Genomic DNA, 49,910 nt, shown 5'->3' on the forward strand with positions numbered 1-49,910 from the left:
GGCTGGGGGGCGTGGCTGCAATATGGCGGGGCGCTCGATCAGGCGGGGCGCTGGCCCGAGGCGCGCGTCGCGCTCCGCAAGGCGGTTGCCCTCGCCCCGACGCAACCGCTCGCGCTGAATTATCTGGGATTCGCGCAGGTCGAGCATGGCGACGACATCGCGGGCTCGATCCGGCTGCTCGAGCGGGCGAGCCGGCTCGATCCCGCCAATCCGTCCGTCACCGACTCGCTCGGCTGGGCCTATCACCGCGCCGGCGATACGCGACGCGCACTGCCCTTGCTCGAGCGTGCCGCGCAGGCGGAGCCGACCAATGCCGAAATCGGCGATCATCTCGGTGATGCCTATTGGAGCATGGGCCGACGGTACGAGGCGCGCTATGCGTGGCAGGCCGCGATCGTCACCGGCGATGCCGAGGAGCGCGCGCGCATCGCCGCGAAGATCGACACCGGCCTGCCGATCGCTGCGCGCCGCTGACCCCTGATCCCGAGACCCCGATGCCGACGACGACCGAAACCGCACCTGCCAAGATCAATCTCGCGCTGCATGTGCGTCACCGCCGCGCGGACGGCTATCACGAGCTCGAGACGCTGTTTGCCTTTGCCGAGCATGGCGACGTCGTCACGGTGCGCACGGCGGACGCGGACAGCTTTGCCATCATCGGGCCGTTCGCCGCGGCATTGCGTCCGGCGGCGGGGGGGCACCGACGCCGCGCCATGGGACGGCAACCTCGTGACGGCCGCAGCGGACGCGTTCGTCGCGACGTTCGGGATCGCCGCGCACCACGCGATCACGCTCGACAAGCGACTGCCGATCGCATCGGGGATCGGTGGCGGCTCCGCCGATGCCGCGGCGACGCTGCGCGCGCTGGCGCGGTTGCACGGCGTCGCGGTGCAGGATCCGGCTCTCCACGACATTGCCGCCCGACTGGGTGCGGACGTGCCCGCGTGCCTCGTCAACCGGACGACGTTCGGGACCGGGCGCGGCGACACGCTCGTCGAGGTCGACGGGCTGGCGGGAACGCCGTTGCTGTGCGTCAATCCGCGCGTGGCGGTGTCGACCGCGGCGGTATTTGGCGCGTGGGACGGGATCGACCGCGGGCCGCTCGGCAAGGGGCCGCTGCTCGAACGCGCGATTGCCGGGCGGAACGACCTCGAGGCGCCGGCCTGCGCGATCGCGCCGGAGATTGCCCGGGTGCGCGCGCTCCTCGACGCAGCGCCGGGCGTGCTGCTCGCGCGCATGTCGGGATCGGGGGCGACCTGCTTTGCGCTGTTCGACAGCATCGCGGCCCGTGATTCCGCGGCGACGGATGCCGCTGCGCAAGGCTGGTGGACGCTGGCGTGCACGCTGCGCTGAACACAGTTCAACTGCCGCTTCGAAACTGTTCGGCTTTGGGACTCCGGACGCTATAAAATCGATTGCATCGCACCAGTCGGAAGCGTCAAATCGGGATGTCCACTACCGGATCGGCGCCACGGTTTGCCGACCGGCCCAAGGTTTCTCCCAAGACGCCGAAGCGGACCCATGATGGGAGGGCGGTCACCGAAAGGCGGCCGCCCTTTTTCACATTCCCGGATGTTCCGCACTTGTTCCGTGAGAACAAAAGCAATACATGGCGTTTGACGCGTTGAATGGCACGCGCGCTTGCTTTAGCGATGGGAGCTTATCGATGGCCGCTAATCTGAAAGTGATCGACACCGGCATGGCAACAGCAACCAACGACCGGCAAAAGGCGCTCGATGCCGCACTCGCGCAGATCGACCGCGCGTTCGGCAAGGGCTCGGCGATGCGTCTGGGCTCGAAGGAGACGATGCAGGTCGAGGTGATCTCGACCGGCTCGCTCGGGCTCGACATCGCGCTCGGTGTCGGCGGCCTGCCGCGTGGCCGCGTGATCGAGATCTACGGTCCGGAAAGCTCGGGCAAGACCACGCTCGCGCTCCACGTCATTGCCGAAGCGCAGAAGAATGGCGGCACCGCCGCGTTCGTCGACGCCGAGCATGCGCTTGACCCGGTCTATGCCAAGAAGCTCGGCGTCAACATCGACGAGTTGATCGTGTCGCAGCCGGACACCGGCGAGCAGGCACTCGAGATCGTCGACACGCTGGTCCGCTCGAACGCGATCGACGTACTCGTCGTCGATTCGGTCGCAGCACTCGTGCCGCGCGCCGAAATCGAGGGCGAGATGGGCGACAGCCATGTCGGGCTTCAGGCGCGCCTGATGTCGCAGAGCCTTCGCAAGCTGACCGGTTCGATCAGCCGGTCGCGTTGCATGGTGATCTTCATCAACCAGCTCCGCATGAAGATCGGCGTCATGTACGGCAACCCGGAGACGACGACGGGCGGCAACGCGCTGAAGTTCTACGCCTCGGTCCGTCTCGACATTCGCCGCATCGGTGCGGTCAAGGCGGGCGACGAGGTCACCGGCAACCAGACACGCGTGAAGGTCGTCAAGAACAAGGTCGCGCCGCCGTTCAAGCAGGTCGAATTCGACATCATGTACGGGCAGGGCGTGTCCAAGCTCGGCGAGATCCTTGATCTCGGCGTGAAGGCCGGGCTGGTCGAGAAATCGGGTGCGTGGTTCAGCTATGACAGCGTCCGGCTTGGTCAGGGTCGCGAGAATTCGAAGACCTTCCTCAAGGACAATCCCGAGACCGCCGATCGTCTTGAAAAGCAGATCCGCGCGCGCACCGACAAGGTCGCCGAGGAAATGATGGTCGGTCCCGACGCCGAAGACGACGCCTGAGTGAGAGTCGGAGCCCTTTTCCTCGCGGGGAAGGGCTCCGCGTCCTGTGACAGGGCGAGGCAGCGTCCAGGCTGATGGTTCGGGCGGGTCTCGTCTCGCCTGGTTGAGCTGATGGGCCGCAGCGGGACGCGTGTTGGGCGATCGTCCGGAAATCCAGTGAGCCCTAGCGGGCATATGCTTCACGACTTGCGTCAAACGCGCCACAAGAGCTGATCTTGTGCGCACAGACGGGAGTTCGACCATGCGATATGGCCAATCATGACCAGTGATCGAGACTGGACCGGACGCGTCGGCGACACCTGGGCCACGGAATGGCGCCGTACCGACCGCAGCTTCGAGGGGCTTGCGCCCGTACTAAACGCCGCGATCCTTGCGGCGGCAGGCCCGCAGACTCGTACTGTTGTCGATATCGGTTGCGGCGCCGGCGCCACGTCGCTGGCCAGCGCGCAGGCGCTGCCGGACGGGCAAGTGATCGGCATCGATCTTTCGCCGACGCTGATCGCAGTGGCGAACCACCGCGCGGGGCACCTGACCAATGTCGTGTTCCGCTGCGCCGACGTCGCGGCGAGCGTCGAGACGCATGCGCCGATCGACCTCTATGTCTCGCGGCATGGGGTCATGTTTTTCGCCGATCCGGTGGCCGCCTTTGCCCTGCTCGCTAAGGCCGCCGCCCCCGGCGCCGCGCTCGTCTTCTCGTGTTTTGCCGAGCGTGCAGCCAATCGCTGGGCGGTGGAAACCGTTGCGGGTGCGGATGACGCATCCGGACCGACGGGGGCCATGACCGCGCCGGGGCCCTTTGCCTTTGCCGATCCCGCCTATGTCGCGGAGCTGCTGAAGCAGGCCGGGTGGCGCGCGACGACACCACAGCGTGTCGACTTCGGCTATCGCGCGGGAGGCGGCGCGGATCCGGTGGCGGACGCGGTCGACTATCTCCGCCGGATCGGCCCCGCGGCGTCGCGGATCCGCGACACGCACGGCGCGGAACGCGAACGGGCGCTGGCGCGTCTGACCAGCGCGTGCGTCGATCGTCTGACCGGGGATGCGGTCGAATTTCCGGCCGCCGCCTGGATATGGACGGCGCACCCGGCGCGCGACAGCCAAGGGAGCCTGCCATGATCACCGTCCACCATCTCGAAAACTCGCGATCGCAGCGGATCCTGTGGATGCTCGAGGAACTTGGGCTGCCCTATGAGATCAAGCGCTATGCGCGCGATCCGAAGACGATGCTCGCACCCCCGGAACTGAAGGCGGTCCATCCGCTCGGCAAGTCGCCGGTGATCGAGGATCGCGACGTCGAAGGTGGCCGGGTCGTGGCGGAAACCGGCGCGATCGTCGAGTATCTCGTCGACAAGGCGGACGGTCGGCTCGGGGCCCCCGCCAAGCGCGCGGATGCGCTGCGCTATCGGTTCTGGCTGCATTATGCCGAAGGCTCGATGATGCCGCCGCTGCTGCTCAAGCTGGTGCTCGCGAAGATTCCGGTGATGGGGAAGATCGCGCTGAAGCGCATCCAGCCGATGATCGATGTCCATCTCGATTACGTCGAGGCAGAGCTCTCGCAACGCCCCTGGTTTGCCGGCGATCAGATGACCGCGGCGGACATCATGATGAGCTTTCCGCTCGAAGCGGCGCGCAGCCGTGCGGGGCTCGACGAATCACGCCCCGCGACGATCGCCTGGCTCGGCAAGGTTCATGCGCGACCGGCCTATCAGGCGGGCCTGCAAAAGGGCGGCCCCTATGCCTATGCCTGACCCGGGCACACGCCAAGAGGCGGGCGGGCCGACCGCCTCCTGACGTCCCGTGCCGCTCAGGCCTGGCCGGGCTTGATCTTCTCATAGCTGTCGACATTCACCTTCGGGCCATGCCCGGTCGGTGCGTGCGGCGGGTCGCGGTCGGCGGGTTCGCGCTCGTCGAGCCCGCCCTCCCATTTTGCGACCACGGTCGCGGCGACCGCATTGCCGATGACGTTGGTCGCCGATCGGCCCATGTCGAGGAAGTGATCGACTGCGAGGATGAGCAGGATGCCGGCCTCCGGGATCTTGAACATCGACAGCGTCCCGGCGATCACCACCAGCGAGGCACGTGGCACGCCGGCAATGCCCTTCGACGTGACCATCAGGACGAGCAGCATGGCGATCTGCTGCCCGATCGGCATGTCGATGCCGTAGGCCTGGGCGATGAACAGCGACGCGAACGTCATGTACATCATCGACCCGTCGAGATTGAACGAATAGCCGAGCGGCAACACGAAGCTGGCGATCCGCGGCGGCACGCCGAACCGGTCGAGCGCCTCGAGCGTGCGCGGATAGGCCGCCTCCGATGACGCGGCCGAGAAGGCGAGGATCAGCGGGTCGCGAATATAGCGCACCAGCAGCCGCGTCCGCGGACCGATGAGCAGGAAGGCGATGCCGATCAGCATCAGCCAGAGCAGCGCCAGCCCGAGATAGAAGGTCAGCATGAAATAGCCGAGATCGCCGAGAATGCTCGGGCCCCGTTCGGCGAGCGTCGCGGTCACCGCGGCGAACACCGCGAACGGCGCGAACCGCATCACGTAATTCGTGATCTGCAGCATCACCGCGACGAGCGCCTCGATCGCCTTGACGAGCGGGGCGGCCTTTTCGCCGACCGCGGTTATCGCGACGCCGACGAACACAGAGAAGACGACGATCTGAAGAATCTCGTTGCTCGCCATCGCCGAGATCATCGAGTCGGGAACGATATGGGTGATGAACTTGGCGAGATCGAATGCGGCTCGGTCGACGCCGCTCGACGCGGTCGCCGGCGGGATGGCGAGCGCGAGGCCGACGCCTGGCTGCAGCACGTTCACCAGGATCATGCCGAGCGTCAACGACAACAGGCTCGCGCAGATGAACCAGCCGAGGCTGCGCAGGCCGACGCGGCCGAGCGCGCCGGTATCGCCCATATGCGCGATGCCGACGACCAGCGTCGAGAAGACCAACGGCGCGATGATCATCTTGATCAGCCGCAGGAACAGCGACGTGACGATCGAGAAATAGCCGGCAATGTCCTTCAGCTGCGCGGCGGATTGCGCGCTGCCGTCGTCAATCGACGCGTTGAGGATCCAGCCGACGACCATGCCGGCGACCAGCCCGAACAGGATATAATAGGTTAGCCGCTTGGCCATTAAACGCTCCCGAAACTCGCGCAGGAGGGAAGGGGATTGCGGCGCCCGGGTCAAGGACCCTATCGTCCCGGCATGGCAATCTCTCCCGATTTACCCACCAGGCGCACGCTCCTCGGTGCCGCCGCCGCGCTCCCGCTGCTGTCGATCGGCGCGGTGCTGCGCGCCGCCGAGCCCGACCTGTCGGCGCTGTCCGATCTCACGGGGGGTGCCAAACCGATCGATGCGGACGAGCGCGCCGCCCGGCTGTCGCGCGCCCAGGCGCTGATGAAGGCGGCGGGAATCGGCGCGGTCCTGATCGAGCCGGGATCGTCGATGCTCTATTTCACCGGTGTCCGCTGGAGCCGGAGCGAGCGGCTGACCGCCGCGATCCTGCCGGTCGAGGGGCAGCCCTGTATCGTCACGCCGTTTTTCGAGGAGCCGTCGGTGCGCGAGACGCTAGCGGTGCCGGCGGAGGTCCGTGTCTGGCAGGAGGATCAGAACCCGCTCGCGGTGGTGGCGGGCTTCCTGCGCGATCGCCGGTTGATTGCGCGGCCGATCGCGATCGAGGAGACGATGCGCTTCTTCGCCGTCGACGCGCTGCGTCGGCTGGTACCGGAGGCGCGGATCGTGTCCGCCAATCCGGTGGTGCGCGGTTGTCGGATGATCAAGACGCCTGCCGAGATCGCGCTGATGCAGACGGCGACGGACGTCACGCTCGCGGCCTATCGCTGGACGTATGCGCGCGTCGAGACGGGGATGACCGGTCCCGAGATCGGCGCGCTGATGACCGCCGCGACCCGGAAGCTCGGCGGGGCGCCCGAATTCTCGATGGCGCTGGTCGGCGAAGCCTCGGCCTATCCGCATGGCAGCCGCGAGATCCACCGCGTCGCGAACGGGCAGGTCGTGCTGATGGATTGCGGGTGCACCGTGCAGGGCTATCAGTCGGACGTCTCGCGCACCTGGGTTCACGGATCGGCTACCGCCGACCAGCGCAAGACCTGGGACCAGGCGATACGCGGCCAGCAGATCGCGTTTGCCGCCGCGCGGATCGGCGCGACCGCGGGCAGCGTCGACGATGCGGTGCGGCAGCATTACCAGGCGCTGGGCTATGGTCCGGGCTATAAGCTGCCCGGGCTGTCGCACCGGACGGGGCACGGGATCGGCATGGACGGGCACGAGCCGGTCAATCTGGTGCGGGGCGAGGCGACGAAACTCGCGGCGGGCATGTGTTTCAGCGACGAGCCCGGCATCTACATCCCCGGGCGCTATGGCATCCGGATCGAGGATTGCTTCCACATGACCGAAGCGGGGCCGAGCTGGTTCAGCGTGCCCCCCACGTCGCTCGATCGCCCGCTGGGCTGACGAGCCCGGGGCCTGTTCAGGCGGCCCGGCTCATCCAGCGTTCGGCATGTGCTAGGGCGGCTGCGTCGTCGACGTCGATCCAGTCGATATCGCTGCAGTCGACGGTCTCGGCACGGTCCTGCGCGGCGAGCATGCGGACGCCTTCGGTCAGCGAGGGACTCGCCAGCGTGGCGAGCGCGTCGCCGAGGCGCGGCGAGATCGCAAAAACGCCCGTGTCATAGGCGTCATGCGGTTCGAGGCCCTTGCCGATCGCTACGATCGCCGACCCGTTGGTCGCGACACACGTGACGTCTTCGGGGTCGACCCAGGGATGGCCGAGCCGGCGGTCGATGCCGAGCCGAAGCCCGTTACCCGATCCGGCGGTGGCCATGCGGCTATACAGCGCGGGGAGGACGAGGTGGTCGCACATCGCGAGAACCGCGTCCTGCCCGGCCAGCGCCTCGGTCGCGGCAAGCACCGATACGCCATTGGGCTCGCGGTGGTCCGCAAGGACGGTTTCGACACGGAGCGGCCAGGCGCGGCTGGCGAGATAGGCCTCGATCGCGTCACGGCCGTAACTCAGCGTGACGATCGCACGCTTGAGGCCGGCCTCCGCAAGACCCTCGAGCGCATGCGCGATGAGGGGGCGGCCGGCGACCGGGCAGAGTGGTTTATAGGGCGCCGAGGCGCGAAGACGGCTGCCCTCCCCGGCGGCGAGGATGACAGCCGTCTCGATCATGTCAGGCGGCCTTGATGAACCGCTCAACCTCGATCTGCGCGAGATCGTCGGTCATCTGCGTGCGCGGGTGCTTGCAGAAATAGGCCGAGGCAGGGTCGATCACGCCGGCGATGCCGCGATCCTTGGCGATCTTGGCGCAACGGATCATGTCGATCGCGACACCCGCAGAGTTGGGCGAATCCTCGACCGACAGGCGCAGCTCGAGATTCATCGGCACGCCGCCGAACAGCTGGCCTTCCATGCGCAGGAAGCAGACCTTGTTGTCGTTCTGCCAGGGGACATAGTCCGACGGGCCGATATGGACATTGTCGTCATCCATGCGCTCGGCCGCGACCGACTGGACGGCTTCGGTCTTCGAGATCTTCTTCGACTCGAGACGGCGATGGTTCGACATGTTGAGGAAGTCGGTGTTACCGCCGGTGTTGAGCTGGTAGGTGCGATCCAGCTTCACGCCGCGCTTGGCGAACAGGTCGGTCAGCACGCGGTGGACGATCGTCGCGCCGAGCTGTGCCTTGATGTCGTCACCGATGATCGCGACGCCGGCGTCTTCGAACTTCTTCGCCCAGACGGGGTTCGACGCGATGAAGACGGGAATGTTGTTGACGAACGCCACGCCGGCTTCGATCGCGCAGTCGGCATAGAATTCGGTCGCTTCCTGCGAACCGACCGGCAGGTAGTTCATCAGCACGTCGGCGCCCGACGCCTTCAGATCCGCGATGACCTGCTCACGCGTCGGCTCTGCGGCGTCAGCGAGGAGGAAGGTGCGGTCGTCCTTGAAGTCGGACATGTGATCGGCGACGCCGTCGAGCGTCTTGCCCATCTTCACGATGGTGCCGGTGTTGCCGACATTGGGGGCGAACACAGCGGTGCAGTTGGGCTTGGCGAAGATCGCCTCGGCGACGTCCTTGCCGACCTTGCGACGATCGACGTCCCACGCCGCGACGACCTTGATGTCGCTCGGCTTGTAGCCACCCATGTCGAAATGCATCAGGCCGACCTGGTCGTTTGCCCCCTCGCGATAATGCTCGAGGCCCTGGACGAGCGAGCTCGCGCAGTTGCCGATGCCGACCACGGCGATCCGAATGCTATTCATTACTGACCCTGTTCCTTACGAAAGATGCATGCGCGACGCGGTCTTCGATCGCGGCGGTGTGGTATTACGGACGAAAGCCCGTTCGACACGACGGTGCCAGACGAGCCCGACGATGGCGACGAGCGTCAGAGGGACGATCTCGAACCACCAGAAGATGCGCGGGTTGCCCGCAAAGCAGGCGACGAAGATCGCCCATACTCTGACATTCGCGGTTAGCAAGGCCATGAAGCGCAATGGCGCGACTGCGCGCGTGGCATAGCTCTGGCCAAGCGCGACAGGATCGCTGGCCTGACCGAGCGTGCGTTCGAACGGCATCGCGATCCGGTCGATGCTGCCGGCCACCCCGTCATAGAAGCGGACGAGCGCGTTGCCGGTCGGCACGGGCGGCGCGTTGAGTGCGACACCGCGGATCCGGCGATGGAAGCGCGAGCGCTCACCCTCGTACATGTTCGACTGCAGCGCGTGCGCGCCACCGGCCGTAACCGCGAGGATCCAGGCCTCTGGCGTGTCGATGGTGAGGGCCAGCGATATATAGATCAGCGCGAACACGCCGTGATCGCACAGACCGTCGAGCATCCGCCCGAGCGGGCTCGCCGTCTTGGTCGCGCGGGCGACCATGCCGTCCAGACCATCGGCGATCAGCCACCCGATCGACAGGGCCAGGCCGACCAGCGCCAAGGCGGGATTGCCCCAATGCGTATAGGCCAGCGCAGCGGCGCCCCCCAGGACCAGTCCCGCCACCGACACCGTGTTCGCCGAGATGCGACGCGCGAGTGCGAGGGGCAAAAGCGCGCGGCCTGCCGGGTGAATCAGCCAAAGGTTAGATGGGATCTCGATCCGGCGATCGCGCGATCCATCCGGTGGAGCCACTGTCATAGGATTTTCATAATGCGCGCGGCACGCGATTTATGCAAGGTCGCCCGGCTCGGCCTGCGGAACGGCTGAGCGCAATTCGTCGATCCAGACCCGCGCGGTTCCATCCGACGGTGCGCGCCAGTCGCCGCGCGGCGACAATGCGCCGCCCGCGGAGACCTTTGGCCCGTTCGGCAGCGCAGAGCGCTTGAACTGGCTCGTCGCGAAAAAGCGCTGAAGAAACCTTTCGAGCCATGCGGTTGTCGTCGGCAGGTCATAGGCGACGCGCGCAGTCGCCGGCAGGTCCGCGGGCCATGCCCCGCTCTCCGCATCGCGCCAGGCATGCCAGGCGAGAAACGCGATCTTCGACGGCGCGAGGCCATAGCGGATCACGTAATGCGCGAAGAAATCGTTCAGCGCATAAGGCCCGATCATCGATTCGGTGCTTTGCAGCGCGCCGTCCGCCCCCGCGGGGACGAGTTCGGGAGAGATTTCCTGCGCGACGATCGTCGACAGGATCGCATCGGTCGCCGCGTCATACTGGCCGGTCCGAATGCACCAGCGGATCAGGAACTGGATCAACGTCTTGGGCACGCCCGCGTTGACCGCATAATGACTCATCTGGTCGCCGACGCCGTAGGTGCACCAGCCCAGCGCCATCTCGCTCAGGTCGCCCGTGCCGACCACGATCCCGCCGCGCTGGTTGGCGAGGCGGAACAGATAATCGGTCCGCAACCCCGCCTGGACGTTCTCGAAGGTGATGTCATAGGCCGGGGAGCCATCGGCGAAGGGATGCCGCATGTCCTCGAGCATGCGCCGCGCCGCGGGGCGGATGTCGATTTCCTCCGCGGTGATGCCCAGCGCGCGCATCAGCGCCCAGGCATTCGCCTTCGTGCCCTCGCCCGTCGCGAAGCCGGGCATGGTGAAGCCGAGAATGTCGGCACGCGGACGGCCGAGGCGGTCCATCGCCTTGGCCGCGACGATCAGCGCGTGCGTCGAGTCGAGCCCGCCCGACACGCCGATCACCAGCGTGCGGGCGTGCGCCGCCTCGAGCCGCTTCGCCAGCGCCTCCACCTGGATATTGAACGCTTCGTAACAATCCTCGTCGCGGCGGGCGGGATCATTGGGGACGAACGGGAAGCGGGGGACGACGCGTTCGAGCCCGCGTCCGCGACCGCAGGATCGGTCAGGTGATCGAACGCGATCCGCCGGACGCGCGTCTCGGGATGCCCCGCAAACGCCGCCGCGTCGTTGAACGTGCCGGTCCGCAGCCGCTCCTGCGCGATCCGCTCGCAATCGCGTCCGCGACGACCAGATCCGGCTCGGTCGCGAAGCGGCGCGATTGCGCGAGCTGTTCGCCGAGCTCGTGGATCAGCCCCTGGCCGTCCCATGCGACCTCGGTCGTGCTCTCGCCCGGGCCCGCCGCGGAATAGACATAGGCGCAGACCGCGCGCGCCGACTGCGCCGCCGCCAGCATCTCGCGCTCGCGCGCCTTGCCGATGACGATGTTCGACGCGGACAGGTTGCAGCAGATCAGCGCGCCGGCCAGTGCACCCGTAGTCGACGGCGGGGTGGGGGCCCAGTAATCCTCGCAGATCTCCGCATGGATCACGAAGCCCGGCAGGTCGCGCGCCGCAAAGATCAGGTCGGTACCGAACGGCACGGACGCGCCGCCGAGATCGATCGACAGCCCCGTCAGTCCCGCGCCGCTCGCGAACCAGCGCTTTTCGTAGAATTCGCGGTAGTTGGGCAGGAAGGTCTTCGGCACGACCCCGAGCACGCGACCGCGCGCAATCACCACCGCGCAATTATACAGCCGCCCCGCGCGCACCAGCGCCGCGCCGACCAGCAGCACCGGCCGCAACGTCGCACTCGCCGCGACGACGCTATCGATCGCCGCCAGCGTCGCACGCTGCTGCGCGGTCTGCAGATGCAGATCGTCGAGCGCATAGGAGGTGAGGTTGAGTTCGGGAAAGACGACGAGGTCGACATGCTGCGCATCCGCCTGCGTCGCCAGCGAGATCGTCGCCGCGGCATTGGCGGCGGTATCCCCGACCGACGCCCGCGGGGTTGCTGCGGCAACCCGGATCAGGCCGTGCGTGTGGATCGCGTAGAATGGATGCGTCATGCCCCCATCGTTAAACGCGCGGGGCAGTTCATGCTACCGGCTTCACCGGCCGGATATGCGCAAGCTGTCAGGGGGCGGTCTGTGCAGAGGTGGCCGCAATCACCCCCTGCACGGCACGGGCGCGCCGGCGTTCGAGCTTCTGCCGTTCGGAGATCTGGTAGGTCTTCGCAATCCGGTACCGCTGCTGCTTCGTCTTCGCGTCGACACTGCCCAGCGCGAGAATGCCGCCAAATGCGAGGATTGCGAATAAGAGGGTGATGAGGTTCAGTTGTCGCGCTTCTGCAGCCTTGTCCGTCATCATCCCGCTCCCATCGCCTGCCGTCATCGGACTCGACAGGTCTTTCACAGCATCCCGCCGAAAAGCCTTCTATGTCCGCAACTTGTCTTGGTCATTCCGTACATCGTACAGCCATTTCGCGGCGTCGAGGTTCCACTGTCCCTGGCAAAAATCCGCACCACGGCCGTTGTGCGATCGGCAGGCGTATCTGCTATCGGAACGGCTTTGTTGCACAAAGATAATTAAGCACAAATATGGTTTTACTGACGAGATCTATGCAACGCGGATGGTGGTCGGTGTTCCTATTTGTGAAAATCGATTGAGAACTGCGGCACGGAGTTTGAGCTCGGTAATCTGACGATCAAAGGTGCGCGATGCGACGCGCTCGCCGAGCAGCTTGAAGCAGTGCATCTTCGTCTCGACCAGGCTGCGGCGATGGTAGCCGCTCCACTTCTTCCAGATTGTTCGACCGAGCCTTTTCATCGCGCGTAGCGTTTCGTTGCGAGCATCGGCGCCGGCCGCCGGCTTCTTCCATGCTGGCCGCCCCGGCCGCACGGGAATGACCGGCAGTCTGCCGCCCCGGGCTGCGATCGCGGCCCGACACTTTCTGGTGTCGTAGGCGCCATCACCCCCGACGATCGTAATCCGTTCGTCCGTCGGGATTTGCGCCAGCAGATCCGGCAGTGTCGCGGCGTCGCCAATCGCATTGGTTGTGACCTCGATGGCCCGGATCTCCAGGGTTTCGGCGTCGATCCCAAGGTGAACCTTACGCCACTGGCGACGGTAGGAAGCGCCGTGCTTGCGCGTCTTCCATTCGCCTTCGCCCATCATCTTGATCCCGGTACTGTCGACCAGCAAATGCAGACCACCCGTACTGGCGCGACCATCAAGTGACACCGCCAATGTCTTCTGCCGACGGCATAGCGTCGTGTAATCCGGCACCGGCCAATCCAGCTTTGCCAGCTTCAGCAGGCTGGCAACCAGTCCCGTCACCTGCCGTAGCGGCAGTCCGAACACTATCTTCAGCGTCAGGCAAACCCTGATCGCGCTGTCCGAAAACCGCATCGGCCGACCTCGACGACCAATCGGGGGCTGCCAGCCAATCCATGCCCGGGTCAAACCAGACCTCCAGCGACCCGCGGCGCTTCAGCGCTGCGTTATACTCGCTCCAGTTCGTCGTGCGGTACTTCGGCATGGTCGGTTTTGGCATCCATCCCACCTACGCTTCCTGACCCTCACAGGGAATCCCAACGCCCTTTGTGCAACAAAGCCGTCTGCGGTGCCCAATAGCCTGAATAATGCGTGCCGTCGCGCGTGGTCGTGCCCTGCCCCGGCCAATAGGAGATCGCGTCGTTATTGGCGAACGGCTTGCCATTGACGTCGGTCGCGGGCGTCAGGACATTGCCCTGCGCGTCGCGGTCGCTCCACCACAGCCAGCTTTCCGCCTCGCTGCGCAATTCGCGGTTGGTCCGCTTCTGCCACACGCCGCCGACCAGCAGGCCGAACGTCTCGTCCTCGTTCTTCCACGACAGCTGGCCGCCGAGCTGCGGCTCGAACTTTTCGGTGGTGTCCGAATAGGTGCCCTCGGTCGAGACGAAGCCTGACCAGGCCGGGACGTCGAACGGCTTGCGCGTGTTGAGGATGATCGTGCCGCCGACACCGCCTTCTTCCAGCCGTGCCTCGGGCGACTTGTAGACCTCGGTGCTGGCGATGAAACTGGACGGCAGCAGGACATAGTTGAACGACCGCTGTGGATCGCCGCTGTCCGCGCCGGCCAGGAAGTTGCCGTTGAGCAAGGTCAGCGTCAGGTCGGACTGGAGCCCGCGGATGCTGACGCGCGCGCCTTCGCCGCCGTCGCGCGTGATGACGACGCCCGGCACGCGCTGCAGCGCGTCGGCGACGTTCTTGTCGGGGAACTTGCCGATGTCCTCGGCGGTGATGACGTCGACGAACGCATTGGCTTCGCGCTTCTGGTTCAGGCTCTTCTCGATCGAGCGGCGATAGCGGTGACGACGATATCCTGCTCACCCGCAACGGCCGACGCGGTGTCCGCCGTCTGGCCCGAGGGCGCGGTCGCCGTCGATGCGGGCGTTACCGCGTCGGGCGTTCCGGTGTCGCCGGTCTGCGGTGTCGCGGCGGCTGCGGGCAATGGCGGCGCCACCTCCTGCGCGTGCGCCGTCCCGGCCAGTGCCGCGCTCAGGCTTGCGCCCGCGAGCAGAAACCGCAGCGCGCGGCGGCGGTGCGACGGAACGGCATATATTGTCTTGGTTGCGCTCATCAGACTTCCCCTTTTCGGCGTGCGGGACGTCCTTGCCCGCTTCACGTCACCCTGCTGATCGCGTGCCTGCCCCCGTATTCGGGTGGGACGTCCGGTTCATCGGATCATCACGGTACGTCGTCTTTGCTTGCCTATTTGCCAATTATAAAAGTAAATTGTCAAATGGATTATGCGGAGCAGATTTATGCCGTTTCGGTCTCAACATTCGCAACATTCGCCGCGGCCCCGGACTTGGCCGAACCGGCACTAATCCTGCCAGGCGGTCCGCCGACGGCGCGCCGTCTTGCCAAATCGCGCCGCAAACTGAATGCTGTCGTCTTCAACTCGGCCGGTATCAGCACCCGGCCTTGCCGCTCCGGCCCCAGACTCCGGAGCCCCTTCCCCTCCCAGACCGGGTGACCGCCATGCCAATGCTCAAGCGTCTCTGCCTCGCCGGATCAGCGCTCGCCCTGCTCGCCGTGTGCCCCGCCCCCGCCCAGACTGCGCCGCGACCTAGCGACTCGGTCGATCCGCTGATCGGCACCGGTGGTGAGGGGCATACCTTCCCCGGCGCCGTCGCCCCGTTCGGCATGGTCCAGCTCTCGCCCGACACCGACACCTCCTGCGTCCTCCGCGACTGCTATCCGCACGCCGCAGGCTATCGTTACGACGACCCGACGATCGTCGGCTTCAGCCACACCCATTTCTCCGGCGCGGCCATTCGGATCTCGGCGACGTGCTGGTGATGCCGGTCGCCGGCGACGACGTGCCGATGGACCCGGGCACGCCCGCCGCCCCCGGCTATCGATCGCGCTTCTCGCACGCCACCGAAACCGCGAAGCCCGGCTATTACGCTGTCACGCTCGCCGATCGCGGAATCCGCGCCGAAATGACGGCCGGCTCGCGGGTCGGCGTGCACCGCTACAGCTTTCCCGCGGGCAAGGCCGCGCATCTCGTTCTCGACCTCCGCTCGTCGCTCTACAATTATCCCGGCAAGATCCTGTGGTCGGGGCTGCACCTGCGCGACGACGGTGTCCTGACCGGCTTTCGCGAAACCCGCGGATGGGCACCCGGGCGCAAGCTCTTTTTCGCGATGCGCTTCTCCGCCCCCCTGACCGGCCACGCACTCGTCAACCGCGAGACCGCCATTCCCTATAAGGGGTTCCAGGGGCCGGGCCGCGACAGCGATGCGCTCGCCGAAAAGCTCGGTCAGGCGCTCGAGGCGCGTCTCGATTTCGGCGTCCTGACGAAACCGCTCGAGGTGAAGGTCGGGATCTCAGGCGTCGACGAAGCCGGCGCGCTCGCCAATCTCGACGGTGAAGCGGGCGGCTTCGACGATATCCATACGCAGACACAGGCCGCCTGGGACACCGCGCTCGGCGCCGTCACGTTCGAGGCCGAGGCACCGATGCGCCGCATCTTCGCCACCGCGCTTTACCACAGCCTGCTCGCGCCGAGCATCTGGAGCGACCGCGACGGCCGCTATCGCGGGCCCGACGACCAGATCCACCAGGCGACCGATTTCACGGTCCGGTCGACCTTCTCGCTCTGGGACACGTTCCGCGCGGAACACCCGCTGCTTACGCTGATCCAGCCGGAAAAGACCAACACCGACACGTCCGCTCGCTGCTTGCCAGCCAGACGCACAGCCCCGACGGCATCCTCCCGGTCTGGCAGTTCGCCGGGCGCGAGACGTGGACGATGATCGGCTATCACGCCGTACCCGTCATCGCCGATGCCTATATGAAGGGGATTGGCGGCTTCGATGCCAATGCGGCGCTGGACGCGATGGTCGCGAGCGCCGACCATGCCAGCTATGGCGGTCTCGGCGAGTATATCGCGCGGGGCTATGTGCCGATCGACAAGGAACCCGAAGCCGCCTCCAAGACCGTCGAATATGCCTATGACGACTGGACCATCGCGCGGATGGCGCGGAAACTTGGCCGGTCGGACATCGCCGCGCGCTTCGAGAAGCGGGCGGGCAACTGGCGCAACAGCTTCGACGCATCGTCGGGCTGGCTCCGCGCGCGCAAGACCGACGGCCAGTTCCGCACCCCCTTCGATCCGACCGCAATCAACTACGGCTCCGACTATACGGAGGGCAATGCGTGGCAATATAGCTGGTTCGTACCGCAGGATCAGGCGGGGCTCTTCCGCCTGCTGGGCGGCGACGCGAGGACAATCCGGAAGCTTGACGCGATGTTCGATTTCGACCTGTCGAAGATCGACTACAGCCATGCTGAGGACATCGCCGGGCTGATCGGCCAGTATATTCACGGCAACGAGCCGAGCCATCATGTCGCCTATCTCTACAGCTATGCCGGGGCGCCCTGGCGGACGCAGGAGCGGCTGGGGCAGATCGTCGCCAGCCAATATGCCGACACGCCGGCAGGATTGAGTGGCAACGACGATCTCGGGCAGATGTCTGCCTGGCTCGTCTTCACCGCGCTAGGCTTCTACCCGGTCGCACCGGGCGCGAACGAATATGTCATCGGCCGCCCCTTCCTGCCCAAGGCGACGCTGATGCTGCCCGGCGGCAAGCAGTTCGTGATCAGCACGGAAAACCTCTCGACCGCCAATCGCTACGTCCAGTCCGTCACCCTGAACGGCCGTCCCCTCACCCGCACCTATCTTCGCGATGACGAGATCCGACAGGGCGGCGACTTGCGGTTCGTGATGAGCGCCCGACCGAACCGGCAATGGGGAAAGAGTGCGTCGTCGCGCCCGTTCTCGACCTCGACCGCGGTTTCCAGCCCCCCCGACGCGGCGCTAGCGAGAGCGCCGTCGGGACGTGCGTGCGGTGGCGGCGGCCTCGCCCGCTTCCAGCGCACGCCAGCGCGCAAAGCGTTCGGGCGTCAAAGTGCCCGCGTCGATCCCCGCGCGCACCGCACAGCCCGGCTCTCCGCCATGCGCGCAGTTCGAGAACCGGCAGTCCTGCGCGGCGAGGGTAAAGTCGTCGAACACTTCCGCGATGCCCGCGGCCGCGTCGGACAATTGCAGTTCGCGCATGCCCGGCAGGTCGAGCAGCCAACCGCCCTGGTCGAGCCGGTGCATCTGGCGCACCGTCGTCGTATGCCGCCCCGTCCCGTCATGTTCGCGGATCGCCTGGGTGGCGATACTGGCGGATCCGCGCAACGTATTGACGAGCGTGGACTTGCCGACGCCCGACGACCCCAGAAAGGCGACGGTCTTGCCGATACCGCACCAGGCGGCGAGCCGCGCCACAGCGTCAGGTTCGCGGCCGTCGACGGTCTCGACGATCAGCCCGGGCTCGATCGCGCGAACCGCGTCCACATAGGTCTCCGGCGTGTCCGTCAGGTCGATCTTGGTGAGGATCACGACCGCATCGACCCCGACCTCGCGTGCCAGCACCAGATAGCGCTCCAGCCGCGCGACGCTGAAATCCTGGTTGCACGACGCGACGAGGAAGACCGTGTCGACATTCGCGGCGATCATCTGCTCACCGCGCGGATCACCCGGCGCACGGCGCTTGAACAGGTTCTTTCGACCGAGCACACGCAGCGCCTGCGCCCTGTCCGCGCTGGTCAGCAGCCAGTCGCCCACGGTCGGGTGATCGTCCGACGGCGTGGCACCGGCGATATAGGGCGACAGGTCGCCGGCCCAGCCCGCCCCTGTCACGGCGATCTGGCCGCGGTGGACGGCCATGACCCTGGCGGGATGACAATAGGCGGCTTCGGCGGCCGAGATCTGGCTCTCGAAATGTGCGTCCCAGCCAAGCTGTTCCAGGGTCTGATCAGCAGAATCCATAAGGGTGCAGCAGCATCTTTCCTTGCGGGCCGATCGCCGGCCCTTCCGTCTACGATCCGGTCGTATACGCCGATAGGAGGCGGTTACCAGTCGCACCCACGATCAAAAACGCCGCTATTGGCGCCCTTTCGTCGAAGCCGCCGCGCGCACTTTCACGCGAGCCGCGGAAATCCGCACCCGGATTGGGGCCAGGTATCAAACCGCGCGACCCACGAGATGCCCGATCGCGGCCGTCGCGGCCATCGCCGCCGCACCCCAGAACAGGACGCGAAGCGCCGGGCGCCACGGGCTTGCGCCGCCTGTTCGCGCCCCGACGATGCCCAGCAGCGCGAGGAAGACCAGAGTCGCTGCCGTCACCGCTAGCAGCCGGTGTGGCGCAGGCGTCAGGATGGCCACCAGCAGCGGCGGTATCGCGCCGACGACGAAGCTGACAGCGGACGCGAATGCCGCCTGGAGCGGGCGGGCCATGACGATTTCGGAGATGCCAAGTTCGTCACGGGCATGCGCGCCGAGCGCATCATGCGCCATCAATTGCCGCGCGACCTCGCTCGCGATCGTCGCATCGAGACCGCGCGCCACGTAGATCTGCGCGAGCTCGTAATGCTCATGCGCCCAGTCGCTGGCGAGTTCGCCATGCTCGCGCGCCAGATCGGCAGCCTCGCTGTCAGCCTGCGAACTGACCGACACATATTCGCCCGCGGCCATCGACATCGCCCCCGCGACCATCGCCGCCGCGCCGGCTACGAACACGGCGCCGGTCGTTGCGCCCGATGCGGCAACGCCCGCGATTAGGCTCGCGGTCGACACCATCCCGTCATTTGCGCCGAGCACCGCGGCACGAAGCCAGCCGCTCCGCGATACAAGATGACGTTCGCTATGCGCGCTCATGGCAGTATCCTGATGGTTTCGCCGAGTGTCGCCACCGTCATGCCGAGCTTGCGGACGATCAGCCGATTCTGCGCGACCCGGGCATCGGGCGACAGCGTCAGCCACTGATCGACCATCATGCCCCCGCGCATACGAAAGGCCAGATGCAGGCGATTGCCGACCGCCTCGCCCGTCACCGGTCCGGACGCGTCAGTCAGCGTGCCCGTGTAGCGCCCGTGCCCGAGCGGAACGATCCGCCATTGCCGATCGCGCGGCGGCTTGCCCTGCTGCTCGATATGCTGATCCAGGATCAAGGTGCCGTCGGGAGCGACGCGACCGACGCTCGCGACATGCGTCCGGACCGGCGCCCGAAATGCGATCTTGAGCACGCCCGTGCCGTCCAGCCGCCCGGCGAAGAACCGTTCGGCGACAAAGGCCGGTTGCGCGGCGATCGACGCGGTGCTCGGCCCACCCGCGCAGGCGCACGGCAGCAACGCAAGCGGCACTGCAACGAAAGTCGTCAGACGGGGAACCGGGATCATCCTCTGCTTCATCGCCATCCTCGTCGTCGCATGCGCCGCAGGGCTCTCAGTCCGCGTTCGAGCTCTCGCGCCAGGACGTTGCGTTCGGCCGTTCTCGCCGAGCTGGCAATATGTATCTACCCACCCCGCCCGCGGTACGCGCTCCTGATCGTGGATTTGCCTGACGAACCCCACCGACCAAAGCGCTCGTTTAAACTGTGCACATTGCGCGCCTGCCCGTCTATCTAGCATGATGAAGCATAGGCCTCCGGCCGGCGCGATGCCGGGACGCGATCTTTCGGCGGTCATGGAACGCATGCGGCCGGCGCTCATGGCGTTCTTCGTCCGTCGTCTCAGTGATCCCGTGCAGGCGGAAGATCTGATCCAGGATCTTTTCATCCGCATGGCGACGATGAGGGGGCCGGCCACCGACAATCCCGAAGGCTATATTTTCCAAGCAGCCGCCAACCTGTTGCGCGATCAATATCGACGTGATGCGACCAGGTACCGATATCAGCAATCACGAGCGACCGATGCTGACCTTGGCGTCGATCCGATCGACGCCGAGCGGTTGCTGTCCGCGCGGCAGAGCGTCGGGTGCGTCGCGCGCACGCTGGGCGGCCTGCCTGACCGGACTCGCCAAATTTTCATTCTCTACCGGTTGGAGGGCATGCAGCGTAAGGCGATCGCCGATGCGTTCGGCATTTCCGTGAGCGCGGTCGAGAAGCATATCGCCAATGCAATGCGTGCGCTGCTTGCCGCCATGGGAGACTCGTAATGACCGCGCCGCAATCCGATGCGGACACCGTCATCGACTGGTGCCTGCGGTTGTCCGACGGGCCCTTGTCCCCGAAGGAGCGCACCGACCTGCACGCGTGGTTGGCCGATGACCCCCGCCGAGGCGAGCATCTGGGCGCAGCGCTTGCCGCCTGGGACGCGGTTGAGGAAAATGCCGACGCTCCCGAGATGCTCGCGCTACGCCGCGAAGCGCTCGGTGCCGTACATCGCGCGGGGCAGCGTCGCTGGCTCCGGACGCCGATGGTGTCCCGACCTGTGGCTTGGGCGATCGCGGCTGTGCTGCTGCTTGCGCTGTCGCTGGGCTCGCTGGCGTGGCGCCACGGCGGCCGCGACGAATATCGCACCGCGATTGGCGAACGGCGCGTCATCGCGCTGGCCGATGGCTCGCGTCTGTCGCTCGACGCCGACAGCATGGTCACGGTCGCTTTCAGCCCGCAACGCCGCGACATCGTCCTTGAGAAGGGCCGCGCGCGCTTCAAGGTCGCAAAGGATCCGCTGCGCCCGTTCGCCGTACGCAGCGGGCGAAACGTGGTGATCGCGACCGGGACCGAGTTTTCGGTTGAAAGGCTCAGCCGCGAAGTCCGGGTCGCGCTGTTCGAGGGTCGGGTCGCGGTGTTGCGTGATACCCCCCAAGGGCAGATGAACGAGGTCGTCCGGCTGGGTGGGCACCGGCTGACCGCAGAGCGCGCGCTGACCCCGGGGCATGAGATCGGCCTGCCGGTATCGGGGTTCGTCGGATCCGTGAGCTCATCGATCGGAAACGACGGCTGGGGCGCGGAGCAGGTGAGTTTTACGTCGGAGACACTCGTCGCCGCCGCCGAACGCATGAACCGCTATGCCCAGCGCCGCCGGATCATCGTTGATCCGGGTGCCGCGGACATTCGCGTCAGCGGGGTCTTCAACAATGGCGACGTCGATGCCTTTGCCGAGGCAATTGCCACAACCTTCCCGGTTGATGCCGCTGTTAACGGCGAGACGATCCGCTTGAGCCGCAGTCGCTGAAACCAAGATAAAACGAAATTATAAGATAATTTTCGTAATGAAGTGAGTGTTCGACACCCTCGCACGTCACAAAAGTATAACAGAGGAAGAGGGGCGATCGATGATGTTAAGGGGCTTTGTTGCACAAAGATAATTAAGCACAAATATGGTTTTACTGACGAGATCTATGCAACGCGGATGGTGGTCGGTGTTCCTATTTGTGAAAATCGATTGAGAACTGCGGCACGGAGTTTGAGCTCGGTAATCTGACGATCAAAGGTGCGCGATGCGACGCGCTCGCCGAGCAGCTTGAAGCAGTGCATCTTCGTCTCGACCAGGCTGCGGCGATGGTAGCCGCTCCACTTCTTCCAGATTGTTCGACCGAGCCTTTTCATCGCGCGTAGCGTTTCGTTGCGAGCATCGGCGCGGCCGCCGCTTCTTCCATGCTGGCCGCCCCGGCGTACGGGAATGACCGCGTCTGCGCCCCGGGCTGCGATCGCGGCCCGACACTTTCTGGTGTCGTAGGCGCCATCACCCCCGACGATCGTAATCCGTTCGTCCGTCGGGATTTGCGCCAGCAGATCCGGCAGTGTCGCGGCGTCGCCAATCGCATTGGTTGTGACCTCGATGGCCCGGATCTCCAGGGTTTCGGCGTCGATCCCAAGGTGAACCTTACGCCACTGGCGACGGTAGGAAGCGCCGTGCTTGCGCGTCTTCCATTCGCCTTCGCCCATCATCTTGATCCCGGTACTGTCGACCAGCAAATGCAGACCACCCGTACTGGCGCGACCATCAAGTGACACCGCCAATGTCTTCTGCCGACGGCATAGCGTCGTGTAATCCGGCACCGGCCAATCCAGCTTTGCCAGCTTCAGCAGGCTGGCAACCAGTCCCGTCACCTGCCGTAGCGGCAGTCCGAACACTATCTTCAGCGTCAGGCAAACCCTGATCGCGCTGTCCGAAAACCGCATCGGCCGACCTCGACGACCAATCGGGGGCTGCCAGCCAATCCATGCCCGGGTCAAACCAGACCTCCAGCGACCCGCGGCGCTTCAGCGCTGCGTTATACTCGCTCCAGTTCGTCGTGCGGTACTTCGGCATGGTCGGTTTTGGCATCCATCCCACCTACGCTTCCTGACCCTCACAGGGAATCCCAACGCCCTTTGTGCAACAAAGCCGTCTCCAGGCGCTCGCGATCGGCTTCACCGTCCGCGCCGTCCTGCTCTACCCGCTTTCGGTCGGCGCGGCCCTCCACCTGCTGAGGATAAAACCGATGGCCTATGCTGCCCGCATAGCACCCTCGCTTGCCGCATCCGCGGTGATGGTCGGGGCGCTGCTTCTGCTGCACCGGACGATCGACGTCCCCTCCCCGCTGCTCGCGCTGGTCATCCACGTCGCGGTCGGCGCGGTCGTCTATGCCGCCGCGCTGTTCGTGATCGGCCGCCGCGACATGCTCGCACTCATCCGCTTCGCGCGGACGGCGGTGGCCCGTGGCTGATCCGCTCCGCGTCCTCGCCTGGCCCGCCGGTGATCCGAGCGACCTCAACCCCTATGTCCGCCGCATGTACGGCGCGTTCCGCGCGCCCGCGGCCTCGGTCACCGCGTTCCGTCCGCTGATGCGGCGCATCCCCGCCGCCGACATCTTCCATATCCACTGGCCCGAGGGGATCTTCGAAGGCTCGGGCAGCAACAACCCGGCGATCGTCGCAGCGAAGGCGGCGCGTGTGCTGAACGCCGCGCGGGGCATCCGGCGATCGGGCGGCAAGCTCGTCGTGACCGCGCACAATGTCACGCCGCACCGCGACCTGACCGGCTGGCGGCACCGGGTCTGGCACGCCTATCATGCGCGGCTTCTCGGCCAGATCGACCACCTGATCGGCCTGTCCGCGGCCTCGCTCGAGCGCTATCGCGCCGCGCATCCGGCGATCGGCGCGGTCGCGGGGACGATCATTCCGCACCCGCATTACCGTGAGGACTATTCCGCGATTCCTCGTGCCGAAGCGCGCGCGGCCTGGGCGATTCCCGACGGTATCTGGGTGCTCGGCATGATCGGGTCGCTCCGTCCCAGCAAGAACCTGGTCGAGGCCGCCGAGGCGTTCCTCGCGATCCGCCGGCCCGATGAGATGCTGCTGATCGCCGGCGATGCGGGCGATGACGACATCGCCGCGCGGCTTACCGCGGTCGCGGGCCGGTCCGACGGGACGATCCGTATCGTAACCGGACCGCTCGACGATGCGCGCTTCGCCTCGGCGATCGCCGCCTGCGACGCCTGTCTGATGAACCAGACATCGACGCTCAACTCGGGCACCGCGCTCGTCACGCTGTCGCTCGACCGCCCGCTGCTCGCCCCCGCGGTCGGCACGCTGCCCAGCCTGGCGGCGGAGATCGCCGGCGGCTGGGTCACGCTGTTCGATCCCCCGCTCGCGCCGCCGGCGCTGCGCGCGAGCATCGACACGCTTCGCACCAGCCACCGGGCGGCCGCCCCGACCTGGAGCCGCTCGACCCGATGCGACTGTCCGAGGCGATGCTCGCGCGATTCAAGAATTTGGCGTCGGGCTGACCTCGGGCGCGAAGCCCTTCGCATCGTCGATCTTCGCCGCCTTGCGCAGCACCGCCTGACGCTGGCTGTTCCCCGATTGCAGCGGACCGTCGCGAGCCAGCCAGGCCTCTACGTCGCGCCCGTTCGGGGTCGGGCGCAGCGCCGTGGTCGTCGTCGGGGCAGTCCCACCGCGAGAGCGGGGGCAAGATACTGCATTTGCCCGAGACGATGAGAAAATCTAGAAGGACCGGGCATAGGGATCGCCTCTGACGGAATGTGGCGCCGGCCGGGTTCCGGGCGGCTTGGGAAGTATATCATGGAAACAATTTACGATTGGCTGAGCGTCGCGGTATTTGCGGGCCTGGCGCTACTCTATCTGCAACGCTCGATGGAGGATGAGCCGGTCGATACGGTGTGGCATTATCTGCCGCCCGCGATCGCCTGTGCGTTGAGCAACTGGCTCGGCAACGAAGGCTATGCGATCCCCGCCGTGCTCGTGCTTGCGGCCAGTGTCGGCTATATCATCTACGTGCTGCGCCCATCCCTGCCCGGGCGCTGATCCGGCCGGCCGGACGCGCCGACCCCGGCAGCAGCGGTCGATCATGGTAGAACAGGATCTCCATTACCCTAAACCCGCCGCTAACCAGGTTTGAAGAGACCTCCTTTGCATCGGCCGAGTGAAGGATCGGGTGCCAACGGAGAATTTCCAATGCCCCTGATCCACGACGCGCATCGCGCCGTCGCGTCCGCCGCGCCGGCCCCGGTCGCTCGCCCGCATGCCCTCAACCGTGTCCTGCCGCGCTCACTTTGTGATGGTGGTCGACCTGCCCGCATCGGCGCTGCCCTGCGCGGCATGGTCGGCATCGCAGCGCTGGCGATGCTCGCCGCCTGCGGATCCGCGGTCGAAGCGCCCGAACAAGCGGGAATCGTCGTCGTGAGATCGGGGGCCGGACCGAGCGAATCCGGTATTGCGGTTGCAGCAGCGGCACCGCCTGCACCGGCGACCGGCGCCGACGCGGGCACACCAGCCACCAGCGATACCGACGATGCGGTCATCCCCCCCGACACGATGCGGGACCCGGATCATATGCAATATGCCAGCCTGGTCGAATAACCGGACTGGCCCTCGGCTTAGTTAGACAGGCGGCGCACCGATCGGCGCGCCGCCTGTCCCGGTCGATCAGCGGCCGACCGCGTGATAGGTCAGCCCGGCCTTCTCGACCATGTCGCGCGGATAGATGTTGCGCAGGTCGACGAGCACCGGCGACGCCAGCAGCGACTTGACGCGCTTGAAGTCGAGCGCGCGGAAGATGTCCCATTCGGTCACGATGACAAGCGCCTCGGCGCCCTCCATCGTCTCATAGGGACCGGTGCAATAGGTCACGTCCTTGATGACCGCCTTCGCCTGCTCATGACCCTCGGGATCATAGACGTTGATCGTCGCGCCCGCATCCTGCAGCGTCTGGATCAGCGCGATCGCCGGGCTGTCGCGCATGTCGTCGGTGTTCGGCTTGAAGGTCAGGCCAAGCACCGCGATCGTCTTGCCGCGAACGTCGCCACCGACGGCGGCGATGACCTTGCGGCCCATTGCGCGCTTGCGATTGTCGTTCACCGCGACGACCGCCTCGACGATGCGCTGCGGCGCGTCGTGATCCTGCGCGGTCTTGAGCAGCGCGAGCGTGTCCTTGGGGAAGCACGAACCGCCATAGCCCGGGCCGGCATGCAGGAACTTGGAGCCGATGCGGTTGTCGAGGCCGATGCCGCGCGCGACGTCCTGCACGTCCGCGCCGACCTTCTCGCACAGATCGGCGATCTCGTTGATGAAGGTGATCTTGGTCGCGAGGAACGCGTTGCCGGCATATTTGGTCAGCTCGGCGGCACGCCGGCTCATCTCGACGAGCGGCGACCGACCGAGGGCGAGTGGACGATAGATCTCGCGCATGACCGCGAGGCCCTTCTCATCGTCGCTGCCGATCACGACGCGGTCGGGACGCTTGAAATCGTCGATCGCGGCGCCTTCGCGCAGGAATTCGGGGTTCGACACGACCGCGAAATCGGCATCGGGATTGACGCGGCGGATGATCCGCTCGACCTCGTCGCCGGTGCCGACCGGGACCGTGGACTTGTCGACGATCGCGGTGAATCCGTCGATCGCGCCGGCGATTTCCTCGGCGGCGGCATAGACATAGGACAGGTCGGCATGACCGTCACCGCGCCGCGACGGCGTACCGACGGCGATGAAGACCGCGTCGACGCCCTTCACGCTCGCGGCAAGATCGGTACCGAAGCGCAACCGCCCGGCCTCGACGCCGCGCGCCACCAGTGCATCCAGACCCGGCTCGTAGATCGGCATGATGCCGTTTTCGAGCGCCGCGATCTTGCCGGCATCCTTGTCGATGCAGATCACGTCATGTCCGAAATCGGCGAAACATGCGCCCGACACCAAACCAACGTAACCCGATCCCACCATCGCTATGCGCATTATAATCCCTCAGACGATGTTGGTCCCTACGATCGTCGTACGGACATTGATATTCGGCGGAACTCCTAGAAGATGAACCGCCGGCCATCAATAAGGTGGTTCACCTGATGCGGCGGGCCGGTACGCTGCTCCAGCGATCCGTGCCGATACCGATCAAACGCCGATATCCGAGAGGGTTGGCGGGCCGGCCCGCGCCCGCGGGCGACGCGCCGGCCCCGCCCATTCAGCCCGCGACGATGCGGGCGTCAGGGTAGTTTTCGGGACGAAGCACGCGGTCGGCGACCTCTGTCCAGGTCGAGAAATGCCGCGCGGGCACCTGCCCCGCCAGCGCCAGCGCCTTTTCGGTCGCCGCGATCATCGACGCCGGATCGTTCGACACATAGCCCGCGCGGAACGGGTTCGTCCCGACCGCGAAATCGGGGCAGACCGCGGGGATCTGCAGATATTCATATTGTCCCAATTTCAGACTCGACTCGGCAAGATACTCGACCCCCCGGCGCCAGCCGGTAGGGGGCGATGCCGATGCTCGCATGCTTGATATAGGGCAGCGTGGCGCGGAACGGCATTTCCTTGTGGACGAACACGTTGTCGGGCCCCTTGAAGCTCTTCCCGCAGCCGATCACGTGGAAATGCACATCGGGAAACTGCGGCGCGACCGCGTGGAAGAAGCTTTCGTCGAACAGCATCGACCCGACCGCGACGGCATTGCGCTGCGCGGTATAGGGCGACGGACCGACGGTCTCGAAGTCGGCGGGATCGATCCCGAATTCGGCGCGGTACAGGCGATCCTTCGCCCACAGGAAATCCGACACCATCTTGGTCGACCGCAGGCAGACATGGTCGATATGTCGCGCATTCTTGACCAGATGGCTGCGGACATAGGGATGCGCGCCGACGGTATCGAGCCGGTCAGTGGCGTAATAGATGATCTTCGCGGTCGGGTTGAGCCGCTTGATCCGGTCGATGAAGATCGCCGCGACGCTCGATTCGATGACGATATAGTCCGCCGCCTGGAATGCGCCGTCGATATCGGCATTGGGCAGCCTGGCAAACAGCGGAAACAGCTTCGCCATCACCGCATCGGCGACCGCATTGTTGGTCGCAAAGGGATGCAGCGGCGTCCGCCAGAGATAGCAATTGACGCCGTCCACCTTGTGCCAGGCATTGGCCTGGTCCCACAGGAACAGGCGCGAATCGCCCTTCTTCTTCGAGATCAGGCTGAACCGGGTCGAGATGAACGACACGTCGCAGCCATCCTGCGCCAGCGCATGCGCGACCTGATGGATGCTGGCGCGCTTGGGCGTCCGGTAATCCTGAAATGCCGACAGGATGACGACACGGGAACGCTTTGGCTGCGCCGGCGCTGGCTTATCGGACATGCATGACACTCCATCGACTTTGGGCTGGACGGTTGGCCGTAATCAGACAAAGGGGCTGGCAATCTGGATCACGTTGGGAAGCCGATGCACGTTCTTCACGTCGTTCGTCAATTTTATCCGGCCATTGGCGGGCTGGAAGACGCCGTCAGCAATCTCGCGGTCGCGCTCAAGCGGGACTGCGGAATCACGACGTCGGTGGTCACGCTCGACCGCCAGTTTTCGCGTCTCGACGCGACGCTGCCGCCGCGCGACACCTATCAGGGCGTGCCCGTGCAGCGGATCCCGTTCCGCGGCTCGACGCGCTATCCGCTCGCACCCACCGTACTGCAGCATCTCGGTCAGGCGGACATCGTTCACGTCCATGCGATCGATTCGTTCTTCGACGGCATGGCGCTCACCCGCCCGCTCCACCGCCGGCCGATGGTCGCCTCGACGCATGGCGGCTTCTTCCACACCGATTTCGCCAGCCGGCTGAAGCTCGCCTATTTCGCCAGCGTCACGCGCGCGTCGTCGCTCGCCTACGACCGGATCATCGCCTCGAGCGAAAGCGACGCCGCCCGGTTCAACGAGATCGCCGCGAGCAAGACGGTGACGATCGAGAATGGCGTCAACATCGGCAAATGGCAGGGCGCAGGGTCGCCGCAGCGACGAGGACGATGATCTATATCGGCCGCTTTTCCTCGAACAAGAACATCACCGGCCTGATCGACCTCGTGGCCGCGCTCGGCCGGCTTCATGGCGACTGGCGGCTGATCATCGCGGGCGGCCCGGCCGACGTCACGCCTGCACAGATCGAGGAGCATATGCGCCGGACCGGTACCGAACGGGCGGTCACGCTCGTGCCCTCGCCCAGTGACGAGGGTATCAAGGCGTTGATCGGCGAGGCCAGCTATATCGGCTCGGCGTCACGCTATGAAGGCTTCGGGCTGAGCGTGGTCGAAGGTCTGTCCGCAGGCCTAACCCCGATCGTCAGCGACATTCCGCCCTTCCGCCGGCTGGTTCGCTCGTCCGGCAGCGGCATCCTGTTCGACATCGACGATGTCGAGGCTGGTGCGGGCCAGATCGAAGCCGCGCACCGCGATTCAAGCGCCGCCTATGAGTCGAACCGCGCGAACAACATCGCCGCGAGTCTGGCCTATGACTGGCGCAGCGTCGCGCGGCAGTTCGCCGATGTGTATAAAGATGTCCTGCGGAAACGCGACGCGCGGGGCTGACAACGCCGGGGTGTCGCACGGCCTGTCCGCAGGTGATTCGGTGAGGAGGAGCGTATCGTCGCTCGGCATCGATCACGATGCCCATACCGCTGACGGCGACGTCACCGCGAACGTACAAGGCCTGTTGCGTCGAGCGGGTCAGGCTAACGCTCAAGCCTAAGGATCACCGCGGCCCTAGGGCAAAGACGAACCATCGTACCCCGGGCGCCCAAGCACTTTGACAATCCGACGACTGGGATCGTCAGACACAGGCGGACGCGCGAAAGCGACCGCCCATGTGCTTGAGATCAGGCCAGGAAGAATGCCATCAGGACGATCAGCGCCCAGAGCGCAACGCTGACTGCGAGGCCAGTGATAAGACCGAGCACGGCCGAGGGAATTTCGGGATAGGATGGGGCCTGGATAGCCGGGCCGGGAAGCGCAGTCATGAACACTCTCCTCAGCGGTCGTTTCAACCGTCTTGTCTCAACATGGGACAGGGGTCATAAATAATCAACACTAATATCTAGACTAGCGCAAAATTAGCTAAGATCCTGAAAATCTTGTGCGTTCAACGGGTCGGCAAGGCTGGCAAACGCCCCCGGAGCAGGGTTGCAACGCGCAGACCACCACTCCGGCGTCAGCTCGGTTCAGAACGATGAAAGTCCGCGCAGCAGCAGCGTCGCCAGAACCCAGCATGCGCAGCTGGCCACAACCAGCAGGATAAGCCGCACCGGCGCTGCAAAGCGCTGCGGCGGCGCAAGCGCCGCACCCGCGGCGGGCATGGGCACCACCGCGCTGTCGGGGATCAACGACAGGACCGCAGACTCGCAGATCGTGTGCGTGAAGGCCGACTGGATCTGGTCGTTCGTCAGCAGGGGCTGGAAAGCGCAGCCATGCGCCTCGCCATCGCGCCATGCGATCCGCGCGGTCGCCTGCCCCGCACCGGCCAGGCCGACGCGGATATGGGCACCGACCGGCAGGACGCTGGCGCTGGAAAAACGGAAACCGCCTTCGGACAGGTCCTCGACACGGACGTCGATCGCCCGCGCATCGGCCGCACGGACCGTGCTCGCGCGCGCTATTGCTGCTCGACTCGGCTTTCGCCGACGCTCGGCCACCGGCTCGATCGCCGTCATCTCCGCCCGCACGCTAGATGATCCAGGCAAGGACACCAGCGAGCGCCGCGGCGAAGACCGCCACGCCGGCGATGGTCGAACCGGCCCGGATCGCGCGTTCGCCCAACGAGGCGGGCTCGACCGGAAGGAGCCAGTTCTCGTAATCGATCCGGTCGCCGGCCAACGGGTTGGCGGCACGCGGGTCGACGACCTGAAGCTCGGCCGCGAGCGGGTCTGCGACGGAACGCGCCCCGTCGAACGAATCCGTCGTAGCGCCGGAAAGCGGATCGCCGCCACGAAACGCCGCATGTGGCGATACGGGGTCAGCCAGGTTAGCAAGAGGTGCGTGAAGGGGCATGACGACACCATGCCATACTGGTGGTTAAGAAAGCGTATGTTAAATTGCTGTCGCGGCATTTTTTGTACGTGTTTTACGGTGCACTAGAATGCGTTGCGGTGCACAACGACCCGTACCGTAGACACGAGAATGCCAAAGTCGCGCCATACGGACCAGCCCAGGATATATTCCAGATCGGCCTGGAGGCGCTGCGTCAGATCGTCGCGACGATGCGTCGCCCCGCGGAATCCGCGCACCTGCGCAAGACCGGTGATCCCCGGCTTGAGCGCGTGGCGGTGCCAATAGCGTTCATCGACCTCCCAGAACAGCTGCTGCCCCGCCAGCGACCCCAGTGCATGCGGTCGCGGCCCGACGATGCTCATCGATCCGAGCAGCACGTTCAGCAGCTGTGGCAGCTCGTCGACGCTGGTCGCGCGGATCACGCGACCGACGCGCGTGATCCGGTCGTCGGTGCGGGACGCCGAAACGCTGCCGCTCGCGTCGGACTGGTCGACCCGCATCGACCGGAACTTGAACACCTTGAACAGCGCGTTGCCGCGGCCGACGCGATCCTGCCGGAAGAAGACCGGTCCCCGGCTGTCGATCTTGATCGCCGCGGCGGTGATCAGCAGCAGCGGCAGCACGACGATCAGCGCGGGCACCGCAAAGGCCAGGTCGAACGTCCGCTTGATCATCCGGTTGCGCGTGCTCAGCGGTCCGACCGCGACGACCAGCGTCGACCGCCCGACGAAAGTGTCGAGCCCGATCGCGCCGACCTGGTCGATTTCGTTCGAAATAATCTCGCCGCGAATGCCCGCCCCCTTCAGGAGCATCGCCCATTCGCGCTCCTTGTCGGGCCGACAGGCGATCACGACGCGGTCGACACCACGCAATTGGCGCGCGAGTCGATCGAGCATCATCGGATCTTGCATGTTCGGGCGAAGGTTCGCGGCCCGCGTCTCGACGACTTTGCAATGTGCAGGCACCGCGAATTCGACGTCGTCCAAGATCACCAGATCGGTGGTCACGTTGCCGCCAATCGTCAGGCGGACAAACCGATCGATGACCAATCGAAAGACTGCGAGAAGCACGAAGCTGCCGAGCATTCCGATGCTGATGACGCCACGGGATTCCGCCTGCACCGCCCGGAAATAGTAGGAGATGAACAAGAAGCTTGAAAAGGCTAGTAAAAGCGCTGTCGCCGACCGCATGATGCCGGCCCGGGCCTTGCGCAGCACGTCAATCGAGTAGGCGCCATTATTGAACGCCGTCAGCACATATATCGGCGCCGTGACGATGATGACGTTCATATGCGACGTAACAGCTAAACGGCCATATTTTGCAAATATACCGAGCTCGAATGCAGCAACCACCGCGAGCAGATCAGCAAACACCAACAGGATATAAAGCGCGATGCGCAGTTGGTGACGATGCGAGGTCGAGCCAAAACGATCGAACACTGCACCGCGCGTGCCGGTAACTTTAGTATTTTCCACAGTGCCAGCTCCCTGCCCGCCACAATCTCGACTTATGCTCAGCAGGGCCAAGGCTCTGCCATAGGCGGTTTGAAGAAACCAGAGCCGAGATGCGCGGCTCATCCCATCGGGGCGCCACCCGGTCAGCACGCACCGCGCAGACCTGCGCAACGCGGCCCGCCGCCGCTATGCCAACGCCACCACCTTGCCGTCGCCGCAGCACCCCCAGCATGCGCGCAGCACCGCTCAGCAGCCTGGTGCGGCTCCCCCGGCAATGGACTGAGACCGGTACGACCGGACTCCCCCCTTGGCGCAACATACCCCTCTATAGCGGACAACGGGCGCCGGCGGGCCGTCCCATCCCGGAACATGCCCCCCCATCATAAGAAAAACCGCGCCGCTGCCGCCCGCAAACAGCCGCCACCCGTCGCATCGACACGCCCCCCGAACGCGGAACCGATCGCCGCTCAAGGATTGATCGCGCGCTCTTTCGCGCTAGGGGGCGGCGGGATGAAACGGACGCGCGCGATCCCGCGTTGTACAATCCAGTACATAAAAAGGTTCGAGACAAGCATGCCAGAGGCTTTTCGTGCGGCGCGCGACGCGCTCGCCTTTCTCGAGGCACATCGTCTCGCACCGGTGGCTGAAAATTATACGTTCGCGCTTGCCGTGGTCGCCGATCCCGGATCGGACCTGGCGCGCGCCGTGGCGGCCGAGACGGATGGCGGCCTGAGGCTGACCACACACGCGCTCGAAACGCTCAGCGAACGCCATCTTGCGATCAAGCGCGACACGACCGCCGAACGCGACAGCGCGGTCACTGCACGCGCGAACCAGCTTGGCGCGCTGACCACCGATGCGCAGACGCTGACGCGGTCGCTCAGCCACGACGTCAGCGCGATGGCGAGCGAGGCGGAGAACTGGCCCGATGCGACGCTGCTCGTGACGCGGCTGGCCGATGCCGAGCGCGAGCTGGCCGAGCTGCGCCGCGACGTCGCCCGGCTCCAGTCCGACCTCGGCTCGCTCGGTACGGCGCGGCACGATCCGATGCGCGACGCAGCCACCGGCGCGCTGACGTCCGAGGGCGCGCGGCCGATCTTTGCACAACTCGCCGAACAGGCGCGAAGCTATGTCCTCATGATCTTCAGCGTCGCCGATCTGGCCGGGGTCAATCAGCGCTTCGGCCACGCCGTCGGCGACAATGTGCTGAGCGCCTTTGTCGCCAACCTGCGACGGGTGTTCCCGGACGAGGAGATCATCCGCTGGACCGGCAATGAATTCGTCGTGGTCGTGACCGACGTCGCCCTGACGGCGGCCCGCGATCTCGCCGACGAAGCCATCGCCGCCTTCGAAACCCGCCGCCTCAGGCTGCGCGGCAGCGGCGCATGGATCGGCCCGGTCCGCGCGCTCGCGGGACTGGTGGTCGGCCAGGGCGACGACCAGGACGCCGCCCTGAGCCAGGCGCGCGCCGATCTGTACCGTGCCACCGTCGAGGGTTTCGCCCCTGTGGACGGCTGAGCGGGTCGGACCCGACGGCTCGCTCGCTCCGGCCGCGATCATGGATTCCATAAGTATCTGCATCATGGCGTTTCTATCCCGCGACCCGCGCGTTCCAGCGTGATGAGCACGTCGCACCATGGCCGCTACGCCTATCGCCCGATCGTCGACCGCCCGGACTATGACTGGCCCGACGGCCGCCGCCTCGCCATCTATTTCGGGGTGAATTACGAGGTGTTCGATTTCGGCGGCGGGCTGGGTCCGGAACTAGCGCCTGCGCAGACCGACCCGGACGTGATGAACTATGCCTGGCGCGATTATGGCAACCGGGTCGGGGCGTGGCGGTTGTTCGACCTGTTCGATCGGCTGGGCCTGCGCACCACCGCGCTGCTCAACGCCGACGTCCTCGATCGCTGCCCGGGGCTCGCCGAGGCGTGCCGCGACCGCGGCGACGAAAATCGCGGCGCATGGCGGCACCAACGCGACCGCGCAAGGGTCCCTTGCGCACCCGAGCGAGACCCAGATGATCGCCGACGTGACCGAGCGGCTGGCGACACTCGGTGTGCGTCCCACCGGCTGGCTGGGACCGTGGGTATCGGAGAGCGACACCACGCCGGACCTGCTCGCCGAAAATGGCTATCGTTATGTCCTCGACTGGGCGCATGACGACCAGCCGACCCGGCTCGCCACCTCTCATGGCGGACTGCTCTCCATCCCCTATTCCCAGGAAATCAACGACCTGCCCGCGATCATCGCGCGCAAGCAGGAGGCGACGACGTTCGCGGCCATGATCCGCGACGGCGTCGAACAGCTGCTGTCCGAATGCGACCGGCGTCCGCTCGTCCTCGGCATCGCGCTCCATCCCTATATCATGGGACAGGCACACCGCGTCCCCGCCCTCGCCCGCGTGCTGACCGAACTCCGCGCGGCGAACGATCCGCGCATCTGGTGGACCACCGCCGGCGACATCGCCGCGCATGTCGAGGCGAACGGGCTGGCCGCCTGACCCCGCACTCACTCAGGCCTCACGACCGCCGCGCCACAGGCTCTCCTTCAACGGGCCGATCAGATAGTCGAACGCAGACCGTTTCCGGAGCGGGACAAGGATCTCGGCGGGCATGCCCGGCGTCAGCGCGCCGGGCCCCTTCAGCGCGACGAGCGTCCGATAGCTTTCCGGCAGGAGCGACGCCTCCGCCCGGAAGAAGCGGTTGCCGGTCCGCTCCTCGGTGAAGCTGTCCGCCGACACCGTGTCGATCCGGGCGTCGAGCGCGGGCATCGCGCGGTCGTGGAAGCCGGTGAAGCGGACCTGCGTCGTCTGGCCGGGGCGCATGTCGTCGGCATCGTCGGGCGAGACCTGCACCTCGATCACCAGCGCCCTGCGATCGGGCACGATTTCCATCAGCGTCTGCCCCGGCGAGACCACCCCGCCGATGGTGTAGATCGTCGGGCCGACGATCGTGCCGGCCACCGGCGCGCGCACCATCGAGCGGGCGAGCTGTTCGCGCGCCGCGAGCAACTTGGGTTGCAGCTCGTTCATCCGGACCAGCAGATCGCGCAGGCTGCCCTCCACCTCCTCGATCTGGCGACGATCGACGCCCGCGGCCGACAGTTCGGCTTCGCCGATCGCATCGCGCGTCTGGAGGATCTGCGCACCAAGCGCGCCATGCTCGCCGTCGAGCGCGGCCTGGGTGCGCTCGAGCGCGCGGATCCGGTTGATCGAGGCAAAGCCCTTGGCGGCGATGACCCGCATCCCCGTCAGCTCGTCGTCGAGCAGCGCGCGTTGCCGGCGGTTCGCCGTGATCTGCTCCCCGAACCCGCCAATCTGTTCGGCATTGGCGTGGGCGCGCCGCATCCACACCGCCTTCTCGGTCTGCGCGGTCCGCAGGCGCGCCGCCAGCAGCAACCGCTGCCCGCGCAGCGCATCCTCCGCCAGCACCCGGTCCGCCGCCGGCAGCGCGCGGAATTCGACCGGCTCGGCCATCACCGCGCGCCGGTCGCGTTCGGCGAGCAGGCGTTCGCGCTGCGCGAACAGCATCATCAGCTCGGCGGTCATCCCGCGTTCGAGCGCGTGCAGATCCGCCGACGCGATCTCGAGCAGCACCTGCCCGCGGGCGACCTTCTGCCTTCGACGCGCGCAATGCCGTGACGATGCCCCCGTCCGCGGTTCTGCACCGCCTGCCGCTTGCCCGACACGATCACCGCGCCGCGGGCATAGACGCCGGCGTCGAGCGGCATCATCGACGCGCCCCCCAGCAGCCCGATGAAGAACAGCGCCGCGACGCGCAGGCCGCGCCGGATCTCCACCCGCGCCGAATCGTCGATCATGCTCATGACACAGCCCCCTTCAGTCCGACGACATTTCCGCGGCTCCCGCCGGCGCGCGCGCCAGCTCGGCCAGAACCTCCTCGGCCGGACCTTCGCAGTCGACCGATCCGGCGTTGAGGACGAGCAGCCGATCCGCGGCGGCCAGCACGCTGGTGCGGTGCGCCGCGATCACGATCGTCGCGCCGCGCTGGCGACTGGTCTCCAGCGCGCGCATCAGCGCCGCCTCGCCCTCCGCGTCCAGCGCGGCATTGGGTTCGTCGAGCAGGAGGATCGGCGGGTCGTCGAACATCGCTCGCGCCAGTGCGATCCGCTGCCGCTGACCCGCCGACAGCGCCAGCCCGCCGCGCCCGATCGGACAGTCATAGCCACCGGGCAGCGACAGGATCAGCGCGTGGCACCCCGCGACCTTGGCCGCGTCGATCACCCGCCGGTCGAACGAGACCGGGTCCACCGCGTTCGGATCGGCGAACCGGGCGATGTTCTGCGCCACCGTGCCCGTCAGGAAGCCGGGTTCCTGCGGCACATAGCCGCGGTACCGCGCGAGCCGCTGCGCATCCCAGAGGATCGAGTCCGCGCCATCGAGCAGCACCTGTCCGGACTCGGGCGCGATACCCCCGGCGAGGATGCGGATCAGCGTCGTCTTGCCCGCCCCCGATGCCCCGACGATCCCCAGCATCTGCCCCGCCTGCAGGTCGAAGCTCACCCCCTTCAGCAGCATCGCCGCGCCATCGGCGCTGCGCGTGGTGATCTTGCGCGCGGTGATCCGGCCGAGCGGCGCCGGCAGGACGGTCGCGGGCGCCGCCGCCGCGTCCGTGTCGAACAACTGCTTCAGCGATTTCAGCGCCTCGTTCGCGCTCTGCAGGTTCGACCAACCGCCGATCAGCAGCTCGACCGGCTGCAGCGCACGGCTGAGCAGCACCGAGGCGGCGATGATCGATCCGACCGAGATCTGCCGCTGGACCGCGAGGATCGCGGCAAGCCCCAGCGCCAGCGACTGGAGGAACAGCCGCATGAACTTGGCGATCGCGGCATAGCGCGCGGTCGCCATCTGCGCCGCGGCCAGCGCCGCCTGCCCGTCGCAGCGTTCGGCGATCTGCCGGTCGACCATCGCCCGGCCCATGCCCAGCGCGCGGACGAGCTCGGCCTGCTGAGCGATATCCTCCTGGACGATCGCCGACCGGGCATTGGCGGTGTGCGCAACGGTCATCAGCCCGCGCGTCCCCCGCTCGGACATCCATGTCAGCACCGCGAGGCACGCGCCCGCAGCGATGATGAACAGCCCCAGCAGCGGATGGATCAGCACCGCGGCCAGAACATAGATCGGCGTCCAGGGCGCATCGAAGATCCCGACCAGCGTCGGCGCGGTGATCACCTGTCGCAGCGTGTCGAACTCGCGCATCGCCTGTGCCGTCGTCGGGTCGCGCTGCCGGGTGTGACCGCGCTCGATCAGCCGCGCCAGGATCGCCCGCGACACGCGCTGGTCGAGCCGCAGCGACACCTTGACCATCAGCCGCGACCGCAGGGCCTCCAGCACCCCGATCGTGGCGATCGCCGCCCCCAGCACCAGCGTCAGGATCACCAGAGTGACGACGCCCCCCGGTCGGCACCACCCGGTCATAGACCTGCATCATGTACAGCGTCGGCGCGAGGTACAGGATGTTGACCAGCGCGCTGAACAGCAAGGCGGCAAGGAGATGCGACCGACAGCGCGTCACCGCATCCCGTACCGGCTGCGCCAGCCGGTCCCCGAACATCTGCATCATCGATCAGAACCCGAAATCGCTGTGGTCGATCGTCGTCGCGTTCACCCCGGTGAGCGTGATCGTCTGCGTGCCGATCGTGATCACCGTGTTGACGCCGACCTGCGAAATCAGCACCTGTGCCCCGAAATTGGCGGCGGTGATGCCGCAACCCGAAACATCGAGCAGGTCCTGTCCCCCGGCCGCATCGAAGTCGAAATCGACCACCGTGTCATTGCCCTGCCCGGTCACGAACACGAACACGTCGTCGCCCGTGCCCCCGGTCAGCCGGTCGCTGCCGGTGCCGCCGACGAGCCGGTCCTGCCCCGCGCCGCCCAGCAGCTGGTCGTTGCCCCCCAGCCCCTGCAACAGGTCGTCGCCGTCGAACCCGGACAGGATATTGCCCGCGCTATTGCCCGTCAGTGCGTTCGCGCCGGCATTGCCGTTGCCGTGCACCCCGGAAGTGCCCGTCAGCGTCAGGTTCTCGAGCCCGTCGGCCAGCGTGAAGGTGATGCTGCTGGTGACGAGATCGACGCCGTCCCCGTCGGTCTCGTCGACGCTGTCGCCCAGAGTGTCGACGATGTAGATATCGTCGCCGAGACCGCCTGCCATCACGTCCGCGCCGGTGCCGCCGTCGAGCGTGTCGGCGCCGCCACCGCCGAACAGCTGATCGTTGCCGGCCATCCCGCGCAGCGTATCGGCCCCCTCCATGCCCGACAGGATGTTGACGCCGGCATTGCCCGTCAGGATATTGGCGTCCGCGCTGCCCGTCGCATCGATCGCCGCCACCCCGCTCAGCGTAAGACGCTCGACCCCCGCCCCCAGCGTGAAGGACACGCTGCTGGTGACCGTATCGAGACCGTCCCCACCGGTCTCGTCGACCACGTCGCCGATATCGTCGACGACATAGCTGTCGTTGCCGCGCCCGCCGGACATCACGTCCTGGCCGGTGCCGCCGTCGAGCGTATCCGTGCCCGCGCCGCCGAACAGCTGGTCGTTGCCGGCAAAGCCCGACAGCGCGTTGGCGCCGTCATTGCCGGTGATGACGTTATCGGCGGCATTGCCCCGCCCCGCGATTCCCCCCCGTCCCGGTCAGGGTGAGGCGTTCGACGCCGGCGCCGAGCGTGTAGGTGATGCTGCTGGTGACGGTGTCGATACCGTCGCTGCCGGTCTCGTCGACGATGTCGCCGGTCGTGTCGACGCTATAGAGATCGTCGCCGTCGCCGCCGGTCATGATGTCCGATCCGGTGCCGCCGTTCAGGATGTCCGCCCCCGCACCGCCGTTCAGCCGGTCGTTGCCCGACAGCCCGATCAGCGTGTCGTCGCCGTCGAGACCCGTCAGCGTGTTCGCCGCACCATTGCCCGTCAGGATGTTGGCGGCGGCGTTGCCCGTCGCGCTGGGCGAACCGCTCCCCGTCAGCGTCAGATTCTCGACACCGGCGGCGAGCGTGAAGGTCACGCTGCTCTTGACCAGGTCGACGCCATCGCCGTCGGTCTCGTCGACGACGTCGCTGACATTGTCGACCGTATAGGTATCGTTGCCCGTGCCGCCGGACAGGAGGTCGGCACCGACGCCGCCGTCGAGGTCATCGGCCCCGTCGCCCCCGAACAGCTGGTCGTTCCCCGCAAGCCCGCGCAGAGTGTCCGCGCCTTCCAGCCCGGTCAGCCGGTTCACCCCGGCATTGCCCGTCAGGACGTTCGCATCGGCATTGCCCGTCGCGTTGATCGCTGCACTGCCCGTCAGCTCGAGGTTGTCCACCCCGGCCGCTAGCGCGAAGCTCACGCTGCTGTTGACCAGATCGACGCCGTCGCCGCCTGTCTCGTCGACGCGTCACCGACATTGTCGACCGTATAGGTGTCGTTGCCGAGCCCACCCGACATCGTGTCCGCACCGGTGCCGCCGTCCAGCCGGTCGTTGCCGCCGCCGCCGGTCAGCCAGTCGTCCCCCGCGAGCCCCGCCAGAGCATTGTCCCCGTCATTGCCGGTGACGGTGTTCGCAGCGGCGTTTCCGGTGGCGTTCAGCGCCGCGTTTCCGGTCAGCGTGACGTTTTCCAGCCCCGTCGCGAGTGTGTAGGCGATGCTGCTGAGGACGGTATCGGTCCCGTCGCCCCCGCTTTCGCTGACGACATCGCCCGTGCTGTCGACGACATAGGTGTCGTCCCCCAGCCCGCCCGCCATGGTGTCGGCGCCCGCCCCGCCATCGAGGAAATCGGCACCGGCGAGCCCCGTCAGCGTGTTGGCGGCACCGTTGCCGGTCAGCACGTTGTTGCCCGCATTGCCGGTACCGCTGATCCCCGCGGAGCCGCCGAGCATCAGATTTTCGACCTCGGTGCCCAGCGTGTAGCTGATGCTGCTGGTCACCGTGTCGGTGCCGCCTTCGCTGCCCTCGACGACCGTGTCGCCGCCGTCATCGACGACATAGGTGTCGTCGCCCAGCCCCCCCGCCATCCGGTCGGCCCCGCTGCCGCCGTCGAGGCTGTCATTCCCGTCTTCGCCGAACAGACGGTCGTCTCCGTCCAGCCCGAGCAAAGTGTCATCGCCGCCGCGCGCGAAGACGAGGTCGGCGTCCTCCGTGCCGGTGAGCACGTTGGCCTCCTCGTCGCCGAGGATCGCGTAATCGGGGATCGCGACCGCCATCGTCGCGTCGGAATAGACCACCGATTCCGGCTGGTTCGTCCCCTGCGTGCTGAACCCGCGATTGTCGGTATAGTTGGTCGCGACGCGCAGCGGCTGGCCGATATCGTCGACCGTGACCTTGTACGTGTCGTCGGTCGCCCCCGCGATATCGACCCACGTCCCTTCAACCTGACGCTGCCACTGCCGCGCAAAGCTCGTCGTGCCGTCATAATCGATGAAGCTGCCCGTCGTGACCGTCAGCACCTGATCGATTTCCGGCTCGACGTTATCGATCTCGAAGCTGCCGACATGCTGGCGGTTGATCTCGGCGACGCTGTCGGCGAACTGGATCCGCTCGACGTTGCGCAGCATGTCGCTGCCCTCGTCGCCGACATTGTCGACGACGCTGACCCGCCCGTCGGGCCGCAGCGTGATCGTGAAGTTGGAGCGGTTGCCGATATAGACCGCGGTATCCATCCCCGACCCGATCGTCGCCGCACCCGTGGCATAGCCGTTGACGGTCTCGCGGTAGACGATCTCGCGCGACGCGACGAGCTGGCCGGGGTTGATCGTCCCGTTCAGCAGCCGCGCCTGGATCTCGGTCAGCGAATCCGCGCGGAACAGCTCGGCGCCCGACCCGTCCTTGTTTTCGCGCACGCTGATGAAGACGTGCATAAAGGCGTCGCCGTCGATGACGTCGTTGCCCGCGCGCCCCTTGATGCGTCCGCACCGCCGCCGCCGATCAGCAAGTCGTCGGTCGTGCTGCCGTCCATCACCAGCGCATCGGCATCGTTCGCATCCCAGGTCTTGAAGCTCAGCAGTTCGCGCAGCCCGGTGATCAGCCGGACGCCGTCCTCGTACAGGTTGTTGCCGAGGATCCGGGGATTGTCGTCGCCGAGCAGGTCCGGGAAATTGGCGCCCGTGCTGACGAGGCCGAGCGGGATCTGCCGGCCGGTCAGCGTGTCGGCATATTTCCAGCCCGACAACGCCTCGACCAGGTCGTTGCGGTCGCGCAGCGTGAACGCCTGCTGGTTGACCGCGGCACTCAGCCCCAGATCCGAATTGGCGGCGGTCGTATCACCCTGGTGGATGACCCAGTCGAACCCGGCCATGCCGTTGTTGCGCTGGATCCCCGCCCCCTGGATCATGATGTCGTCGCCGCTCTCCCCGTCATAATCGGTGTCGTTGCCGCCGCCGTTCAGGATGTCGTTGCCGATGATCGGGCTGTTGAAGAACAGGTTCGAATTCTCGCCCGTCACGCTGTCGAAGCCGTCGCCGCCCTCGATCCAGTCGTCGCCTTCATTCCCCATCAGACCGTCGCTGCCGCTGCCGCCCAGCAGGAAGTCGTTGCCGCGGCCGGCGAACATCTCCTTCGCGTCGGTGCCGCCGACCATGAAGTCCTGGCCGCCGCCACCGAACATGATGTCGAGCCCGGAGCCGCCGCTGACGACGTCATTGCCCTCGCCACCGCGCAGGAAATCGTCGCCGAACGGGTCCTCGATGATGTCGTCGCCGTCACCGGCATAGACCTGATCGGATTCCGTGCCCGCGTTCAGGTAATCGTCGCCGCCATCGCCCCACAGCGTATCGATGCCCTTGTCGCCATAGAGCCGGTCATTGCCCTCGGTCCCGCCGAGCACGACATGCTCGCCGCCGCTATATTTGAGCATCCCGCCATCGTCATGGCCGTCGCCGTCGACGTCCTCGCCCGGGGCGATCCGCACCACCTTGGGGTCGAACGCCTGCTGGAAACTGTCCTCCCAGACCGGATCGAACGTGCCGCCCGCCAGATACGTGCCGTCCTCGCCGATATTGGTGACCTGCGGCGTCAGCGGATCAAGTTCGAGGATATAGTCCGCGGTGTTGAAGATCTGCCCGTCGACATGCGTCGAATGCACGTCGCCCAGGTCGGAATTGCGCATCACGAGATCGGCGAAGCTGCTCTTCTCCAGCTCGTTGAGCATGTTCATGCCCTGCGTACGGCTGAGATAATAGAAGCGGTCGCCGTTCTGCAGGCTTTCGAGCTGGTGTTCGAACACATAGTTGAACGTCGAACCCAGCATCCCGCCGAATTCCATCTTCTCCTCGGCCAGACCGCCGATCCACAGATCGACCAGGTTCAGCCCGGTTTCGTGGCTATTGACCCCGTCGACGATGCTGGGCGCCCAGTTGCCCTTGCTCTGCAGGAAGTTGAGCCGATCGGCCGGGGCCTGGAGCACATGCTCCTCGACGCCCATCGCGGCATTCGCATGCACGACGATATCCGCGCCGCCCATCACCAGCAGGGTCGCGGCGGCGCGCTTGCCCTCCAGCGTCGTCTCGCCGGTGATCAGCGGATGCGTGCCATAGGCGGCGACGAAATTGACGATCGACAGCGGGTTCTTGATGTTCTGCGCGAAGTCGAGCCAGCTCGTATAGGGTTTGAGCTGCGAATCGTTGGTTGAGGCATAGAGCTGCGCACGCACCACGTTGAACGCCGCGACGCCGGCATCGCGGCCGCGCGCGATGTTGAGCGCGGCGAGGTCGAGCGGCAGCCCGACGAGGAAATTGCGCAGCGAATCGGGCACGAACTCGTCGATCTCGCTGCCCTCGACGCGCGTCATCCCGCGGATGATGGCGCCCGCGGCGATCGCCGCATCCTCCTCGCCGGTGACGGGATCCAGACCGGCTTCGCCAAACGCCTGCGGGTTCAGGAACGCCTCGACCAGGCTCAGCGATTGCGTCGACAGCGTCGGATCGGTGATCTCGATCGTGTCGGTCAGCATCGAATGGCCGAACCGGTACACGGCGTGCGCGAATTCGGCGGTGATCGCAGGGTCGATGTCGGCGGTATTGCTGAAGATGAACGGATCGATATTGGGCTGAATCCGGCGCGCGAACTCCTCGAACACCAGATGCTGATACTGCATTTCGGTGCTGAACCGCCCCGCCTGGAACAGCCGCTCGCCATCCCAGTCGAGTGCATCGATCGCCTGCGTCTTCGCCGTCCCGGTCAGCGCCTCGATCGCATCGAGCTCCGCCTGCGTGATCGCGCTGCGCGTGCCGTCCGCCGCAGGGCGCAGCCATTCGTTGACGATGGCGAGGTCGCCCGATGCGATGATCGTCAGCTTGTCCGCCTCGACCACGCGATTATGCTCGGCATGGAAGATGGTGTGGACCGCGGTCAGCCCGATATTCTCGTTGCCGCGGCCGTCGCCCGTGACGAAATGCGCGTCGAGCATCTCGTCGTCATAGGTCAGCGGGTTGTTGTCGTCGGCGATCAGGTCGCGCGCGTTGATCACGCCGTCCAGATTGACGTCGCGCAGGTCGTCGAGCGTGATCGCGTGGTCGCCATCCGCATCGACGATCCGCCCCTCGCCCGCGACCAGATCGGCCTCGTCGGACACGCCGTCGCCATTAAAGTCGAGCATGTCCGTATCGGCGGTCTGCCGCACCGCGGGCGTCGCCGGATTGTGATCGAGGTCGACCAGCACCGGTTCGGCATGGTGCGCGATGTCGTTGAGGAACGCGTGGCCGGTGAAGTACGCGTTCGCGGGCACCGCGACGCCCTCGGCCGTCCCCTCGAGCAGCGTGCCGTCCTTCAGCATGATCTGCGCATAGCCGTTCGCGCCGGGGATGAACCGGCCGTACGCGTCGGTCAGCAGCAGCGGCACGTTGTGCACGTCGTAGTCGTCGAGCCGGATGCCGAGCATCGTCAGCGCCTGCGCCTTGGTCTCGGCCCAGTTCGCCATCCCGCCGATCGCGCCGTCGAGCAGCCGCCCGGTCGAGATCGCATGCGAATCCTTCACCCCGTCGCCATCCGAATCGACCGAGAACTTGTATTCGCGCAGGAACACCTGATGCGACGCATGCGAGGTATAGGTCTGGTTCTGGTCAATGAACGGCGTCGTCGTGTTGACCGTCTCGGTCCCGCCGACGACCGGGTTGCCGTTGGCGTCATATTGCGTCGACCGGGTCAGCGGCATGAAGTTGGGGCCGCCGGGGACATAGAGCGGATCGTCGGGCTGCAGCGGGATCAGCACCGTGCCGTTGCCGCCTTGGTGATCAGGTCGAGCCCATGATCGAAGAACTGGCCGAAGAACGTCATCCACGCGTTGAACGACGGCGACAGGCCGATGTCCGGCGACAGGTTCGGGATCGACGCCAGTTCCTCGTTGGTCGGGATATAGCCATCGGGCGGCGCGTCGCCGCCATGCGCATCGGCATAGGCCGCCTGCGCATGCGCGTTGACGTACCAGGCGGCGATCGCCGCGGGATTGGTGTTGGTCATGTCGGCGATCAGGTTGCTGATCAGCCGCGGGTCGGCATCGACCACGCTGCCCGGCGTGCCGTAATCGGTGTTGGTCAGGACCGGCCCGCCGGGCCCGGTGCCGAACGTCGCGCCGTCGTTCAGATTGCGGAACACCGGCGTCGTCAGCCGCGGCAGCAGCTGGTCCGCCGCGCCCAACACCGCATTGCCCGGCAGCAGATTGTTGTAGCTGCCATCGACGGTCCGCAGACCATAGGGGATCAATTGCGCCTGGGGGCCCAGGATATCCGCGAGTGACTCGCCAGCGGCATTGCGCTCGCTGATCCTGATCTGCGCCAGGATGAAGTTCAGATCTCCCAGATCGACGGTAAAGTCACCAGACATGATGCAATTTCCCCTCTGAATGACGAAACGCGAAACGTCTCGAGCGATCGTGATCGGGTCGTGATCGAAGACCGGCACACGTCGTGACGCCAACCTTCCATTCTTCGTTCGGCGGGATAAGGCCCATGAAGGACCTACGCCGGCCCCTGGCAGCCTAGGCCCTGTCCTAGGCCGAACGGCCGGGTTCGCGGCCGCTCCGCCTGGCGATGGATCCGAACACGCTTCGAATCCCGGTCTGTGCGAGGTCGAGCAAGCCCATGCGCGGCGCTACCCCGCCGCCAGTGAGGGGGGGCTCGTTCCGGCGGCGGGGTCCCGATCCGGCGAGCGAGTCAGCCGGTCGAGACGATACTGGACACAAAAGCCGCCGGGTCAGCCCCGGCGGCGTGCCAGATGACGGATCATGTCCTCGAGCGCGACCGACGGCTGGTCGTGCATCGCATAGCCCGCGACACGCGTGTCGGGCGCGAGGACATAGATGAGCGAGGAATGGTTGATGCTGTGCCCCATCTCGCCGGGCCTTGGCGGGATATGTTCACGCGCGACGTTGAACGCCTGGGTCGCGGCGTTCAGCTGCGCGCGCGTCCCCGTCGCGACCACCAGCCGCCCGTCGAACTTCTTCGCCAGCGCGCGCATCGCCGCAATGCGGTCGAGCTCGCCATGGCCGTGATGCGGCGGCGCCTGCAACGCCCATCGCCGCCGCCGCGGCCGGCCGGCGGAATCGCACCACGCCGAGCGGCGGCACGTCGATGTCGACGAACAGCGCACGCGCCGCGATCCCCGACTGGCGCAGCCGTTCCGCCGTCTGCACCATGCGCGGAATGGCCATCGGGCAACTCGCGCGGCAGCGGCTGTACCCGAAGAACAGCAGCGTCCAGCGATCGCGAAAGTCCGCGGCACCGATCGGGCGGCCTGCGACATCGGAAAAGTCGAACGCCCCGCCCAGCTGCGTGGGCATTGCCGCATGCGTCGCATGGCCGGGACGTGCGGACGGGGAGGCGGACGGGGGGGGCGGATCGGGTCGGGAATGTGGTCATGATACGACAATCTGCGTCTTGGCCACGCCGCGGCCATTGTCCTGGACGCGGCGGGTGATCCAGTGGAGATATTCGATCGTTGCGTTGATCGCGCCACGCTGAGTCGCGGTGATCAGGAAATCGAGCCTTGTGGCGCTGGTCAGCTCGATCGGTGTCCCCGCGGGAAAGACGATCGGCGCATTCCAGTTTTCCTTGCCCAGCCGGTGCCCGTCGCACGACACGCAGGTCACCGGCACCTGGAACGTCACCCTGAGGATCGAGTAGCTCGCGTTGAGCAGCCGGATCAGGACGGTCTCGCCGACCCGCGCCTTCGCTGCGACCTTCTGATCGGTCATCGTCTTGGTCGGGAACACACCGTTGATCAGGAAATATTTGGGCTCGAACCGGTTCAGCCCGACATTTTCGCCGCACATGCCCGCATCATGGTTGTTGCTCAGCACATTGTGCCAGCGCGCATCCATGTCGTCGCACACCCAGAGCCGCTCGACCTGATAGCGCTGGTACGGCGCATTCGCCATCGGCGACGAATAGAGATAGCCGGGCCCCTCCGGCGGATCGACGATCAGCCCGCCGAACATCCCCATCTCGAAATGCAGCGGCGTGTTGCGGTGGCAGTGATAGAAGAAGGTGCCCGGGCTCGACGCTTTCCACTGATAGGTGAACTGGTTCGCCACCTCGAACGACACATGGCCGACGCCGTCATGCATCGTCGTCGGCTCGATCCCGTGATGATGGATCGTGTGCGCATGCTTGGCGGTGAGCAAAGTGACATGCACGATCTGTCCCTCCCGCACGCGCATCAGCGGCGAGGGATAGGGCGATTTGACGCCGCTCGCCGGATCCTCGAACGCCCAGTAGCGCAGCCGTACCCCGTCGGGCGCGACCAGATTGCCGCTGGTCGTCACCTGCCGGACGAAGCTGATGTCGGGCGTCAGCCGGTCGGGCGTCGGCAGGCTCGCCTTGAAGACGTTGCAGCCGAACGTCTGGAAATTGGTGACGCCCTGTGCCGCGGTCTTGGTCCAGTCGATCCCCGACGGACTGATACTCTCATCGCCCATGGTCATTCCCCATCGTCTCGACCGGATCAGAAGGCGTAGATCGGGCTGGTCATCGTCCAGTGCGTGACCAGTCCCTGCGGATAATTGCCCCCGCCCGCGGTCTGCGACATCTCGGTGTGGCAGTGCATGACGTATTTCAGCGGGAACGGCTCCTCCCTCGGCGGCCAGACCGGCACGTCGGGTGGCCGCTCGAACGGCAGGATCATGTCCTTGCGGTCCATCGGCCGCATGACCCACACGTCGCGTTCGTAGACGTTGGTCTCGCAATAGGGGACGCCGCTCGCATCCGCCTCGGTACATTCGAACAGGTGATTGCCGTGGATGTGCGCCGAATGCGTGCACAGCCCGGCATTCATCACCCGCAACAGCGTCGGCTGACCCTGCTTCCCGACCGGCTCGATCGCCTGCGCGGCCGCCCGGTCGACGCTGGCCGTGGTGTCGTGGACCGCGGTATCGAACCCGCTCAGGCCGTTGATGTGGAAATAATCGGGGAGGAACGCATCGATCAGCGCCTGGCCCGATATCCGGTACCCCGCCGCCACGCGCGCGTTAATCGCCGAATCGGTCTGCGAGAACAGCCACAGCTTGTCGCGGGCCGGATCCCCCGCCTTCCACCGCTCGCCGGGAAAGCGCGGATGCCGCCCGAACGCATCGAACACCGCGGCGATCTGCGGCGTGTGCATCGCGCGGCTGAACGGCGTGGCCGAGCCCGCGACCGTCGTGCCCAGCGCAGGGTCGACGATGAAGGCGCCGTGCAGCCCGAGGATGCGGTTGAGCGGCGGCTCATACGGATCATGATAGAGATAGGAGCCGCCGACCGGCGCGACGAAGTCCGGCACCTGCCGCGTCTGGCCGGGGGGGGATTTCGGGCACGGTCGCCTGCGGGATGCCGGTGATCGCAAAGCCGTGCGGGACGAGGTCGTTGTTCGTGATGCTGAGCGAGACGGGTTCGCCCTCGCGGTACCGCAACACCGGCTGCGGCTGGCCGCTTTCGTGGAAATAGAACACCATGTAGACGATCTTGCCGTCGATCATCTCCTTCTCGACCGGTTCGATGACCAGCCGGAGCGACTGCGCAAGATCGGACGACCCCGACAGCGACATCGGCGTCGGCGCCGGGCTGCTGAGCGGCGTGTCGGTCGGCGTGATCATCTGCTGCGCCGTCGCGGCGAGCGCCACCGTCGTTGCGCCGGCCCCAATCTTCAGAAAGTCCCGGCGCTCCATCGACTATCCCCATGACGTTCGCGCAGCGCAATATCTGCCCGATTTCCCGGTATTTAGGTGCCAGACGCTGCCGCAGGATCAAGTAGGCCGCTCGGTCTAAGACCATGGACGATGCAGGGCCCGGGCGGGCCGCCGCGCGACATGGTTGCAGGCCGGGTCAATAGGCCTGCGCATGCACCGACGCGACCGCACCGGTTCGGTTGTGCACCCCGAGCGCCTTGAACAGCCCCGACAGATGCACCTTGATCGTCCCCTCGGCGAGGTTCAGCGCATGCGCGATCTCCTTGTTCGACGCGCCCCCGACGAGCAGTTGCAGCACCTGTTGCTGCCGCCGGGTGAGCGCGCCCTCGGCCCGCACCGAGTCCGGTTCGGGCGCCGACAGGTCGCCGACCATGTCGGGCAGGTAGATATGGCCCGCGGCGACCATCCGCACCGCCTTGGCGATCTCGTCCATCGGCATGGATTCGAGGATATAGGCGTGCGCACCCGCGCTGATCAGCGACAGGATCTTCATCCGCTCGCGCGTCTGCCCGACGACGATGATCCGAAGGTGCGGGTAGGACAGGCGCAGCCGGCGCATCATCCCGTGACCTTGGCCGTTCAGAACATCGGTATTGATGACGGCGAGCTTGGTGCAGTGCGCCCTCAGGAGATGCGCCTGGACGCTGCTCCAGTTCGATGTCGTCAGAACCGTATCGGCTAGATGCTGCTGGCTGAGAATGCTCGATATGGCGTAGCGGAATATTTCGGCATTGCTTGCGACAATAGCGTTGGATCTATCCAATTCATCATTGCGAATGATCTGCTCATTCATGACGCCGCTCCATTGGATGTTTTTGTAATATTACGCGATAATCTTACCAAAGCTGCCTAGACCATTGGCTGAGGCTGCGACCACGCCGGGTCTTAGGCAAGTCCGTACGGATACGGACCCCAGACAGTCTGTTCAGGCTTGGCACACCATGACCACCACACCGGCTTTGCTTCAATTTGAGACGGTTGCACTGCACGAAGACCCCGGCCGGTGTCTGGAAACCCCTATGCGGAAAGCGTAGCATTTTGGTTCTTTCCGGCGGATTCGAATTTGGAGCGATCGTGCAGCGGCTATGGGCCATCGTCGACCAGCAGGAGACCGCGTCCGACTGGCGCTGGAACCTGCTGCAAGGCGTGGGGTTCGGCAGCGCCGCGCTGGTTGCCACGGCGGTCGGCCGGCACCTGTTCGGGATCGACCTGCCCTTCACCTTCGCGCTGGCGGCGATCGCGATCGGCGCCGTCCTGGGGGGTGCGCTGACCGCGTGCGTGGGCGCCGCGACGACGATCCCCACCGCGCTGGTGTTCAGCGCGCACCATCCGCTCGTGACGCCGCTGAACACGCTGGTCGTGACCGGTTTTGCGATCGTCCTCGCGCTGTTCGGCGGTCGCATGACCCTTCTGCGCCAGCGCGCCGGCCTCGCGCAGGGCCGGTCGCACCAGCGCGAACTCTGTCTCCACTCGATCTTCAACACCACCCCCGCGGCGATGCTCATCGTCGACGCGGCGGGCGACGTGCTCGCGATCAACCGGAGCGCGCGCGGCATCCTGGGGATCACCGACCCCGATACCGGACGCCTGCGGCTCGCGGACCTGCTTCCCGGCCTGCCCGACCTGTCCGGCGAGACCGCGACCGCGCACGAACTGTGCCGCGCCGATGGCACGCGTCTCGCGCTGTCGCTGTCGAGCGGGACGCTGCCGTTCGCCGCGACCGGGCTGCGCACGCTCCATCTCCGTGACGAGACCGA

The 49,910-nt window shown here is 66.3% G+C and carries 46 protein-coding genes and 5 pseudogenes; 18 read left to right on the plus strand and 33 right to left on the minus strand.

Annotated features, from left to right (window positions below; genetic code table 11):
- From NI18_RS20355 to NI18_RS20375, 5 genes and pseudogenes are all read left to right on the plus strand, one after another.
- Window positions 1–474 (plus strand): tetratricopeptide repeat protein (locus NI18_RS20355; protein WP_037532958.1); only part of this gene is annotated, 474 nt, incomplete at its 5' end.
- Between the two features lie 20 nt (window positions 475–494).
- A pseudogene (locus NI18_RS20360) lies at window positions 495–1,353 on the plus strand (4-(cytidine 5'-diphospho)-2-C-methyl-D-erythritol kinase).
- Between the two features lie 313 nt (window positions 1,354–1,666).
- Window positions 1,667–2,740 (plus strand): recombinase RecA, encoded by a 1,074-nt coding sequence (gene recA / locus NI18_RS20365; protein ID WP_031396669.1) that lies wholly within the window; start codon window positions 1,667–1,669, stop codon window positions 2,738–2,740.
- Window positions 2,741–2,998: 258 nt separating this feature from the next.
- Complete coding sequence (locus tag NI18_RS20370; protein WP_042467728.1) at window positions 2,999–3,856, plus strand: class I SAM-dependent methyltransferase; 858 nt, start codon at window positions 2,999–3,001, stop codon at window positions 3,854–3,856.
- Window positions 3,853–4,488, plus strand: coding sequence for a glutathione S-transferase (locus tag NI18_RS20375; RefSeq protein ID WP_031441732.1), 636 nt, complete (start codon window positions 3,853–3,855; stop codon window positions 4,486–4,488). The genes NI18_RS20370 and NI18_RS20375 overlap by 4 nt, the downstream gene beginning before the upstream one ends.
- 56 nt (window positions 4,489–4,544) lie before the next feature.
- Here the strand turns inward: NI18_RS20375 and NI18_RS20380 are convergent, their stop codons facing one another.
- Window positions 4,545–5,882, minus strand: coding sequence for a dicarboxylate/amino acid:cation symporter (locus NI18_RS20380; RefSeq protein WP_037532961.1), 1,338 nt, complete (start codon window positions 5,880–5,882; stop codon window positions 4,545–4,547).
- Between the two features lie 72 nt (window positions 5,883–5,954).
- Between NI18_RS20380 and NI18_RS20385 the strand changes: the two genes are divergently transcribed.
- Window positions 5,955–7,223 carry a Xaa-Pro peptidase family protein gene (locus NI18_RS20385; protein ID WP_037532969.1) on the plus strand — a complete coding sequence of 423 codons (1,269 nt, stop codon included), beginning with the start codon at window positions 5,955–5,957 and terminating at the stop codon, window positions 7,221–7,223.
- Window positions 7,224–7,239: 16 nt separating this feature from the next.
- Here NI18_RS20385 and NI18_RS20390 read toward each other — a convergent pair whose 3' ends face one another.
- The 8 genes and pseudogenes from NI18_RS20390 to NI18_RS27535 form a co-directional block, all read right to left on the minus strand.
- On the minus strand, window positions 7,240–7,941 hold the full coding sequence (locus NI18_RS20390; RefSeq protein ID WP_037532972.1) for an NTP transferase domain-containing protein: 702 nt from the start codon (window positions 7,939–7,941) through the stop codon (window positions 7,240–7,242).
- Between the two features lies 1 nt (window position 7,942).
- Complete coding sequence (locus NI18_RS20395) at window positions 7,943–9,034, minus strand: inositol-3-phosphate synthase (RefSeq protein WP_031396675.1); 1,092 nt, start codon at window positions 9,032–9,034, stop codon at window positions 7,943–7,945.
- A gap of 15 nt (window positions 9,035–9,049) precedes the next feature.
- Window positions 9,050–9,820: a CDP-alcohol phosphatidyltransferase family protein gene (locus NI18_RS20400; RefSeq protein ID WP_306286564.1), complete on the minus strand. Its 771-nt coding sequence runs from the start codon at window positions 9,818–9,820 to the stop codon at window positions 9,050–9,052.
- 120 nt (window positions 9,821–9,940) lie between these two features.
- Window positions 9,941–12,014: pseudogene (locus NI18_RS20405) on the minus strand (NAD(+) synthase).
- A 67-nt stretch (window positions 12,015–12,081) separates the two neighbouring features.
- Window positions 12,082–12,312, minus strand: a complete 231-nt coding sequence (locus NI18_RS20410) for a hypothetical protein (protein WP_128082360.1) — start codon at window positions 12,310–12,312, stop codon at window positions 12,082–12,084.
- A gap of 252 nt (window positions 12,313–12,564) precedes the next feature.
- Window positions 12,565–13,501, minus strand: a pseudogene (locus tag NI18_RS20415) (IS5 family transposase).
- 25 nt (window positions 13,502–13,526) lie between these two features.
- Window positions 13,527–14,282 (minus strand): TonB-dependent receptor plug domain-containing protein, encoded by a 756-nt coding sequence (locus NI18_RS23830; protein ID WP_128082361.1) that lies wholly within the window; start codon window positions 14,280–14,282, stop codon window positions 13,527–13,529.
- Window positions 14,267–14,569 (minus strand): hypothetical protein, encoded by a 303-nt coding sequence (locus tag NI18_RS27535; RefSeq protein ID WP_128082362.1) that lies wholly within the window; start codon window positions 14,567–14,569, stop codon window positions 14,267–14,269. Before NI18_RS27535 ends, NI18_RS23830 begins: the two co-directional genes overlap by 16 nt.
- Before the next feature lie 410 nt (window positions 14,570–14,979).
- Between NI18_RS27535 and NI18_RS20430 the strand changes: the two are divergent.
- Window positions 14,980–17,287, plus strand: a pseudogene (locus NI18_RS20430) (GH92 family glycosyl hydrolase); the annotation flags it as partial.
- A gap of 30 nt (window positions 17,288–17,317) precedes the next feature.
- Here the strand turns inward: NI18_RS20430 and rsgA are convergent.
- The 3 genes from rsgA to NI18_RS25315 all read right to left on the minus strand — a co-directional run bounded on the left by rsgA (window position 17,318) and on the right by NI18_RS25315 (window position 19,737).
- Complete coding sequence (rsgA, locus tag NI18_RS20435) at window positions 17,318–18,316, minus strand: ribosome small subunit-dependent GTPase A (RefSeq protein WP_037533030.1); 999 nt, start codon at window positions 18,314–18,316, stop codon at window positions 17,318–17,320.
- A 195-nt stretch (window positions 18,317–18,511) separates the two neighbouring features.
- Window positions 18,512–19,204: a VIT family protein gene (locus tag NI18_RS20440; protein ID WP_037532987.1), complete on the minus strand. Its 693-nt coding sequence runs from the start codon at window positions 19,202–19,204 to the stop codon at window positions 18,512–18,514.
- On the minus strand, window positions 19,201–19,737 hold the full coding sequence (locus NI18_RS25315; RefSeq protein ID WP_052149385.1) for a DUF3833 family protein: 537 nt from the start codon (window positions 19,735–19,737) through the stop codon (window positions 19,201–19,203). The genes NI18_RS20440 and NI18_RS25315 overlap by 4 nt, the downstream gene beginning before the upstream one ends.
- A gap of 274 nt (window positions 19,738–20,011) precedes the next feature.
- Here NI18_RS25315 and NI18_RS20450 point away from each other — a divergent pair, with 274 nt between their 5' ends.
- Window positions 20,012–20,482 (plus strand): sigma-70 family RNA polymerase sigma factor, encoded by a 471-nt coding sequence (locus NI18_RS20450; protein WP_197975324.1) that lies wholly within the window; start codon window positions 20,012–20,014, stop codon window positions 20,480–20,482.
- Entirely contained in the window at window positions 20,482–21,504 is a 1,023-nt protein-coding gene (locus NI18_RS20455; RefSeq protein WP_042466348.1) for a FecR domain-containing protein, read from the plus strand. The genes NI18_RS20450 and NI18_RS20455 overlap by 1 nt, the downstream gene beginning before the upstream one ends.
- Window positions 21,505–21,668: 164 nt before the next feature.
- Here the strand turns inward: NI18_RS20455 and NI18_RS20460 are convergent.
- Window positions 21,669–22,599: pseudogene (locus NI18_RS20460) on the minus strand (IS5 family transposase).
- A 49-nt stretch (window positions 22,600–22,648) separates the two neighbouring features.
- Here NI18_RS20460 and NI18_RS20465 point away from each other — a divergent pair.
- The 4 genes from NI18_RS20465 to NI18_RS20480 all read left to right on the plus strand — a co-directional run bounded on the left by NI18_RS20465 (window position 22,649) and on the right by NI18_RS20480 (window position 25,136).
- A complete protein-coding gene (locus NI18_RS20465; protein ID WP_037532993.1) occupies window positions 22,649–22,981 on the plus strand; it encodes a hypothetical protein in 333 nt (110 codons plus the stop codon).
- On the plus strand, window positions 22,974–24,254 hold the full coding sequence (locus tag NI18_RS25320) for a hypothetical protein (RefSeq protein ID WP_037532995.1): 1,281 nt from the start codon (window positions 22,974–22,976) through the stop codon (window positions 24,252–24,254). The genes NI18_RS20465 and NI18_RS25320 overlap by 8 nt, the downstream gene beginning before the upstream one ends.
- A gap of 84 nt (window positions 24,255–24,338) precedes the next feature.
- Window positions 24,339–24,581, plus strand: a complete 243-nt coding sequence (locus tag NI18_RS20475; RefSeq protein ID WP_031396237.1) for an XrtV sorting system accessory protein — start codon at window positions 24,339–24,341, stop codon at window positions 24,579–24,581.
- Between the two features lie 150 nt (window positions 24,582–24,731).
- On the plus strand, window positions 24,732–25,136 hold the full coding sequence (locus NI18_RS20480; protein ID WP_037532997.1) for a hypothetical protein: 405 nt from the start codon (window positions 24,732–24,734) through the stop codon (window positions 25,134–25,136).
- A gap of 66 nt (window positions 25,137–25,202) precedes the next feature.
- Here the strand turns inward: NI18_RS20480 and NI18_RS20485 are convergent, their stop codons facing one another.
- The 3 genes from NI18_RS20485 to NI18_RS20490 all read right to left on the minus strand — a co-directional run bounded on the left by NI18_RS20485 (window position 25,203) and on the right by NI18_RS20490 (window position 27,883).
- Window positions 25,203–26,504: a UDP-glucose/GDP-mannose dehydrogenase family protein gene (locus NI18_RS20485; RefSeq protein WP_031396235.1), complete on the minus strand. Its 1,302-nt coding sequence runs from the start codon at window positions 26,502–26,504 to the stop codon at window positions 25,203–25,205.
- Window positions 26,505–26,727: 223 nt separating this feature from the next.
- Window positions 26,728–26,964: a hypothetical protein gene (locus NI18_RS22700; RefSeq protein WP_052149386.1), complete on the minus strand. Its 237-nt coding sequence runs from the start codon at window positions 26,962–26,964 to the stop codon at window positions 26,728–26,730.
- On the minus strand, window positions 26,951–27,883 hold the full coding sequence (locus tag NI18_RS20490; RefSeq protein WP_052149387.1) for a hypothetical protein: 933 nt from the start codon (window positions 27,881–27,883) through the stop codon (window positions 26,951–26,953). Before NI18_RS20490 ends, NI18_RS22700 begins: the two co-directional genes overlap by 14 nt.
- A gap of 84 nt (window positions 27,884–27,967) precedes the next feature.
- On the opposite strand from NI18_RS20490, the gene NI18_RS22705 reads away from it, so the two are divergent.
- Window positions 27,968–28,543 (plus strand): glycosyltransferase, encoded by a 576-nt coding sequence (locus NI18_RS22705; RefSeq protein WP_052149388.1) that lies wholly within the window; start codon window positions 27,968–27,970, stop codon window positions 28,541–28,543.
- Window positions 28,504–29,097: a glycosyltransferase gene (locus tag NI18_RS22710; RefSeq protein WP_052149389.1), complete on the plus strand. Its 594-nt coding sequence runs from the start codon at window positions 28,504–28,506 to the stop codon at window positions 29,095–29,097. Before NI18_RS22705 ends, NI18_RS22710 begins: the two co-directional genes overlap by 40 nt.
- Window positions 29,098–29,384: 287 nt before the next feature.
- Here the strand turns inward: NI18_RS22710 and NI18_RS25325 are convergent, their stop codons facing one another.
- From NI18_RS25325 to NI18_RS20510, 4 genes are all read right to left on the minus strand, one after another.
- Entirely contained in the window at window positions 29,385–29,525 is a 141-nt protein-coding gene (locus tag NI18_RS25325) for a hypothetical protein (protein ID WP_156360375.1), read from the minus strand.
- Window positions 29,526–29,726: 201 nt separating this feature from the next.
- Window positions 29,727–30,215 carry a PilZ domain-containing protein gene (locus NI18_RS25330; RefSeq protein WP_157840592.1) on the minus strand — a complete coding sequence of 163 codons (489 nt, stop codon included), beginning with the start codon at window positions 30,213–30,215 and terminating at the stop codon, window positions 29,727–29,729.
- Between the two features lie 13 nt (window positions 30,216–30,228).
- A complete protein-coding gene (locus tag NI18_RS25335) occupies window positions 30,229–30,552 on the minus strand; it encodes a hypothetical protein (protein WP_031394409.1) in 324 nt (107 codons plus the stop codon).
- An 83-nt stretch (window positions 30,553–30,635) separates the two neighbouring features.
- Window positions 30,636–32,027, minus strand: a complete 1,392-nt coding sequence (locus tag NI18_RS20510) for an exopolysaccharide biosynthesis polyprenyl glycosylphosphotransferase (RefSeq protein WP_306286565.1) — start codon at window positions 32,025–32,027, stop codon at window positions 30,636–30,638.
- Between the two features lie 552 nt (window positions 32,028–32,579).
- Between NI18_RS20510 and NI18_RS25340 the strand changes: the two genes are divergently transcribed.
- Together NI18_RS25340 and NI18_RS20520 are read left to right on the plus strand one after the other, a co-directional pair.
- Entirely contained in the window at window positions 32,580–33,524 is a 945-nt protein-coding gene (locus NI18_RS25340) for a diguanylate cyclase (protein WP_037533002.1), read from the plus strand.
- A 283-nt stretch (window positions 33,525–33,807) separates the two neighbouring features.
- A complete protein-coding gene (locus NI18_RS20520; RefSeq protein WP_306286566.1) occupies window positions 33,808–34,509 on the plus strand; it encodes a hypothetical protein in 702 nt (233 codons plus the stop codon).
- Between the two features lie 12 nt (window positions 34,510–34,521).
- On the opposite strand, the gene NI18_RS20525 is transcribed toward NI18_RS20520, so the two are convergent.
- From NI18_RS20525 to NI18_RS20575, 13 genes are all read right to left on the minus strand, one after another.
- Window positions 34,522–35,604, minus strand: coding sequence for an HlyD family type I secretion periplasmic adaptor subunit (locus tag NI18_RS20525; protein ID WP_052149390.1), 1,083 nt, complete (start codon window positions 35,602–35,604; stop codon window positions 34,522–34,524).
- Window positions 35,553–35,834 carry a hypothetical protein gene (locus NI18_RS25345; protein ID WP_052149391.1) on the minus strand — a complete coding sequence of 94 codons (282 nt, stop codon included), beginning with the start codon at window positions 35,832–35,834 and terminating at the stop codon, window positions 35,553–35,555. The genes NI18_RS20525 and NI18_RS25345 overlap by 52 nt, the downstream gene beginning before the upstream one ends.
- A 13-nt stretch (window positions 35,835–35,847) precedes the next feature.
- The gene (locus NI18_RS20530; RefSeq protein ID WP_128082363.1) at window positions 35,848–37,446 is read right to left on the minus strand and encodes an ATP-binding cassette domain-containing protein; all 1,599 of its coding nucleotides are present in this window, start codon (window positions 37,444–37,446) and stop codon (window positions 35,848–35,850) included.
- A gap of 148 nt (window positions 37,447–37,594) precedes the next feature.
- Window positions 37,595–38,644, minus strand: a complete 1,050-nt coding sequence (locus NI18_RS20535) for a calcium-binding protein (protein WP_347574897.1) — start codon at window positions 38,642–38,644, stop codon at window positions 37,595–37,597.
- On the minus strand, window positions 38,616–39,350 hold the full coding sequence (locus NI18_RS27540) for a calcium-binding protein (protein WP_052149394.1): 735 nt from the start codon (window positions 39,348–39,350) through the stop codon (window positions 38,616–38,618). The genes NI18_RS20535 and NI18_RS27540 overlap by 29 nt, the downstream gene beginning before the upstream one ends.
- Entirely contained in the window at window positions 39,347–40,858 is a 1,512-nt protein-coding gene (locus tag NI18_RS22725) for a calcium-binding protein (protein ID WP_052149395.1), read from the minus strand. The genes NI18_RS27540 and NI18_RS22725 overlap by 4 nt, the downstream gene beginning before the upstream one ends.
- Window positions 40,786–44,205, minus strand: a complete 3,420-nt coding sequence (locus tag NI18_RS20545; RefSeq protein ID WP_037533005.1) for a peroxidase family protein — start codon at window positions 44,203–44,205, stop codon at window positions 40,786–40,788. Before NI18_RS20545 ends, NI18_RS22725 begins: the two co-directional genes overlap by 73 nt.
- The gene (locus tag NI18_RS20550; RefSeq protein ID WP_128082364.1) at window positions 44,199–44,816 is read right to left on the minus strand and encodes a hypothetical protein; all 618 of its coding nucleotides are present in this window, start codon (window positions 44,814–44,816) and stop codon (window positions 44,199–44,201) included. Before NI18_RS20550 ends, NI18_RS20545 begins: the two co-directional genes overlap by 7 nt.
- Window positions 44,817–45,185: 369 nt before the next feature.
- Window positions 45,186–45,500, minus strand: coding sequence for an SCO family protein (locus tag NI18_RS20555; RefSeq protein ID WP_037533010.1), 315 nt, complete (start codon window positions 45,498–45,500; stop codon window positions 45,186–45,188).
- A gap of 346 nt (window positions 45,501–45,846) precedes the next feature.
- Window positions 45,847–46,908 (minus strand): multicopper oxidase domain-containing protein, encoded by a 1,062-nt coding sequence (locus NI18_RS20560; protein ID WP_198527086.1) that lies wholly within the window; start codon window positions 46,906–46,908, stop codon window positions 45,847–45,849.
- 26 nt (window positions 46,909–46,934) lie between these two features.
- Window positions 46,935–47,747 carry a hypothetical protein gene (locus NI18_RS25350; protein ID WP_037533013.1) on the minus strand — a complete coding sequence of 271 codons (813 nt, stop codon included), beginning with the start codon at window positions 47,745–47,747 and terminating at the stop codon, window positions 46,935–46,937.
- The gene (locus NI18_RS20570) at window positions 47,701–48,132 is read right to left on the minus strand and encodes a hypothetical protein (RefSeq protein ID WP_037533015.1); all 432 of its coding nucleotides are present in this window, start codon (window positions 48,130–48,132) and stop codon (window positions 47,701–47,703) included. Before NI18_RS20570 ends, NI18_RS25350 begins: the two co-directional genes overlap by 47 nt.
- Window positions 48,133–48,289: 157 nt before the next feature.
- On the minus strand, window positions 48,290–48,916 hold the full coding sequence (locus NI18_RS20575; RefSeq protein ID WP_192069587.1) for a response regulator transcription factor: 627 nt from the start codon (window positions 48,914–48,916) through the stop codon (window positions 48,290–48,292).
- Window positions 48,917–49,227: 311 nt separating this feature from the next.
- On the opposite strand from NI18_RS20575, the gene NI18_RS20580 reads away from it, so the two are divergent.
- The coding region (locus NI18_RS20580) for a PAS domain-containing protein (protein ID WP_037533018.1) at window positions 49,228–49,910 on the plus strand (683 nt) is incomplete at its 3' end.

Origin of the sequence: Sphingomonas sp. Ant20 (assembly GCF_000783375.1) — a bacterium.
Lineage (GTDB): Bacteria > Pseudomonadota > Alphaproteobacteria > Sphingomonadales > Sphingomonadaceae > Sphingomonas > Sphingomonas aerolata.

What these genes read in the sequence shown, in the direction of transcription:
- NI18_RS20530 (WP_128082363.1), bottom strand. Translation starts at nt 37,446, where the DNA reads ATGACCGGGTGGTGCCGACCGGGGGGCGTCGTCACTCTGGTGATCCTG.
- NI18_RS20520 (WP_306286566.1), top strand. Translation starts at nt 33,808, where the DNA reads ATGCCTGGCGCGATTATGGCAACCGGGTCGGGGCGTGGCGGTTGTTCG.
- NI18_RS20375 (WP_031441732.1), top strand. Translation starts at nt 3,853, where the DNA reads ATGATCACCGTCCACCATCTCGAAAACTCGCGATCGCAGCGGATCCTG.
- NI18_RS20450 (WP_197975324.1), top strand. Translation starts at nt 20,012, where the DNA reads ATGGAACGCATGCGGCCGGCGCTCATGGCGTTCTTCGTCCGTCGTCTC.
- NI18_RS20370 (WP_042467728.1), top strand. Translation starts at nt 2,999, where the DNA reads ATGACCAGTGATCGAGACTGGACCGGACGCGTCGGCGACACCTGGGCC.
- NI18_RS20455 (WP_042466348.1), top strand. Translation starts at nt 20,482, where the DNA reads ATGACCGCGCCGCAATCCGATGCGGACACCGTCATCGACTGGTGCCTG.
- NI18_RS25315 (WP_052149385.1), bottom strand. Translation starts at nt 19,737, where the DNA reads ATGAAGCAGAGGATGATCCCGGTTCCCCGTCTGACGACTTTCGTTGCA.
- NI18_RS20490 (WP_052149387.1), bottom strand. Translation starts at nt 27,883, where the DNA reads ATGTCCGATAAGCCAGCGCCGGCGCAGCCAAAGCGTTCCCGTGTCGTC.
- NI18_RS20550 (WP_128082364.1), bottom strand. Translation starts at nt 44,816, where the DNA reads ATGTCTGGTGACTTTACCGTCGATCTGGGAGATCTGAACTTCATCCTG.
- NI18_RS20480 (WP_037532997.1), top strand. Translation starts at nt 24,732, where the DNA reads ATGCCCCTGATCCACGACGCGCATCGCGCCGTCGCGTCCGCCGCGCCG.
- NI18_RS20475 (WP_031396237.1), top strand. Translation starts at nt 24,339, where the DNA reads ATGGAAACAATTTACGATTGGCTGAGCGTCGCGGTATTTGCGGGCCTG.
- NI18_RS20440 (WP_037532987.1), bottom strand. Translation starts at nt 19,204, where the DNA reads ATGAGCGCGCATAGCGAACGTCATCTTGTATCGCGGAGCGGCTGGCTT.
- NI18_RS22725 (WP_052149395.1), bottom strand. Translation starts at nt 40,858, where the DNA reads ATGCACGTCTTCATCAGCGTGCGCGAAAACAAGGACGGGTCGGGCGCC.
- NI18_RS25340 (WP_037533002.1), top strand. Translation starts at nt 32,580, where the DNA reads ATGCCAGAGGCTTTTCGTGCGGCGCGCGACGCGCTCGCCTTTCTCGAG.
- NI18_RS20390 (WP_037532972.1), bottom strand. Translation starts at nt 7,941, where the DNA reads ATGATCGAGACGGCTGTCATCCTCGCCGCCGGGGAGGGCAGCCGTCTT.
- recA (WP_031396669.1), top strand. Translation starts at nt 1,667, where the DNA reads ATGGCCGCTAATCTGAAAGTGATCGACACCGGCATGGCAACAGCAACC.
- NI18_RS20485 (WP_031396235.1), bottom strand. Translation starts at nt 26,504, where the DNA reads ATGCGCATAGCGATGGTGGGATCGGGTTACGTTGGTTTGGTGTCGGGC.
- NI18_RS20380 (WP_037532961.1), bottom strand. Translation starts at nt 5,882, where the DNA reads ATGGCCAAGCGGCTAACCTATTATATCCTGTTCGGGCTGGTCGCCGGC.
- NI18_RS25330 (WP_157840592.1), bottom strand. Translation starts at nt 30,215, where the DNA reads ATGACGGCGATCGAGCCGGTGGCCGAGCGTCGGCGAAAGCCGAGTCGA.
- rsgA (WP_037533030.1), bottom strand. Translation starts at nt 18,316, where the DNA reads ATGGATTCTGCTGATCAGACCCTGGAACAGCTTGGCTGGGACGCACAT.
- NI18_RS20570 (WP_037533015.1), bottom strand. Translation starts at nt 48,132, where the DNA reads ATGGAGCGCCGGGACTTTCTGAAGATTGGGGCCGGCGCAACGACGGTG.
- NI18_RS22710 (WP_052149389.1), top strand. Translation starts at nt 28,504, where the DNA reads ATGGCAGGGCGCAGGGTCGCCGCAGCGACGAGGACGATGATCTATATC.
- NI18_RS27535 (WP_128082362.1), bottom strand. Translation starts at nt 14,569, where the DNA reads ATGAGCGCAACCAAGACAATATATGCCGTTCCGTCGCACCGCCGCCGC.
- NI18_RS25325 (WP_156360375.1), bottom strand. Translation starts at nt 29,525, where the DNA reads ATGACTGCGCTTCCCGGCCCGGCTATCCAGGCCCCATCCTATCCCGAA.
- NI18_RS25345 (WP_052149391.1), bottom strand. Translation starts at nt 35,834, where the DNA reads ATGAGCATGATCGACGATTCGGCGCGGGTGGAGATCCGGCGCGGCCTG.
- NI18_RS25335 (WP_031394409.1), bottom strand. Translation starts at nt 30,552, where the DNA reads ATGCCCCTTCACGCACCTCTTGCTAACCTGGCTGACCCCGTATCGCCA.
- NI18_RS20560 (WP_198527086.1), bottom strand. Translation starts at nt 46,908, where the DNA reads ATGGGCGATGAGAGTATCAGTCCGTCGGGGATCGACTGGACCAAGACC.
- NI18_RS20385 (WP_037532969.1), top strand. Translation starts at nt 5,955, where the DNA reads ATGGCAATCTCTCCCGATTTACCCACCAGGCGCACGCTCCTCGGTGCC.
- NI18_RS20395 (WP_031396675.1), bottom strand. Translation starts at nt 9,034, where the DNA reads ATGAATAGCATTCGGATCGCCGTGGTCGGCATCGGCAACTGCGCGAGC.
- NI18_RS22705 (WP_052149388.1), top strand. Translation starts at nt 27,968, where the DNA reads ATGCACGTTCTTCACGTCGTTCGTCAATTTTATCCGGCCATTGGCGGG.
- NI18_RS20410 (WP_128082360.1), bottom strand. Translation starts at nt 12,312, where the DNA reads ATGACGGACAAGGCTGCAGAAGCGCGACAACTGAACCTCATCACCCTC.